At 68.6% G+C, this 56,133-nt stretch carries 53 protein-coding genes (2 of these 53 cut by a window edge); 23 read left to right on the top strand and 30 right to left on the bottom strand.

Going from position 1 to position 56,133, the window contains the following annotated elements; genetic code table 11:
* Positions 1-108: the end of a type II toxin-antitoxin system PemK/MazF family toxin gene (locus AC5Y4Q_RS15485; RefSeq protein WP_064920634.1), read on the top strand. Its footprint begins 228 nt before the window's first position; the window shows 108 of its 336 coding nt (coding positions 229-336); its start codon lies off the left edge, out of view; the stop codon is at positions 106-108.
* A 410-nt stretch (positions 109-518) separates the two neighbouring features.
* On the opposite strand, the gene AC5Y4Q_RS15480 is transcribed toward AC5Y4Q_RS15485, so the two are convergent.
* Together AC5Y4Q_RS15480 and hrpA are read right to left on the bottom strand one after the other, a co-directional pair.
* Positions 519-1,085, bottom strand: coding sequence for a hemerythrin domain-containing protein (locus AC5Y4Q_RS15480; RefSeq protein WP_499959545.1), 567 nt, complete (start codon positions 1,083-1,085; stop codon positions 519-521).
* A 588-nt stretch (positions 1,086-1,673) separates the two neighbouring features.
* Positions 1,674-5,600, bottom strand: a complete 3,927-nt coding sequence (gene hrpA / locus AC5Y4Q_RS15475) for an ATP-dependent RNA helicase HrpA (RefSeq protein ID WP_064920636.1) — start codon at positions 5,598-5,600, stop codon at positions 1,674-1,676.
* 169 nt (positions 5,601-5,769) lie between these two features.
* On the opposite strand from hrpA, the gene AC5Y4Q_RS15470 reads away from it, so the two are divergent.
* The gene (locus AC5Y4Q_RS15470) at positions 5,770-6,624 is read left to right on the top strand and encodes an SDR family oxidoreductase (protein WP_064920637.1); all 855 of its coding nucleotides are present in this window, start codon (positions 5,770-5,772) and stop codon (positions 6,622-6,624) included.
* Between the two features lie 12 nt (positions 6,625-6,636).
* Here AC5Y4Q_RS15470 and AC5Y4Q_RS15465 read toward each other — a convergent pair whose 3' ends face one another.
* Positions 6,637-7,272, bottom strand: coding sequence for a VldE C-terminal domain-containing protein (locus AC5Y4Q_RS15465; RefSeq protein ID WP_082952503.1), 636 nt, complete (start codon positions 7,270-7,272; stop codon positions 6,637-6,639).
* A gap of 198 nt (positions 7,273-7,470) precedes the next feature.
* Between AC5Y4Q_RS15465 and AC5Y4Q_RS15460 the strand changes: the two genes are divergently transcribed.
* The 14 genes from AC5Y4Q_RS15460 (at position 7,471) to AC5Y4Q_RS15395 (ending at position 24,333) form a co-directional block, all read left to right on the top strand.
* Entirely contained in the window at positions 7,471-7,806 is a 336-nt protein-coding gene (locus AC5Y4Q_RS15460) for a DUF732 domain-containing protein (RefSeq protein WP_064920639.1), read from the top strand.
* Entirely contained in the window at positions 7,806-8,465 is a 660-nt protein-coding gene (locus tag AC5Y4Q_RS15455) for a class I SAM-dependent methyltransferase (RefSeq protein WP_064920640.1), read from the top strand. Before AC5Y4Q_RS15460 ends, AC5Y4Q_RS15455 begins: the two co-directional genes overlap by 1 nt.
* A gap of 83 nt (positions 8,466-8,548) precedes the next feature.
* On the top strand, positions 8,549-11,350 hold the full coding sequence (locus tag AC5Y4Q_RS15450) for an aconitate hydratase (RefSeq protein ID WP_064920641.1): 2,802 nt from the start codon (positions 8,549-8,551) through the stop codon (positions 11,348-11,350).
* Between the two features lie 136 nt (positions 11,351-11,486).
* Positions 11,487-11,789 carry an urease subunit gamma gene (locus tag AC5Y4Q_RS15445; RefSeq protein ID WP_064920642.1) on the top strand — a complete coding sequence of 101 codons (303 nt, stop codon included), beginning with the start codon at positions 11,487-11,489 and terminating at the stop codon, positions 11,787-11,789.
* 61 nt (positions 11,790-11,850) lie between these two features.
* Positions 11,851-12,441 (top strand): urease subunit beta, encoded by a 591-nt coding sequence (ureB, locus tag AC5Y4Q_RS15440; protein ID WP_234786338.1) that lies wholly within the window; start codon positions 11,851-11,853, stop codon positions 12,439-12,441.
* Positions 12,434-14,143, top strand: a complete 1,710-nt coding sequence (locus AC5Y4Q_RS15435; RefSeq protein ID WP_499959542.1) for an urease subunit alpha — start codon at positions 12,434-12,436, stop codon at positions 14,141-14,143. The genes ureB and AC5Y4Q_RS15435 overlap by 8 nt, the downstream gene beginning before the upstream one ends.
* 1 nt (position 14,144) lies before the next feature.
* Positions 14,145-14,819: an urease accessory protein UreF gene (locus tag AC5Y4Q_RS15430; RefSeq protein ID WP_125224463.1), complete on the top strand. Its 675-nt coding sequence runs from the start codon at positions 14,145-14,147 to the stop codon at positions 14,817-14,819.
* A 16-nt stretch (positions 14,820-14,835) separates the two neighbouring features.
* Positions 14,836-15,666: an urease accessory protein UreD gene (locus AC5Y4Q_RS15425; RefSeq protein WP_064920645.1), complete on the top strand. Its 831-nt coding sequence runs from the start codon at positions 14,836-14,838 to the stop codon at positions 15,664-15,666.
* The gene (gene ureG / locus AC5Y4Q_RS15420) at positions 15,659-16,357 is read left to right on the top strand and encodes an urease accessory protein UreG (protein WP_499959538.1); all 699 of its coding nucleotides are present in this window, start codon (positions 15,659-15,661) and stop codon (positions 16,355-16,357) included. The genes AC5Y4Q_RS15425 and ureG overlap by 8 nt, the downstream gene beginning before the upstream one ends.
* Before the next feature lie 184 nt (positions 16,358-16,541).
* Positions 16,542-20,255, top strand: coding sequence for a nitrate reductase subunit alpha (locus AC5Y4Q_RS15415; protein WP_064920647.1), 3,714 nt, complete (start codon positions 16,542-16,544; stop codon positions 20,253-20,255).
* Positions 20,252-21,898: a nitrate reductase subunit beta gene (narH, locus tag AC5Y4Q_RS15410; RefSeq protein WP_064920648.1), complete on the top strand. Its 1,647-nt coding sequence runs from the start codon at positions 20,252-20,254 to the stop codon at positions 21,896-21,898. The genes AC5Y4Q_RS15415 and narH overlap by 4 nt, the downstream gene beginning before the upstream one ends.
* A complete protein-coding gene (gene narJ / locus AC5Y4Q_RS15405) occupies positions 21,895-22,542 on the top strand; it encodes a nitrate reductase molybdenum cofactor assembly chaperone (RefSeq protein ID WP_064920649.1) in 648 nt (215 codons plus the stop codon). The genes narH and narJ overlap by 4 nt, the downstream gene beginning before the upstream one ends.
* The gene (gene narI, locus AC5Y4Q_RS15400) at positions 22,530-23,276 is read left to right on the top strand and encodes a respiratory nitrate reductase subunit gamma (protein WP_234787901.1); all 747 of its coding nucleotides are present in this window, start codon (positions 22,530-22,532) and stop codon (positions 23,274-23,276) included. The genes narJ and narI overlap by 13 nt, the downstream gene beginning before the upstream one ends.
* Positions 23,263-24,333, top strand: a complete 1,071-nt coding sequence (locus AC5Y4Q_RS15395) for a tellurite resistance/C4-dicarboxylate transporter family protein (protein ID WP_419179696.1) — start codon at positions 23,263-23,265, stop codon at positions 24,331-24,333. Before narI ends, AC5Y4Q_RS15395 begins: the two co-directional genes overlap by 14 nt.
* Here AC5Y4Q_RS15395 and AC5Y4Q_RS15390 read toward each other — a convergent pair.
* Genes AC5Y4Q_RS15390 through AC5Y4Q_RS15355 form a run of 8 tightly spaced genes read right to left on the bottom strand, consistent with a single transcriptional unit; the run spans position 24,330 to position 33,560 of the window.
* A complete protein-coding gene (locus tag AC5Y4Q_RS15390; protein ID WP_064920651.1) occupies positions 24,330-25,799 on the bottom strand; it encodes an HNH endonuclease signature motif containing protein in 1,470 nt (489 codons plus the stop codon). The genes AC5Y4Q_RS15395 and AC5Y4Q_RS15390 overlap by 4 nt on opposite strands.
* Positions 25,800-25,844: 45 nt before the next feature.
* Positions 25,845-26,915, bottom strand: coding sequence for an ABC transporter ATP-binding protein (locus AC5Y4Q_RS15385; RefSeq protein ID WP_064920652.1), 1,071 nt, complete (start codon positions 26,913-26,915; stop codon positions 25,845-25,847).
* Between the two features lie 2 nt (positions 26,916-26,917).
* Complete coding sequence (locus AC5Y4Q_RS15380) at positions 26,918-27,757, bottom strand: carbohydrate ABC transporter permease (protein WP_499959534.1); 840 nt, start codon at positions 27,755-27,757, stop codon at positions 26,918-26,920.
* Complete coding sequence (locus tag AC5Y4Q_RS15375) at positions 27,754-28,638, bottom strand: carbohydrate ABC transporter permease (RefSeq protein WP_064920654.1); 885 nt, start codon at positions 28,636-28,638, stop codon at positions 27,754-27,756. Before AC5Y4Q_RS15375 ends, AC5Y4Q_RS15380 begins: the two co-directional genes overlap by 4 nt.
* Entirely contained in the window at positions 28,635-29,954 is a 1,320-nt protein-coding gene (locus AC5Y4Q_RS15370; RefSeq protein ID WP_064920655.1) for an ABC transporter substrate-binding protein, read from the bottom strand. Before AC5Y4Q_RS15370 ends, AC5Y4Q_RS15375 begins: the two co-directional genes overlap by 4 nt.
* A 6-nt stretch (positions 29,955-29,960) precedes the next feature.
* Entirely contained in the window at positions 29,961-31,874 is a 1,914-nt protein-coding gene (locus AC5Y4Q_RS15365; protein ID WP_064920656.1) for a YhgE/Pip domain-containing protein, read from the bottom strand.
* Between the two features lie 3 nt (positions 31,875-31,877).
* The gene (locus tag AC5Y4Q_RS15360) at positions 31,878-32,612 is read right to left on the bottom strand and encodes an ATP-binding cassette domain-containing protein (RefSeq protein ID WP_125224470.1); all 735 of its coding nucleotides are present in this window, start codon (positions 32,610-32,612) and stop codon (positions 31,878-31,880) included.
* A gap of 12 nt (positions 32,613-32,624) precedes the next feature.
* Positions 32,625-33,560: a sigma-70 family RNA polymerase sigma factor gene (locus AC5Y4Q_RS15355; RefSeq protein ID WP_499959531.1), complete on the bottom strand. Its 936-nt coding sequence runs from the start codon at positions 33,558-33,560 to the stop codon at positions 32,625-32,627.
* A gap of 74 nt (positions 33,561-33,634) precedes the next feature.
* Between AC5Y4Q_RS15355 and AC5Y4Q_RS15350 the strand changes: the two genes are divergently transcribed.
* Entirely contained in the window at positions 33,635-33,988 is a 354-nt protein-coding gene (locus AC5Y4Q_RS15350; RefSeq protein ID WP_064920659.1) for a DoxX family protein, read from the top strand.
* Between the two features lies 1 nt (position 33,989).
* Here the strand turns inward: AC5Y4Q_RS15350 and AC5Y4Q_RS15345 are convergent, their stop codons facing one another.
* Genes AC5Y4Q_RS15345 through AC5Y4Q_RS15330 form a run of 4 tightly spaced genes read right to left on the bottom strand, consistent with a single transcriptional unit; the run spans position 33,990 to position 36,217 of the window.
* Complete coding sequence (locus AC5Y4Q_RS15345) at positions 33,990-34,433, bottom strand: TOBE domain-containing protein (RefSeq protein ID WP_064920660.1); 444 nt, start codon at positions 34,431-34,433, stop codon at positions 33,990-33,992.
* A gap of 32 nt (positions 34,434-34,465) precedes the next feature.
* Complete coding sequence (locus AC5Y4Q_RS15340; protein ID WP_064920661.1) at positions 34,466-35,278, bottom strand: ketosteroid isomerase family protein; 813 nt, start codon at positions 35,276-35,278, stop codon at positions 34,466-34,468.
* Positions 35,275-35,847 (bottom strand): isochorismatase family protein, encoded by a 573-nt coding sequence (locus tag AC5Y4Q_RS15335; RefSeq protein WP_499959528.1) that lies wholly within the window; start codon positions 35,845-35,847, stop codon positions 35,275-35,277. The genes AC5Y4Q_RS15340 and AC5Y4Q_RS15335 overlap by 4 nt, the downstream gene beginning before the upstream one ends.
* The gene (locus AC5Y4Q_RS15330) at positions 35,804-36,217 is read right to left on the bottom strand and encodes a DUF2784 domain-containing protein (RefSeq protein WP_064920663.1); all 414 of its coding nucleotides are present in this window, start codon (positions 36,215-36,217) and stop codon (positions 35,804-35,806) included. Before AC5Y4Q_RS15330 ends, AC5Y4Q_RS15335 begins: the two co-directional genes overlap by 44 nt.
* A 99-nt stretch (positions 36,218-36,316) precedes the next feature.
* On the opposite strand from AC5Y4Q_RS15330, the gene AC5Y4Q_RS15325 reads away from it, so the two are divergent.
* A complete protein-coding gene (locus tag AC5Y4Q_RS15325; RefSeq protein WP_064920664.1) occupies positions 36,317-36,859 on the top strand; it encodes an RDD family protein in 543 nt (180 codons plus the stop codon).
* A gap of 15 nt (positions 36,860-36,874) precedes the next feature.
* Here AC5Y4Q_RS15325 and AC5Y4Q_RS15320 read toward each other — a convergent pair whose 3' ends face one another.
* Together AC5Y4Q_RS15320 and AC5Y4Q_RS15315 are read right to left on the bottom strand one after the other, a co-directional pair.
* Complete coding sequence (locus AC5Y4Q_RS15320; RefSeq protein WP_499959526.1) at positions 36,875-38,458, bottom strand: gamma-glutamyltransferase family protein; 1,584 nt, start codon at positions 38,456-38,458, stop codon at positions 36,875-36,877.
* 63 nt (positions 38,459-38,521) lie between these two features.
* Positions 38,522-40,030 carry a carboxylesterase/lipase family protein gene (locus tag AC5Y4Q_RS15315; RefSeq protein WP_064920666.1) on the bottom strand — a complete coding sequence of 503 codons (1,509 nt, stop codon included), beginning with the start codon at positions 40,028-40,030 and terminating at the stop codon, positions 38,522-38,524.
* A 151-nt stretch (positions 40,031-40,181) separates the two neighbouring features.
* Here AC5Y4Q_RS15315 and AC5Y4Q_RS15310 point away from each other — a divergent pair, with 151 nt between their 5' ends.
* Positions 40,182-40,892, top strand: coding sequence for a hypothetical protein (locus AC5Y4Q_RS15310; protein ID WP_064920667.1), 711 nt, complete (start codon positions 40,182-40,184; stop codon positions 40,890-40,892).
* A gap of 3 nt (positions 40,893-40,895) precedes the next feature.
* Here the strand turns inward: AC5Y4Q_RS15310 and AC5Y4Q_RS15305 are convergent, their stop codons facing one another.
* Positions 40,896-41,234, bottom strand: a complete 339-nt coding sequence (locus AC5Y4Q_RS15305) for a hypothetical protein (RefSeq protein ID WP_064920668.1) — start codon at positions 41,232-41,234, stop codon at positions 40,896-40,898.
* A 140-nt stretch (positions 41,235-41,374) separates the two neighbouring features.
* Between AC5Y4Q_RS15305 and AC5Y4Q_RS15300 the strand changes: the two genes are divergently transcribed.
* A complete protein-coding gene (locus tag AC5Y4Q_RS15300) occupies positions 41,375-41,710 on the top strand; it encodes an RNA polymerase-binding protein RbpA (RefSeq protein ID WP_064920669.1) in 336 nt (111 codons plus the stop codon).
* 6 nt (positions 41,711-41,716) lie between these two features.
* Here AC5Y4Q_RS15300 and AC5Y4Q_RS15295 read toward each other — a convergent pair whose 3' ends face one another.
* The 4 genes from AC5Y4Q_RS15295 to AC5Y4Q_RS15280 form a co-directional block, all read right to left on the bottom strand.
* A complete protein-coding gene (locus AC5Y4Q_RS15295) occupies positions 41,717-42,469 on the bottom strand; it encodes a polyprenol monophosphomannose synthase (protein WP_125224475.1) in 753 nt (250 codons plus the stop codon).
* Positions 42,462-44,192, bottom strand: coding sequence for an apolipoprotein N-acyltransferase (gene lnt / locus AC5Y4Q_RS15290; RefSeq protein ID WP_499959523.1), 1,731 nt, complete (start codon positions 44,190-44,192; stop codon positions 42,462-42,464). The genes AC5Y4Q_RS15295 and lnt overlap by 8 nt, the downstream gene beginning before the upstream one ends.
* The gene (locus AC5Y4Q_RS15285) at positions 44,185-45,702 is read right to left on the bottom strand and encodes an amidohydrolase (RefSeq protein WP_499959602.1); all 1,518 of its coding nucleotides are present in this window, start codon (positions 45,700-45,702) and stop codon (positions 44,185-44,187) included. The genes lnt and AC5Y4Q_RS15285 overlap by 8 nt, the downstream gene beginning before the upstream one ends.
* Positions 45,703-45,817: 115 nt before the next feature.
* Complete coding sequence (locus AC5Y4Q_RS15280) at positions 45,818-46,327, bottom strand: FxsA family protein (protein WP_499959522.1); 510 nt, start codon at positions 46,325-46,327, stop codon at positions 45,818-45,820.
* Between the two features lie 65 nt (positions 46,328-46,392).
* Between AC5Y4Q_RS15280 and AC5Y4Q_RS15275 the strand changes: the two genes are divergently transcribed.
* The gene (locus tag AC5Y4Q_RS15275; RefSeq protein WP_064920673.1) at positions 46,393-47,100 is read left to right on the top strand and encodes a dienelactone hydrolase family protein; all 708 of its coding nucleotides are present in this window, start codon (positions 46,393-46,395) and stop codon (positions 47,098-47,100) included.
* Here AC5Y4Q_RS15275 and ric read toward each other — a convergent pair.
* The 4 genes from ric to AC5Y4Q_RS15255 all read right to left on the bottom strand — a co-directional run bounded on the left by ric (position 47,097) and on the right by AC5Y4Q_RS15255 (position 49,525).
* Positions 47,097-47,795: an iron-sulfur cluster repair di-iron protein gene (ric, locus tag AC5Y4Q_RS15270; protein WP_125224478.1), complete on the bottom strand. Its 699-nt coding sequence runs from the start codon at positions 47,793-47,795 to the stop codon at positions 47,097-47,099. The genes AC5Y4Q_RS15275 and ric overlap by 4 nt on opposite strands.
* 84 nt (positions 47,796-47,879) lie before the next feature.
* Positions 47,880-48,263, bottom strand: a complete 384-nt coding sequence (locus AC5Y4Q_RS15265; RefSeq protein WP_499959520.1) for a PPOX class F420-dependent oxidoreductase — start codon at positions 48,261-48,263, stop codon at positions 47,880-47,882.
* A 66-nt stretch (positions 48,264-48,329) separates the two neighbouring features.
* On the bottom strand, positions 48,330-48,647 hold the full coding sequence (locus AC5Y4Q_RS15260) for a hypothetical protein (RefSeq protein ID WP_064920676.1): 318 nt from the start codon (positions 48,645-48,647) through the stop codon (positions 48,330-48,332).
* Positions 48,648-48,775: 128 nt separating this feature from the next.
* The gene (locus tag AC5Y4Q_RS15255; protein WP_499959518.1) at positions 48,776-49,525 is read right to left on the bottom strand and encodes an SDR family NAD(P)-dependent oxidoreductase; all 750 of its coding nucleotides are present in this window, start codon (positions 49,523-49,525) and stop codon (positions 48,776-48,778) included.
* Positions 49,526-49,560: 35 nt separating this feature from the next.
* On the opposite strand from AC5Y4Q_RS15255, the gene AC5Y4Q_RS15250 reads away from it, so the two are divergent.
* Positions 49,561-49,974 carry a F420-dependent biliverdin reductase gene (locus tag AC5Y4Q_RS15250; protein WP_064920678.1) on the top strand — a complete coding sequence of 138 codons (414 nt, stop codon included), beginning with the start codon at positions 49,561-49,563 and terminating at the stop codon, positions 49,972-49,974.
* On the opposite strand, the gene AC5Y4Q_RS15245 is transcribed toward AC5Y4Q_RS15250, so the two are convergent.
* A complete protein-coding gene (locus tag AC5Y4Q_RS15245) occupies positions 49,971-51,092 on the bottom strand; it encodes a M24 family metallopeptidase (protein ID WP_064920679.1) in 1,122 nt (373 codons plus the stop codon). The genes AC5Y4Q_RS15250 and AC5Y4Q_RS15245 overlap by 4 nt on opposite strands.
* A gap of 101 nt (positions 51,093-51,193) precedes the next feature.
* On the opposite strand from AC5Y4Q_RS15245, the gene AC5Y4Q_RS15240 reads away from it, so the two are divergent.
* Positions 51,194-52,147: a 5'-3' exonuclease gene (locus tag AC5Y4Q_RS15240; RefSeq protein ID WP_499959517.1), complete on the top strand. Its 954-nt coding sequence runs from the start codon at positions 51,194-51,196 to the stop codon at positions 52,145-52,147.
* Between the two features lies 1 nt (position 52,148).
* Here the strand turns inward: AC5Y4Q_RS15240 and AC5Y4Q_RS15235 are convergent, their stop codons facing one another.
* From AC5Y4Q_RS15235 to tatC, 3 genes are all read right to left on the bottom strand, one after another.
* Positions 52,149-52,883 (bottom strand): DUF4333 domain-containing protein, encoded by a 735-nt coding sequence (locus AC5Y4Q_RS15235; protein ID WP_064920680.1) that lies wholly within the window; start codon positions 52,881-52,883, stop codon positions 52,149-52,151.
* A 73-nt stretch (positions 52,884-52,956) separates the two neighbouring features.
* Positions 52,957-55,701 carry a DEAD/DEAH box helicase gene (locus tag AC5Y4Q_RS15230; RefSeq protein ID WP_499959515.1) on the bottom strand — a complete coding sequence of 915 codons (2,745 nt, stop codon included), beginning with the start codon at positions 55,699-55,701 and terminating at the stop codon, positions 52,957-52,959.
* A gap of 9 nt (positions 55,702-55,710) precedes the next feature.
* Positions 55,711-56,133, bottom strand: the 3' end of a protein-coding gene (gene tatC, locus AC5Y4Q_RS15225) for a twin-arginine translocase subunit TatC (RefSeq protein ID WP_064920722.1). 489 nt of this gene lie beyond the right edge of the window; 423 of the gene's 912 nt are visible here — the last part of the coding sequence; its start codon lies off the right edge, out of view; its stop codon occupies positions 55,711-55,713.

The following is a 56,133-nucleotide window of genomic DNA, read 5'->3' as shown; positions in this document are numbered from 1 at the left end:
CAACTGCGAGTCGTCTCGGTCGAACGGCTGGCAGCTCGTCAGGGAATGATCAGCCCAGATCAGATGCAGGCCATTGACCAAGCTCGACGTTTTGTCCTCGATCTGTGATCCGAGGCTATCGGCATTGCATCGTCGGACGAAAGCTATTGGGGTGCAGCACAACACCGTCCGATTCGGTGGGGGCTTTACAAGACGAACGTGGGCGTACTCTAGTTGACATAATGTCGATTATCGGCGTCGGGTTGGAACTGGACGCCGGCGGTCGCGGAACCGGTAAGCCTGATAACTCGAAACGCCGACCAGCAAGCGCCTCGGTCTTCAATCACCACCCTCGCAGCGCTCGCCAGCCCGGTCACGTATCCGGCGTTGGCCCGCCCGGTCGGATGCGCCTGCCGCCGCTCGCGTCCATGACCGAACGCCGGTGACCACACTCCTGCCCCCTGGTGAGCCGCGTCAATACGTCACAGTGACGAATTGTGCAGCATGGGCACAACCGCTTGGCATCACGCGCGGCGGATTTACGTAGTGGACCGTCCGATGAGGTCGCGTGCGCGGTCGAGCATCGATGCGAACGGGCCCACGGCGAAGTTGAGCTTCGCCGATTCCACACCGGGGTGCGGGTGGGTCGGCGCGATCGCCTCGGCGGCGCGTACCGCGGTGGCGAGCCGCTTGCGCTCGTCGGCGTCGAGCTTGCGTTGCAGCTTCGGGAATTCCTCCTGTTCCTCGTGCTCGGCGTGAGCCAGCACTGCGTCGCGCAGTCTGCCGAGTTCGTCGATGAACTGCTCTGAGGTGATGTCGAGGTCCTCCAGCGACGACAGCAGCTCCTTCGCGGAGTGCTCCTCACCCAATCTGGCGTCGACGATCGCATCGCCGGCAGCCACCTCCCGGCGCACCCGTGGGTGCACGACCATCTCCTCGGCCGTCTCGTGCACAGCCAACAACTGACGCAGCTGTGCGAAGGGCTTCTCCCGCGCGTGGGGATCGGTTGCGTGCAGCACTTGATCGAACATGTCCTCGATGAGGTTGTGCTGTGCTTTTAACAATGCGACGACCTCGTCGGGCGTCTCGATGATCATGTCGGACATGTGGATGGACCTCCCCTGGCCGGTTGCTACGGCGCTATCTGGCGTGTGCCGCGCGGCTCCGCATACCCATGCGACCACGCCATCGAAACGCGACCGGCCGGGCTCGACCGGACTCGGGAACGGGCGGTCTACCGTGGCGGCGGCGGTGGCGCTACCGGCTGGCACGCATTGGCGGCTGGGTTCCACCAGTTGCCCGGACCGCAATTCGGCGGGGCCGTGGGCTGGCACGCATTGGCTCCCGGGTTCCACCATTTGCCCGGGCCGCAATCAGGTGGCTGAGCCGAGCCGACGCCAGGCGCCACTGCTGTCACATACGCCACCGGCGCCAGTGCCACCGCCGCGGCGCACGCCACGCGAAGAATGAAGTTGCCCATCGAGACCTCCGTCGATAGTGTCCAGCCCCCATCTGGGATCTATTACCACTACCCGCTCCGACGGCGCCGCAATCACGAATCGGCGGGCTCCCCGGCAACATTACGTCACAGTGACGTAATAGGGGTACTCTGCGGGGCGTTGTCGAACGCGAATCATGCTTTCCCGCAGCGCTATTCGACCCTGGATCGCGCTACGCCGCAATCGTCGACCCCGTCACATACCTGACCCGCGAGCGGCCTCGATCGCCCGATAGATCCGCTTCTCGCTCACCGGGCGCGGAGTGCCGAGCTGCTGCGCCCACAGGCTGACCCGCAGTTCCTCGATCTGCCAACCGATGTCGCGAACGTCGGGCGCGGCACGGCGGGTCGCGGAGAGCTCCGCAAGCAGCTCGTCGTAGGCGTCCTGCACGGCGTGCACCTGGGCCATCCGCTGCCGGTCGGCGGTGATGCCGTGCGGCAGCTGCTCCAGACGCCGACGGATCGCGGCCAGATACCGGGTGAGGTCGGCCAAGCGTGCCCGCCCGGCGGTGGCGACGAAACCGGGTGCCAACAGCCGTGCCAGCTGGTCGCGTACATCGGCGACCGCGTCCAGTTGGGCAGCCGGCGGCTGGGCGGGCAACAGCAGGTCCACGTCGCGGGCGGCGGCGAGCAGCTTCTCCACCCGGCCCAGAACGTCCAGCGTCGTCGGCACCAGCGCTTTGCCGGCCGCGGCGCGCAACGCGGCGAACGCGTCACGCGTCCACACCGGCTCGCCGATCAGCGCATCAGCCGCGGCGTCGGCGCAGTCATCGAGAAGTGCCGTCAGCGACCCGTCCGGATTGGCCCCTAACGCCAACCGGGCACGCGGATCCAGCTGCCGCTCAACCATTTTGACCGGTGAGGCCGTGCTGCAGCGTAGCAGCCTCCGGATACCTCCGGGCATCGCCGCGGCCGCTTCGGCCGCGGTGGTGAACACCCGCAGGTCGACGGCGGCGCCGGTATCGACGAACGCCGGGTGTCCACGGACCACCCGCCCGCCGACGACATGCTCGATCACCCGCGGCACCTCGTCGAGGTCCGTGGGCCAGTCGCGCAGCCCGGTTTGTTCCAGATCGCCGGCTACCGCACCGGCCACTGCGTCGCGCGCTGATGCGGCGAACCGCTCCTGCAAGCCGCGCAGATCCTCACCGCGGGCCAACTCCGAGCCGTCAGGGGCTTCGACGGCGAACGTCACCCGCAGATGCGCCGGCAGCTTGCTGACGTCGAACGCCTCGAGCGGCACCAGGACCCCGGTGCGCCGCCGCAACTCGCGTTGCAGCGCCGCCACCAGCGATCCGCCATCCGGGTCAAGCGCGGGTAGCACGGCGCGGGCGGTGTCCGGGGCGGGCACGAAGTTGCGGCGCAGCTCTTTGGGCAGCGAGCGGATCAGCGCGGTCACCAACTCTTCGCGCAGCGCCGGCACCTGCCAGGTGAAGGCGTCACCGCCGAGGCGGGCCAGCACATCGACGGGCACGTGCACGGTGACGCCGTCATCGGCGGCGTCGGGCTCGAACCGGTAACTCAGGGGCAGCGCCGCATCCCCGGTCTGCCAGGTGTCGGGCCGGCCGGCGGTGACATTGTCATCGGCGCGCAGCAGATCGGCGCGGGTGAAGGTCAACAGGTCCGGCGTCTTGTGCCGTTGCTTGCGCCACCACCCGTCGAAGTGCCGTGCGGAGGCGACATCGGCTGGTACCCGGGCGTCATACCAGGCGTAGACATCGTCGTCATCGACGATCAGGTCGCGCCGGCGGGCCCGGTCCTGCAGCTCCTCGAGCTCGGCCCGCAACCGTGCATTTGCGGCCAGGAAATCATGGCGGCTCTGCCAGTCGCCTTCGACCAGCGCGTGCCGGATGAACAGCTCCCGGGCGACGGCCGGCTCGATCCGGGCGTAGCCGACCCGGCGGCGCGCCACCAGCGGCAGACCGTAGAGTGTGACCCGCTCGAAGGCCAGCACTTCGCCGCGCTGGGCGTCCCAGTGCGGTTCGCTGTAGCTGCGCTGCACCACCTCGCCCGCCACCCGCTCGACGACCTCGGGCTGGATACGGGCCGCGGTGCGCCCGTATAACCGGCTGGTCTCGACCAGCTCGGCCACCACCACCCACCGCGGTGGCCGTTTGGCCAGCACCGATCCGGGCGCCAGCACGAAGCGGGAGTTGCGCGCACCGAGATAGTCGCGCCCGTCCACGTGGCGCATACCCACGTGCGACAGCAGACCGGCCAGCAGGGCCGCATGCACGCGGGCGCGGCCAGCCGGCTCTTCGACGTCGACACCGGCCTCACGCAACCCCATTTCCCGGGTGATGCTGCGCAGCTGCCCTACCAGATCCTGCCACTCCCGGATCCGCAGATAGTGCAGGAACTCGTCGCGGCACATCCGCCGGAACGCACCGCGGCTCAACATTTTTCGCTGCTCAGTGAGATACCGCCACAGGTTGAGGTAGGACATGAAGTCCGACTCGTCATCGGCGAACCGGGCATGCTTGGCCCGGGCGGCCTCCTCCCGATCGGTGGGCCGCTCCCGCGGGTCGGGAATCGTCAGCGCGGCCGCCAGCACCAGCAGCTCACGCAGACAGCCCTCCTCGTCCGCGGCCAGGACCATCCGGCCCAGCCGCGGGTCGACCGGCAACCGCGCCAGCCGGCGACCCAGATCGGTGATCTGCCCCTGCGCGTCGAATGCACCGAGTTCGACCAGCAGCGCCACACCGTCGCGGATGCTGCGCGCATCCGGCGGGTCCAGAAACGGGAAGTCGGCCACCGCGCCAAGCCGTAACGCCGCCATCTGCAGCAGCACCGCGGCGAGATTGGTGCGCAGCACCTCGGGATCGGTGTAGGCCGGTCGGGCCTCGAAATCGGCTTGCGAGTACAGCCGGATGCACACGCCGGGAGCGGTGCGCCCGCAGCGGCCGGCACGCTGGGCGGCCGAGGCCTGCGAGATCGGCTCGATCGGCAGCCGCTGCACCTTCAGTCGCCTGCTGTAGCGCGAGATGCGGGCGTTGCCGGGGTCGATGACATAGCGGATGCCCGGCACCGTCAGCGACGTCTCGGCCACGTTGGTCGCCAGCACCACCCGACGGGTGATGTTGGATGCGGTGCGCCGCGCGAACACCTTCTGTTGTTCAGCGGTCGGCAGCCGGGCATACAGCGGCAACACCTCGGTGTTTCGTCGGCCGGCCAATGCCTCGGCGGTATCCCGGATCTCCCGTTCGCCGGACAAAAACACCAGAATGTCGCCGGGCGGCTCGGCTTCCAGCTCGCCGATCGCGTCGACGATCGCCTCGATCTCGTCACGCATCTCGGTGCGCACGATCTCCTGGTCGGGATCGTCGGGATCATCGGTAACGCCGGCCGTGACCGCGACTTCCAGTGGGCGGTAACGGATTTCCACCGGGTAGGTCCGCCCGGACACCTCGATGATCGGAGCCCCCCCGAAGTGCGCCGCGAACCGCTGTGGCTCGATGGTCGCCGAAGTGACGATCACCTTCAGATCGTGCCGCCGGGGCAGCAGCTCCCGCAGGTAGCCGAGCAGGAAGTCGATGTTGAGGCTGCGCTCGTGGGCCTCGTCGAGAATCAGCGTGTCGTAGCGCAGCAGCCGCCGGTCACGGCCGATCTCGGCCAGCAGAATGCCGTCGGTCATCAGCTTGACGCAGGTGCGGTCGCTGACCTGGTCGGTGAACCGCACGCTGTAACCGATCGCGTCGCCGATCGGAACGGACAATTCATCGGCGATGCGCTGGGCGACGGTGCGCGCGGCGAGCCGGCGCGGCTGGGTGTGCCCGATGGTGCCGCGGATGCCGCGGCCGAGCTCCAGGCAGATCTTGGGCAGCTGCGTCGTCTTGCCCGATCCGGTCGCCCCGGCCACCACCACCACCTGATGCTCCCGGATCGCCTCGGCGAGCTCGTCGCGCCGTTCGCTGACCGGCAGGTCGGGATAGCTGATTGCCGGCACGGCAGCTCGTCGCGCCGCCACGATTGATTCGGCGGCGGTGATCTGGTCTGCCAGCTGCTGCAGCTTGTCCGGCGTGGCGCTGCGGAGCTGTTTCAGGCGCCTGCCGAAGTGCACGGCGTCGCGGATCGTCAGGCCGTCGAGCCGGCTGCGCAGTTCAGCGACGGAGGGCTCGGGCACTCCGCCGAGGATAGAGGCAGTCAGGAAGGCTCCGCTCGCCGGTCGCAGGTGATGAGCAGTAGCTTGTGCGTGAGCGCCGCCGCGCCGACCAAGGCCTTTACAAATCGTCCTTAAACTGTCACGCTTTCGGCCGGATCACCAGGGCAGGACGAACAGGAGAGACAACACCATGACGGGCAGTGACTTCTCCGGCCGCACCATGGTGGTGTCCGGCGGCAGCCGGGGCATCGGCTTGGCGATCGGACTCGGCGCGGCGAGGCTGGGCGCCAACGTGGTGCTGCTGGCCAAGACCGCCGAACCCCACCCCCGGCTGCCGGGAACGGTGCACACCGCCGCCGCCGAGATCGAAGCCGCCGGCGGCAAAGCTCTGGCCGTGGTGGGCGACGTGCGCAGCGAAGACGACGTGCAGCGCGCCGTCGACGCCGCCGTGGACCGGTTCGGCGGCATCGACATCTGCGTGAACAACGCCAGCGCCATCGCCACCGAGCCGACTGAGCAGCTGTCGGCCAAGAAGTTCGATCTGATGCAGGACATCAACGTCCGCGGCACGTTCCTGTTGACCAAGGCCTGCCTGCCGCATCTGCGGAGGTCTGCCGCGGCGCACGTGCTGACGATCGCTCCCCCGCTCAACTTGAACCCGTACTGGCTGGGCCTCCACCCGTCCTACACGCTGTCCAAGTACGGCATGAGCCTGCTGACATTGGGTTGGGCCGCCGAGTACGCCGAGGCCGGAATCGCCTGCAACTGCCTGTGGCCGGAGACCTACATCGCGACGTCCGCGGTCGCCAACTCCCCCGCCGGCGGCCAGCTGCTGGAGCAGGCCCGCAGCCCGCAGATCATGGCGGACGCCGCCGTGGCGATTCTGCGACGCCCGGCCGCCGAGGCGAGCGGGCAGTGCTACATCGACGCCGACGTGCTGGCCCAGGCCGGCGTGACCGACCTGTCCGGCTACGGCGGTGGGCCTGCGCCGCTGATGGACTTCTTCGTCGACCGGCCGCAGGGCGGCGGCGCCGAGGCGCGCTGAGCCGGTTGCGGCTCAGCGCAGGTAGACCTCGCTGCCGCTGGGATAGCCGCCACCGGTGGTGGTGACGTGGACGTGGTCGTAGTGGCCATAACCGCCGCGCTGCGCTCCCCCGCCGGGTGTGTAGTAGACGCCGCGCCAGATGGCGTCCTGCAGGCCGAACCGGTCCGCGTTCTCCATCACGTAGGCCACGATCGAGTCGCCGAGCGCGATGCCCTCGGCGCTGCCGGGGTTGGGAATCATCACATCAAGCGCCAGCCCATTGGGGTGCCAGCGCAACGCGTCGGCACGTACGCCGCCGATCTGGTGGATCTGCGGAAAGGCGTCGCTGATGCTGCGGGCCGCCTGGATCGTCTTGACCTGAAGGCCTCGTTCCGGGGCGACCCCGGCGGGCAGGAAGCGCGAAACCACCCGCATTCGAGACGCCGCCGCGACCCCGGCGGGCGTGCCCTGCCGCAGGTAGTCGGCGGGCGCCGAGACCAGCTGCATTCCGCTTGGGGACTCGGCCTCAGCAACCACCGGTGCGGGTTCGGTGGGGACTGTGGGATTGGCGCTGCCGCCCACAGCAAAGAACACTGCCACTGGTGCGATGACTACGGCCATCAATGCCGATGACTTTCGGCGCTCGCTGGCTAACTCGTGTCGGCCCACGGGTAGATAGGATACGAGAAATCTGGCTAATAGTCACAAATTTATAAAGCTCAGGAAACATTTTAGAATCGCGTGCCGCAGCAGCTGCCGCCTTCGCCGCCGCCCGTGCACCGTTCGTGCAGATCAGCGGACCCTGGGTGGCGCAGCGCACAGCGGCAAAGGTAGACCACCTAAGCAGCTGGGTTTAGACTGCACCCCATGAAGTCGACGACCCTTGCCGCGGCGGTCATGGGCTTGGCGGTGGCCCTGGCGGCACCTGCGCAGGCCGACCCCGACATTGATTTCGCCAACGAACTGCACACCTACGGCATCTACGGCCCACGGGACTACAACGCCTGGCTGGGCAAGATCGTCTGCGAGCGCCTGGACAAGGGGGTGGACGGCGACGCCGCCAAGTCGGTCCGCTTCATCACCCCCAACCTGCAGAAGGGCACCACCCAGCCGCAGGCCTGGCAGTTCCTGGGCGCCTCGATCCACACCTACTGCCCGGACAAGCGGCCGGTGCTCGAGCAGGCCGCAGCCCAGCACGGCTGATGAACGTCAGCCAGCTCTGGCAGAGCCGGCTGTTCGCCCGGACCGTCGGCGCCTCCTACGCCCGCGCGATTGAACAGCCCGGGGCGGCTCGCGTCGCCGGTCGGCTGCTCTTCGGCACCGACGTCGACCGCATTTACCAGGCGATGAACATCGTCGCCGACCTGCCCGACGGCTCTGCGGTACTGGATGTGCCCTGCGGTGGCGGCATCACCATCGCCCGCCTCAAACCCGGCCAACGCGTCCGCTACGTCGCGATGGACATCTCGGCGGGCATGCTCGACTACGCCCGCCAGCGGCTGCGCCCCGAGCAGAGCGACACCGTCGAGTTCATCGAGGCGAGCATCGACGCGATCCCGTTCGCCGATGACGAGTTCGACCTCTGCGTGTGCTTCAACGGGTTGCACTGCCTGCCTGATCCGGCCGCCGCCATCCGCGAGATCGCCCGATGCCTCAAACCGGGCGGCCGGCTCGTCGGCGATTTCGCCACCCGGGGCCAGGTCCGCCGCGCTGACGCCTACATGGTGTTGATGCGGGCCAGCGGCACCTTCGGTCCCGGCGGCACACTGGACGACGCCCGACGGTGGTTCACCGAAGCCGGCCTGACCGTCGGCGAACTCGAATGTTCCGGTGCCATCACGCATTTCGCCGTTCACAAATAAGCGTCGTATTTGGGCCCTAGCCCCGCCGGTTCTACGGACTATCGTCGTTGGTATCCCGATCCGACCGGCGAGAGGGGCCGCTCATGGCCGCACACGACATTCTCGATAGCTTCGGAACCAAAGACCAGCTAGCCGTCGACGACACCACCTATCAGATCCGGCGGCTCGATCGCATCGACGGGTCAGCGCGACTGCCCTACAGTCTCAAAGTTCTGCTGGAAGACCTGCTGCGCAACGAAGACGGCCACCTGGTGACCGACGAACAGATCAGCGCGATGGCGGCATGGGATCCCAAGGCCGAGCACGGCCGGGAAATCGCCTACACCCCGGCGCGGGTGCTGATGCAGGACTTCACCGGGGTGCCGTGCGTCGTCGACCTGGTGGCGATGCGCGACGCGATCGCAGAGCTGGGCGGGCAGACCAAACGGATCAACCCGCTGTGCCCCACCGAGCTGGTGATCGATCACTCGGTGATCGCCGACGTCTTCGGCCGCACCGACGCGTTCGCGCTCAACGCCGAGCTGGAATTCGAGCGCAACGCCGAGCGCTACCAACTGCTGCGCTGGGGACAGCAGGCCTTCGACGACTTCTCGGTGGTGCCGCCCGACACCGGCATCTGTCACCAGGTCAACCTGGAATATCTGGCCCGGGTGGTGTTCACCCGCGATGGTGCGGACGGCCCGCTGGCCTATCCGGACACCCTGGTCGGCACCGACTCGCACACCCCGATGGTCAACGGCCTCGGGGTGCTGGGCTGGGGCGTCGGCGGGATCGAAGCCGAAGCCGCCATGCTGGGCCAGCCGATGAGCATGCTGATCCCCCAGGTGGTGGGCTTGAAACTCACCGGCGAACTGCAGCCTGGCACCACCGCCACCGACCTGGTGCTCACCGTCGCCGAGCTGCTGCGGCGCACCGGGGTGGTCGGTAAGTTCGTCGAGTTCTTCGGCCCCGGCGTGGCCAACGTCCCGCTGGCCAATCGGGCCACGATCGGCAACATGAGCCCCGAGTACGGGGCCACCTGCGCGATCTTCCCCGTCGACGGCGTCACCTTGGACTACCTGCGGCTGACCGGCCGATCCGAACACCGCATCAAGCTGGTGGAGGCCTACACCAAAGAGCAGGGCATGTGGCACGACCCGGACAACGAGCCGGCGTACTCCCAAGTGCTCGAACTGGATCTGGGCAGCGTGGTGCCGTCGATCGCCGGGCCGAAACGCCCGCAGGACCGCATCCCGCTGAAGCTGGCCCCGCAGACCGTCTGCGCACTGCTCGGCGGTGCCGAAACGACCGAACAGGCGCTGTCGGAGCTCGACGAGGCGTCCGCGGACTCCTTCCCGGCCAGCGACCCGATCGCTTTCGGTGACACCAGCAGTCCCCAGGGCCGGCCCCGCAAGCCGCACAGCGAATGCGTCGACGGCGACTGGCCGTCCGCCTCGGTCGCCGTCGAGCTGGCGGACGGCACCAGCACCGACATCAATACCGGCGACGTGGTGATCGCGGCCATCACCTCCTGCACCAACACCTCCAACCCCTCGGTGATGATCGGCGCGGCCCTGCTGGCCCGCAACGCCGTCGACAAGGGTCTGTCCCGCAAGCCCTGGGTGAAGACCACGCTGGCACCCGGGTCGCGGGTGGTCACCGACTACTACGACCGGGCCGGCCTGACCCCGTACCTGGACAAGCTCGGCTTCAACCTGGTCGGCTACGGCTGCACCACCTGCATCGGCAACTCCGGCCCGCTGATCCCGGAGGTGAGCACGGCCGTCGTCGACAACGACCTGACGGTGTGCTCGGTGCTGTCGGGCAACCGCAACTTCGAGGGCCGCATCCACCCCGAGGTGCGGATGAACTTTCTGGCCTCCCCACCACTGGTGGTCGCCTACGCGCTGGCCGGCACGCTGCGGGTCAACCTGCTGAGCGACCCGCTCGGCACCGGCAGCGACGGCGAGCCGGTGTATCTGCGTGACATCTGGCCGACCACCGAGGAGATCAGCGCCGTCGTCGACGAGAACCTGCAGGCCGAGATGTTCACCGCCAGCTACGCCGACGTCTTCACCGGCGACGAGCGCTGGCGCGGGATGAAGGTGCCGGAGGGTGACACCTTCTCCTGGGACCCGGACTCCACCTACGTACGCCAGCCGCCGTACTTCGACGGCATGACCCGCGAGCCGGAACCGGTCACCGATATCACCGGCGCCCGGGTGCTGGCCAAACTGGGCGACTCGGTCACCACCGATCACATCAGCCCGGCCGGGTCGATCCGGTATGACTCCCCGGCCGGAAAGTACCTGTCCGAACACGGCATTGAGCGCAAGGACTTCAACTCCTACGGTTCGCGGCGCGGCAACCACGAGGTGATGATCCGCGGCACGTTCGCCAATGTCCGGCTGCGCAATCAGTTGGCGCCCGACACCGAGGGCGGCTTCACCCGCGACTTCACCCAGCCGGACGCTCCGGTGTCGACCATCTACGACGCGTCGGTCAACTACCTCGAGGCCGGCGTCCCGTTGGTGATTCTGGCGGGCAAGGAATACGGATCCGGGTCGTCGCGCGACTGGGCCGCGAAGGGCACCGCGCTGCTCGGGGTGCGGGCGGTGCTGGCGGTCTCCTTTGAGCGGATCCACCGCTCCAACCTGATCGGGATGGGTGTGCTTCCACTGCAGTTCCCCGACGGCGCCGACGCCGACTCACTGGGCCTGACCGGTGAGGAGACCTTCGACATCACCGGGGTGACCGCACTGGCCGACAGCATCCCCGACACCGTGCACGTCAAAGCCGGCGACGTGGAGTTCGATGCCAAGGTGCGCATCGATACCCCCGGCGAAGCCGACTACTACCGGCACGGCGGCATCATGCAATACGTGCTGCGGCAGCTGCTCGACTGAAGCTGAAACCACTATCTGTGCAGCAGAAGTCGGCAGGCGGGTAAGCCGATGCCCTGCGTTTAACGCGCTCAACGGCCGGGTAGCCCCGCACCGTGGTGTGGCGTATAGGCGTTGGCGCCCGGCGAAAGGAGCGGCGATGTTCTTGACGCTCAAGGAACAGGAACGTCTACTGATCCACACCGCGGCGGAGGTGGCGCTCAAACGCCGCAAGCGCGGCCTCAAGCTCAACCTGCCCGAAGCCACCGCGGTGGTCACCCAGTTCGTGCTCGAAGGAGCCCGCGACGGCCGAACGAAAGCCGACCTACAAGATGCGGCGCGCAACGTCCTGAAACGCGAAGACGTGATGGACGGCATCGCCGAGATGCTGCAGAAGATCGACGTCGAAGCGACGTTCCCCGACGGCACCAAATTGGTGACCGTTCCCCAGCCCATTCATTGACGTCGCCGAACGCCTTAGTTGCCAACATGTTTCGGGACGGGACGCGACGAGAGCAGCTGCCATGAGCGGATTGACCGACAAGATCAGGGACACCCTCACCAACCGCATGCAGCGGGCCCAGAAAAGCTCGTGGCTGCCGGGCGCGGCCAGTCGGACGGTCGCCCGGACCCAACGCGTCCTGCAGCGCAATCCCCGGCTGGAGAAACTGGTTTCGGCAACGCAGCGCCACGTGCCCCCGCTGCGGCGCCGACGCTCCGGCTCCGGCAAGTCGATTCCGATGGGCACCGGCAAGGCGCCGATCGGAATGGTGCAGCCGGGCCCCACCTCGAGCATGAAACCCTCGGCGCCGGGTGCCATCATCTTCGGGGACGCCCCGGTGCCCATCAATCTCGGCTGCGAGATCACGACCGTGAAGGTCGTCAACACCGGGGACCGGCCGATCTCGGTCGGCTCGCATTTCCATTTCGCCGAGGCCAACCCCGCGCTGGAGTTCGACCGCAAGGCGGCCTGGGGTAAGCGGCAGAACATCATCTCCAGCGGCATGAGCCGCTTCGACCCCGGCGTGACCCAGGAGATCGAGCTCATTCCGTTCGGTGGCCGCCGAATCGCCGCCGGGTTCCGCGGCGAATGCAAAGGCCCGCTCGATGCCTGAAATCCCCCGCCAGCTGTACGCGATGATGCTGGGCCCCACCAAGGGCGATCAGCTGCGGCTGGCCGACACCGACCTGTTCATCGAGATCGAAGAGGACCACTGCGTCGGCGGCAACGAGATCGTGTTCGGCGGCGGCAAATCCGGGCGCGAATCCCAGGGCCAATCACATACTCCCCGCGCGCAGGGCACCCCCGACCTGGTGATCGCCAACGTAGTGATCCTCGATCACTGGGGAATCATCAAGGCGGACGTCGGAATTCGTGACGGCCGATTCACCGCGATCGGGAAGTCGGGGAACCCCGACGTGATGGACGGCGTTCACCCCGGCCTGGTCATCGGTCCCTCGACCGAGATCATGAACGGCACCGGAATGATCATGACGGCCGGCGCCATCGACACCCACGTGCACTTCGTCAACCCGCAGATGTGCGAGGTGGCACTGCAAGCCGGCATCACCACACTGGTCGGCGGCGGCAGTGGACCCACCGACGGGGGCAAAGCCACCCTGGCGACTCCGGGCTCGTGGTGGCTGGCCAGGATGCTGGAGGGCTTCGACCCCTGGCCGGTCAACGTGGCGTTTCTGGGACGCGGCACCACGATCAGCGAGGAAGCATTGTGGGAACAGTTGCGCGCCGGCGCCGCCGGGCTCAAGGTCCACGAGGACTGGGGGGCGACACCGGCGGTGATCGACACCGCCTTGCGGGTCGCCGACGAGGCCGGCGTGCAGGTTGCCATCCACAGCGACACCCTCAACGAGGCGGGCTTCGTCGAAGATCTTATGCGCACGGTCAAAGGCCGCAGCTTTCACAGCTACCACACCGAGGGCGCCGGCGGCGGCCATGCTCCCGACTTCATCCGGATCGCCGGTGAGCCCAATGTGCTGCCGTCGTCGACCACACCGACCCGCCCGTTCACCGTCAACACCGTCGATGAGCAGCTCGACATGTGTTTGGTGGCCCACCAACTCAATCCCAAGGTTCCCGCGGAGCTGCAGTTCGCCGAGAGCCGGGTGCGGGCCGGCACCATCGCGGCCGAAGACATCTTGCAAGACATCGGCGCGATCTCGGCGATGTCGTCTGACGCGCAAGCGATGGGGCGCCTCGGCGAGACGGTGTTGCGTACCTGGCAGACCGCCCACGCGATGAAGCAACTGCGCGGTCCGCTGACCTCGGACGAGCGCGCCGACAACGAGCGCGCCCGGCGCTATGTCGCCAAAACCACGATCTGCCCGGCGATCATCCACGGCCTCGACGACGAAATCGGATCCATTGCCGTCGGCAAACTGGCCGACTTCGTGCTGTGGTCGCCGGCCATGTTCGGGGTCAAGCCGACCGCGGTGTTCAAAGGGGGCATGGGCGCGCTGGCGTTGCTCGGTGACCCCAGCGCGGCGGTGCCCACCCCCGAGCCGGTGTTGCCGCGGCTGGGTTACAACACCTTCACCCGCGCCGCAGCGGCCACCAGCGTCGCGTTCGTCGCGCCCGCCGCCCTCGACGACGGGCTGGCCGACCGGCTCAACGTCGAACGCAGGCTCGTGCCGGTCAAGAACATGCGCGGACGCAGCAAAGCCGACCTGCCCCACAATGATGCGCTGCCGACCATCGACGTCAACCCCGACACCTTCGAGGTCCGCATCGACGGGCAGGTGGCCAATCATCCACCCCTGACCGAGCTGCCCATGACCCAGCGTTACTTCCTTTACTGACATGCCAACCACGCCCGCTGCGCTGCTGCTGCTCACCGACGGGCGGCTACCGGCCGGCGGTTACGCGCACTCCGGCGGCGTCGAGGCATCGGTTCAGGCGGGACGCGTACATGACCGAGCCAGCCTGGAGAACTTCCTGCGCGGACGGGCCGCCACCTCGGGTGCCGTCGCGGCCGCATTCGCCGCCGCGGCCTGCAGCGCGGCCACCGCGGACAACATCCCGCGACTTGCCGGCCTGGAAGCCGAACTCGATGCCCGGATGCCCTCACCGGCGCTGCGCAGCGTCTCGCGTGCCCTGGGCCGTCAACTGCAGCGGGCGATGCGCACCATCCGGCCGGCCCCCCAGCTCGATGCGCTGGGCCGACACCCGCACCAGCCGATCGCCATGGGGGTGGTCGCCGCCGTCTTCGACCTCGATGCGCGAGAGGCGGCCACGGCGACGCTGTATGACAGCGTGGCTGGGCCGGCCGCCGCCGCGGTCCGGTTGATCAGCCTCGATCCGCTCGAAGTCCATGCCGTGCTGGCAGATCTGCTGGCCGACCTCGATGCCCTGGCCGCCACCGCTGCCGGTCACGCCGACACCCCGGCGCCGGACTTGCCGGCGCACACCGCCCCGTTGCTCGATATCGCCGCTGAACATCACGTCCGGCAGGAGGCGCGGCTATTTGCTTCCTGAACCGCAACCCGGCGAGATGCGCGCCTACGCACGGCTGGCCACCGAAGCCACGATCGGCGGCGACGGACAGTGGATCAGCCACGTCAGCGCCCTGCGCGCCCAGGCTTCGATCGTCCCGCGCATCACCGGGCCCAAGGAACCGCAGCCGTGGGCGGATCGGCTACCCGCGCCGGTCCGGGTGAGTGTGGCCGCGGGCGCCGCCGGACCGGTGGGTGGCGACGAAACCCACTTCGACATCGATGTGGGAGCCAACAGCTCCCTGGTCCTCACCGACATCTCCGCCACCGTGCTGCTGCCGGGCGCGCAGGGGCGCTGCTCCCGCAGTTCGGTACGGGTCCGGGTGGCACACGGCGCCACCCTGGTCTGGCTGGCCGAGCCGTTGATCGCCGCGGCAAACTGCAACCACCTCAACGAGGTGCAGGTCGACCTGGCCGACACCGCCCGGTTGCTGCTGCGTGAAGAGCTGGTACTGGGCCGCCACGGCGAACAACCGGGCACCATCTTCCAGCGGCTGCGGATCCGGCGCGCCGGACAGCCGCTCTACCGCCAGGACCTGCATATCGGGGCCGACGCCCCGGGCTGGAACAGTGCGGCGGTCGCCGCCGACCACCGGGCCGTGGGCTCGGTGCTGGTGGTGGATCCGCAACGGGATTGGACGACGCAGCGCAGTGCCACGCTGTGCCCGTCGGCCGCGCTGCTGCCGCTGGCCGGCCCGGCGGCGCTGGTCTGCGCGCTTGCCGACGACAGCCTCGCGTTGCGCCGGTCGCTGACCGCGGGCCTCGACGACCTCGGGACTCCGTGGCAATCCGATGAAGTCCCACTCGAGAAGGAGCCGCACAGTGCCTGACGCCCAACCAATCCACCCCGACTCGCGTGCGCTACGGCTGGGAGTAGCCGGGCCGGTGGGCACCGGCAAGAGCTCCCTGATCGCCACGGTGTGCCGCAACTTGTCCGGCGTCTACCGCTTCGGTGTCGTCACCAATGACATCTACACCGACGAGGATGCGCGTTTTCTGCGGGCGCAAGGAATTCTGCCCGCCGAGCGGATCCGCGCCGTGGAAACCGGCGCCTGCCCGCACACCGCGATCCGCGACGACATCACGATGAATCTGCTTGCCGTCGAAGACCTCGAACGCGATTTCGCTCCGCTCGACATCGTTTTGATCGAAAGCGGCGGCGACAACCTCACCGCCACCTTCTCCCCCGGCCTCGTCGACGCCCAGATCTTCGTCCTCGATGTCGCCGGCGGCGGAGACGTCGCACGCAAAGGCGGACCCGGAATCGCGCGCGCGGACCTGCTGGTGATCAACAAGATCGACCTCGGGGCCTACGTCGAAGTCGATGTGCGGCAGATGATTGCCGATGCCCGGGCCGCCCGCGCCGGCGCCCCCGTCCTGGCCCTGTCGCGCAACGACCAGCGCACCGTCGACGCGCTGTGCCAGTGGGTGCGCACCTTGCACGCCGCCTACCGCCGCGGCGGCCACATCCCGGTCGACCCGGGTCCGATGGCACCGCACAGCCATGACCACGAGACATAGTGGCTTCGGCTGTTCGGCGCTCGCGAAGAAAACGGTACGAAGCGACTCGATCTGCGTTTTCGGATCGGCTCCGGTGGTATACCGGGACGCAGTGCTGCTCTCGCTGGGATGGTGCTGACCCCAACGTCGAGGCCGGGCGAAATCTGATCCACGGTGAGATCCGCGACGAACGGAGGCCGGGGCGATGACGGCAAGCACACCACAGGCGTCGTTGGCGCCGCTGCTACCGGGCGGCGAGCCGATCGAATCGCTGCTGCGCCGCGCACAATTCTTCACCCCCGGCACCCCGACACCGGATCACCGCGAGGTACATCGCCGGGGCGGGCGCGGCGCCGAGGAGTTCTATCGGCAGCGCTGGCGGCACGGCAAGGTGGTGCGCTCCACCCACGGGGTCAACTGCACCGGTTCGTGCTCGTGGAAGATCTACGTCAAAGAGGGCATCATCGCCTGGGAAACCCAGGCGGTCGATTACCCGTCGGTGGGACCGGACAGCCCCGAGTACGAGCCGCGCGGATGCCCGCGGGGCGCATCGTTTTCCTGGTACACCTATTCGCCGGCCCGAGTCCGTTACCCCTACATCCGGGAGCCGCTGCTGGCGATGTGGCGGGAGGCGCGCCACCGGCTCGGTGACCCGGTGGCCGCCTGGGCGGAGATCACCGGCGATCCCGAGCGTGCAGCCCGCTACAAGTCGGCCCGCGGTCAGGGCGGCTTCCTGCGGGCGTCCTGGGCCGAAGTCAGCGAGCTGATCGCCGCCGCACATGTGCACACGATCTCCGAATACGGCCCGGATCGGGTGGTGGGGTTCTCCCCCATCCCGGCGATGTCGCAGGTTTCCTACGCCGCGGGGACCCGGTTTCTGTCGATGATCGGCGGCACCATCCTGTCGTTCTACGACTGGTACGCCGACATGCCGATCGCCTCACCGCAGGTTTACGGCGATCAGACCGATGTCCCGGAATCGGGTGACTGGTGGAATGCCGCCTATCTGATCATCTGGGGCACCAACCTGCCGATCACCCGTACCCCGGACGCGCATTTCATGACCGAGGCGCGCTACCGCGGCCAGAAGGTGGTGGTGGTCAGCCCCGACTACTCCGACCACACCAAGTTCGCCGACGACTGGCTGGCGTGCGCCCCCGGCACCGATGGCGCGCTGGCGATGGCGATGGGGCACGTGGTGCTCTCCGAGTTCTTCCGGGACCGGCAGGTGCCCTACTTCCAGTCCTACGTGAAGACCTACACCGACCTGCCGTTCCTGGTCACCCTGCGGCAACGCGAGGACGCTTACGTCCCCGACCGTTTCTTGACCGCCGCCGACCTCGGCCGCGATGTTGAGCACGCCGCCCACCGCACCGTGCTGCTGGACTCGGCCACCGGGGAACCCGTCGTGCCCAACGGCACGGTGGCCGACCACTTCAGCGAATCCGGCAAGGGCAGCTGGAACCTCGACCTCGGCGAGGTGGATCCAGTGCTGACGCTGTACGGCCGTGATGGCACCGAATCGGCCCGGATCGACCTGCCGCGCTTCGATATCGGCGCCACCGAGGGCGGGTCGGCGATCCGGCGCGGTGTTCCGGTGCTGCGTATCGGCGAGCATTTGGTGACGACGGTCTTCGATCTGCTCATGGCCCACTATGCGGTGCGCCGCGACGGCCTGCCCGGACAATGGCCGACCGGCTACGACGATGCAGCTCAACCCAATACGCCGGCCTGGCAGGAAGCGATCACCTCGGTGCCGGCTGCCGCCGCGGCCCGGGTGGCGCGGGAGTTCGCCCGCAGCGCCGAACTGTCCCACGGCCGGTCGATGATCGCGATGGGCGCCGGCACCAACCACTGGTTTCACTCCGACCAGATCTACCGCACGTTTTTCACGTTGACCATGCTGTGCGGTTGTCAGGGCGTCAACGGGGGCGGCTGGGCGCACTACGTCGGGCAGGAAAAGGTGCGACCGCTGACTGGGTGGCAGCAAGTCGCATTCGCCTTGGACTGGCAACGGCCGACCCGGCAGATGACCGGCACGTCGTTCTTCTACCTGCACACCGACCAATGGCGTTACGAGCAATTCGGCGCCGACGAGCTGTCCTCACCGTTGGGCCCCGGCCTGTTTCGCGGCCGGGCGATGGCCGACGCGCTGGCGCAGGCGACGCGACTGGGTTGGACACCGTCGCACCCGATGTTCGATCGGAACCCGTTGAGTCTGGCTGCCTCCGCCGCGCAGGAGGGCAAGAGCGTCGCCGACTACGTGGTCGACGAGGTGACGGCCGGGCGGCTGCGTTTCGCCGGAGAGGACCCGGACAACCCGGTGAACTTCCCGCGGGTGCTGACCGTGTGGCGGGCCAACCTGCTGGGTTCCTCGGGCAAGGGCATGGAGTATTTCATGAAACACCTTCTCGGTGCCCAGAATGCGGTGCGTGCCGAGGAGACCCCGGAGGCGTTGCGACCGTCGGAGGTGCGCTGGCGCGACACCGCACCGACCGCCAAGCTGGACTTGGCCGTCACCCTTGATTTCCGGATGACCAGCACCTGCACCTACTCCGATATCGTGTTGCCGGCGGCGACTTGGTATGAGAAGTACGACATCTCCACCACCGACATGCATCCGTTCGTGCATTCGTTCAACCCGGCCATTGCCCCGCCGTGGGAAGCCCGCACCGACTTCGATACTTTCGCCACGATCGCCCGCGCCTTCTCCCGGTTAGCCAGCGAGCATCTGGGCACCCGCACCGATGTGATCGCCGCACCGTTGATGCATGATTCGGCGGACGAGCTGGCGCAACCCGGCGGGGTCGTGGCCGACTGGACCCGGGGTGAGAGCGACCCGATACCCGGGGTGACGATGCCCCGACTGATCACCGTCGAACGGGACTACACCGCCGTGGCAGCCAAAATGGCCGCGCTCGGCCCGCTGGTGGAGACGGTCGGCACCGGGGTCAAAGGCATCTCGTGGAAGCCGACCACCGCGGTCGACTGGCTGGGCCGGCAGAACGGAATCGTGCACGGCGGCCCCGGGGACGGCCGACCGTCGCTGGGTCGCGACATCCATATGGCCGAGGCCATTCTGGCGCTGTCGGGCACCACCAATGGCGAGGTGGCGATGCAGGGCTGGCAGGCACTGGAGGAACGTACCGGAATGCTGTTGGCGGACTTGGCTGCGGAGCGCTCCGGTGAGCAGATCACCTTCGACGACACCCAGACCCAGCCCCGCTCGGTGATCACCTCACCCGAATGGTCCGGCAGCGAGACCGGTGGCCGGCGCTACTCGCCGTTCGTGGTCAACGTCGAGCGAAAGAAGCCCTGGCACACCCTCACCGGTCGGATGCATTTCTTTCTCGACCACGATTGGATCGCCGAATACGGAGAATGGCTGCCGGTCTACCGCCCACCGCTGAACTACCTGCGCCACTTCGGTGAGCAGGGCATGCGTGCCCAGGGCCGCCGCGAGATCACGGTGCGTTATCTCACGCCGCATTCGAAGTGGTCGATCCACTCCGAATACCAGGACAACCTGCACATGCTGCGGCTGTTCCGCGGCGGGCCGGTGATCTGGATGAGCCCGCAGGATGCAGCGAAAATCGATGTGGCCGACAATGATTGGATTGAGGCGTTCAACCGCAACGGCGTGGTGGCCTGCCGGGCGGTGGTCACTCATCGGATGCCGGAAGGCACCGTGTTCATGTACCACGCCATGGACCGGCACCTGATGACGCCGAAGACCGAGGTGTCGGACTACCACGGCGGCGGTGACAACTCGCTGACCCGGCTGGTGATCAAACCGACCCACATGATCGGCGGTTATGCGCAGCAGTCGTTCGGGTTCAACTATCACGGCCCGACCGGGAACCAGCGTGACGAGATCACCGTCATCCGCCGCCGCGCCCAGGAGGTGCAATACCAATGAGGGTGATGGCCAACGTGTCGATGGTGATGAACCTCGACAAGTGCATCGGTTGCCACACCTGCACGGTCACCTGCAAGCAGGTGTGGACCAACCGTCCCGGCACCGAGTACGTCTACTTCAACAACGTCGAGACCAAGCCGGGCATCGGCTACCCGAAACGCTATGAGGACCAGAACCAATGGCACGGCGGCTGGACGTTGGACCGCAAAGGCCGGCTGCAGCTTCGGGCCGGTGGCCGGCTGCGCAAGCTGTTGTCGATCTTCTACAACCCGGACCTGCCGAGCATCGACGACTACGGCGACCCCTGGACCTATGACTATCAGACCGTCATCGACGCACCGCTGGGCACACCGAACCCCACAGCGCATTCCATCTCCGCGCTGACCGGCCGTGACATGAAAGTGAAGTGGGGCAGCAACTTCGACGATGATCTCGCCGGCGCTCCCGAGCTGGCTCCGGGCGACCCCGACCTCGCGGGCCTGGAAGAACAGGTGAAGATGGAGTTCGAAGAGGTCTTCATGTTCTACCTGCCGCGGATCTGCGAGCACTGCCTCAACCCGTCATGTGTCGCCTCCTGTCCCTCCGGGGCGATGTACAAACGCGCCGAAGACGGCATCGTGCTGGTCGATCAGGACAGGTGCCGAGGCTGGCGGTTCTGTGTGTCAGGCTGCCCGTACAAGAAGGTCTACTTCAACCACCGCACCGGCAAGGCCGAGAAATGCACCTTCTGCTATCCCCGCATCGAACAAGCACTGCCCACCATCTGCTCGGAGACCTGCGTGGGCCGGCTGCGTTACCTCGGGTTGTTCCTCTACGACGCCGACAAGCTGCTCGACGCCGCGGCCGTCCCGGATGTGCAGGACCTCTACGAAGCCCAGCTCGGGGTGTTTCTGGACCCACACGATCCCGACGTGCAGGCCGCCGCCGAACGCGACGGTATCCCGCACGACTGGATCGAGGCAGCCAAACGCTCACCGTGCTACGAGCTGGCCGTACGCCACCGGGTGGCGCTGCCGTTGCACCCGGAATACCGTACGCTGCCGATGGTTTGGTACATCCCGCCACTGTCACCGGTCGCCGACGTGGTGAGCGCCCAAGGCTACGACGTCGACAACCCGGACAAGGTGTTCGCCACCATCGACGCGCTGCGCATTCCGGTTGAATACCTGGCCAACCTGTTCACCGCGGGCGATGCCGACGTGGTGCGCACGGTGCTGCGAAAGCTCGCCGCGGTGCGGGCCATCCAGCGGGCAGGCCAGCTTGGTCTGTCCATCGACACCGACTTGCCGGCCAGCGTGAGGGCGACCGCTGACGATCTCGACGATCTGTACCGGCTGCTGGCGATCGCCAAATATGAAGAGCGCTACGTTATCCCGCCCGCGCACGCCGAGGAGGCGGGCCGGTTGATGGGCCAGCACGAGCAGTTGTTCTGCAGCCTGGACACCGACGGCGGCCCGGGCATGGGCGGTATGGGCCCGACCGGCCCGCACGGCATCGGGGCCTACCATCCGCCGCATTCCGATTCCGATTCCGCGGCGAACACCCCCAAACATGCCGGCCGCCCGGCGGGCCGGCTCAACCTGCTCAACTGGAATGGCCGGGACGCTGCACCCGGAATGTTCCCGGAACCGGGTTCGGCGTGAATACCGCGACCGCGAAACTGGCATCGGTGCTGCTGCAGTATCCGACCGAAGCGCTCTTCGACGGGCTGCCCGAACTGGAACGGTTCGCGGCGACCGCCGGTCCCAAGGCGGCCCGGGAGTCCTTCGGGACGTTCTTGAACTGGCTGGGCGCCACACCCGCAACCGACGTCGCCGCGCACTACGTTGCGACATTCGACCTGCGTCGACGGTGCGCGCTCTACCTGACCTACTACCGCTACGGCGACACCCGTAAGCGGGGTATGGCGATGGTGGTGTTCAAGGCTGCCTACCGCGACGCCGGCTTCGTGGTCTGCGATCACGACCTGCCCGACTTCCTGCCGATCGTCTTGGATTTCGCCGCGCTGTGCCCGAAGGGTGAGCGGCTGTTGGCGAACCATCGCAGTGACCTGGAGCTGTTGCGTCGCGCCCTGGTCAAAGCCGAGTCGCCCTACGCCGACGTCATCGCCGCGGTCACCGCCGCCTTGCCGAAACTCGGTAAGCGCGAGCTGGGGCGGGTTCAGGCGGCCTGGAAGGCAGGACCCCCAGCCGAAGAGGTGGGTTTGGAGCCGTTCGCTCCTCCGGATTACCTGTCTGGCTACGGAACCGGCTCCGACGCCCTGGGAGGTGCGCAATGCCACAGATAACCCCCTGGCAGCTGATCTTGTGGGTGATCCTGCCGTATGTGGCGATCGCCGTCTTCATCGTCGGGCACATCTGGCGCTGGCGCTATGACCAGTTCGGTTGGACGAGCCGCTCCACCCAGTTACAGGAGCGGCGGCTGCTCAAATGGGGTGCCCCGCTGTTCCACTACGCCACTTTCGCCGCGATCGCCGGCCACGTCATGGGAATCCTGATTCCCAAGTCGTTCACCGATTGGCTCGGTATCCATGAGACCTGGTACCAAGATTTCTCGGCCATCGGCGGGTCGGCCGCGGCGATCGGAGTGCTGATCGGTGGCGGGGTGCTGTTGCTGCGGCGCACCGCGGTGCCGAGAGTGCGCGCCACCACCAGCGCGGTGGACTATCTGACGCTGATCCTGCTGGGCATCATCGTGCTGCTTGGCATCTATCTGACCTTGGGCATCCAGAACACCTCGCACTACGAATACCGCAACACGGTCGGTGTCTGGTTTCGTAGCCTGTTCGCCATGGACCCGAACGTCACGGCGATCGCGAGCGCGCCGCTGATGTATCAGGTGCACGCCATCGCGGCGTGGGCGATCTTCTTCGTCTGGCCGTTCAGCCGCCTGGTTCATGCCTGGAGCTATCCGCTGTGGTACCTGTGGCGGCCCTACATCGTGGTGCGTAGCCGGGTTGCGACCCGACCCAAGGAGCCGGGAACCGGCGGAAAGTGGCGGAAAATCGGTGTCCCGTATTGATACTCAACTGACCGTGGGAGGTGCTGGCGGCACCCGGGAGGCGGTTCGCACCCTCAACCCCGGCTACTTCGCGCTGGTGATGGCCAGTGGCATGGTGTCGATGGCGATGTACCACCAGCAGGCCTACCGGTTGTCGGTGCTGCTGCTGTGGGTGACCGTGCTGTCCTACCTGGTGCTGGTGACGGTGTCGGCGGTACGAATCATCGCCTTTCCCCACGCGTTCCGGGCCGACCTGTCCGATTCCGGCCGCGCCTTCGGGCTGTTCACGTTCGTCTCGGCCACCAACGTGCTAGGGGCCCGCCTCGTCATCGACGGGCATACGAGGGTGGCGGCCGGGCTGCTGATAGTCAGCTCGCTGGCGTGGCTGGTGCTCGGCTATCTCATTCCGTGGACCGCGGTGCTGGGCACCTCGGAGCGCCCGGTGGTGCGACGGGCCAACGGCACCTGGTTCATCTGGGTGGTGGCCAGCCAGTCCGTCGCGGTGCTGGCCGCGGTGCTCGAGGTCGACATCGACGGTCCGTGGCGCCAGAGTTTGGCGCTGCTCGCGGTGGTGTCCTGGTCGATCGGGGTGTTCCTCTACGGCGCCGCGGGGGTCTTCGTGGCGTTGCGGTTGCTGCTCTACCCACTGCTGCCCGAGGAACTCATTCCGCAGTACTGGGTGGGGATGGGCGCCAGCGCGATCACCGTGTTGGCCGGCGCCCGGATCGTCGAGATGGCCGAGGCTCCGATGGTCACCGCGACCCGTGGTCTGATCGCCGGAACGTCGGTGCTGTTCTGGGCGTTCGGCACCTGGCTGATCCCGCCGTTGATCGCCGCCGGGGTGTGGCGGCATGTGGTGCACCGGATCTCACTGCGCTATGAGGCGCCGTGGTGGAGCGTGATCTTCCCACTGGGCATGTACGGGGTGGGCAGCCACTACCTGGGGCAGGCCGACCACCTGCCGATCGTCTACTACATCGGCTCGGTGCAGAGCTGGATCGCGCTGGCCGCATGGACGATCACGTTCGTCCTCATGCTGCATCACCTGGTGGTGACCCTCGGGCCCGGGGCGCGCTAGAAGGGTGGTGGATCGTTGCAGGCCGCGAGTGCGCGTCGGTGGGCCGCTTCGGCGGCTTCGGCGGCGAGGCGGGCCTCAGTCCGGTTGCGCTCGCACTGCCTGCGCGTTGCTCGATCCTGCGCCCGGGTGCGCTTGCGGGTCGGCATCATCAACCCGCGGTCGCCGACCGGTGACCATACCGGCAGCTCCAGTTCCCCAGTGGGAATGGCCAGCTGGGGGAAGTACAGGGCGCCTCCGGGTTTGGTGACGTAAGTGTGCCCGGTCGGGGCGATCCAGGTGACGGTTCCATCCGGCTCCTGCCGATCACGCCAGCCGTTCTCACCAGTCCAGAACGTCTTCAAAAGGTGGTGCGGACGGCACAGCAGTTTGAGGTTCGATGCGTGCGTCGGTCCGAGCGGATACGGCACCGTGTGGTCGATGTCGGCGCACTCTGCCGGGCGCCCGCAGCCGGGAAACCGGCATGTCACATCCCTACAGCGCACGAAGTCCGCCAGCGCCGTCGACGGACGATACCCCGGCTCCGGCGGCGCATCCTTCGGGTGACGAACCGTGCGCACCTTGGCCGACTTGGCGACCTCGCGCAGCGCCTCCGCCGATATGCCGCCGAACCCGGGGACGTAACCAGGTGCCTCGGAGCTCCCGTCGAGGGTGGCCTGTTCGGCCATGACGTGGATCATCACCGCACCCACGGGCGCATCGCCGGTGGCGGCGGGGCACTCCGGCGAGCCGCATTCACACGCCATCGTGGCGGCGCCCGCGGTGAGCGCCCGCAAGGCGTCGGCCCGCCGCTCGCCTTTGGTGCGCGGATCGGCTTTGCACACGGTCGCGGCCAGTTCGCTGAGCCGCTGATCGAACGCCAACGCGTCGGGGGTGCGCACGTCGCCGAAGATCTCGGCCAAACCCGAATGCTGCGGCATCACACCGATGTGGCGAGATCGTTCGAAGGTGCGCGCTTCGCGCACCGCAGCTGGTTCGAGGACCTGCACCCAGTAGTCGACGGCTTCGACGATGCGGCTGCGCGACCAGGTGCCCCACCGGGCGGCGTTGCGCTCCAACCACCGGTCCATCCGCGGGATGGCATCCGGATCCATCATCAACTCGGTGCGATGCACCACCGCCGCGACCACCTGGTAGTCCACCAGACCTGCCGCAAACAGCGCCGCGAGCTTGGGCAGCCGCTCCGCGAGAGCCAGACCGATCCGCAACTGCCCCGCCGCACGCCCACGACTGATGCCCTGGGCCGCCGCCACCTCGGCGGCCACTGCTTCCCAACCATCGATGGCCCAGATCTCGCGACGCGCGACCTCCTGTTCGGCCAACCGCCGGTGATATAACTCCGCCCCCGCGGCAAACACCCGCGCCAGGAACGCCGCCTGCAGACGCGCCGCGGCCTGCATGGCATCGACCAAGCCCGCGTCATCACACTCGCGGATCCCCGCCAGCGACGGAAGCTTGATATCGAACATATGTTCGAATATACACCGTTTTGCCGAGATATGCAGCGGGCTGCGCTACCCGAGCCGCATGCCGTCCACACTGAAGAAGTGCACGTGCTCAGGGTCGGGGCGCAACCGCAGGCGCTCACCGCGCCGCACGGAGTTGTCGCCCCCAACCCGGGCGGTAACGGGCCGGCGCGAGGTTGCCCCTGATTCGATGATTCCGCCGTACACGTAGGCGTCAGCGCCGAGTTCCTCGACCAGATCCACCTCGACGTCGAAACCGCCGTCACTGAGCACGAGATGCTCTGGCCGCACGCCGATCACCAGTTCAGCTGGGCTCGAGGCGATTTCGCGCGGCACCGTCACGGTATAGCCGCCCAACGTCACCGCTCCATCGATCACCGGCACGGTGAACAGGTTCATCGCCGGTGAGCCGATGAACCCGGCGACGAACACGTTGGCCGGGGTGCGGTAGAGCTCGCGTGGCGGCGCACACTGTTGCAGCACCCCGTCGCGCAACACCGCCACCCGGTCGCCCATCGTCATCGCCTCCACCTGGTCGTGGGTGACATAGACGGTGGTGATGCCCAACCGGCGTTGCAGTTCGGCGATTTGATTGCGGGTCTGCACCCGCAGCATGGCATCCAAATTCGACAGCGGCTCGTCCATCAAGAACACCTGCGGGCGACGCACGATCGCCCGGCCCATCGCCACCCGCTGACGCTCACCCCCGGACAGATCCTTGGGCTTGCGACCCAGGTGCGCTTCCAAGCCCAGCAGCCGAGCGGTCTCGGTCACCCGGGTGCGGATCTCGGCTTTCGGCGTCTTGGCGACCTTGAGGGCGAAACCCAGGTTCTGCGCCACCGTCATGTGCGGGTATAGCGCATAGTTCTGGAACACCATGGCGATATCGCGGGCGCCGGGGTCGGTCGCGGTGACATCAGTATTGCCGATGCAGATCCGGCCCGCATCAACCGGTTCCAAGCCGGCCAGCATCCGCAGCGTGGTCGTCTTGCCGCAGCCGGACGGCCCTACCAGCACCATGAACTCGCCGTCCTCGACGGCCAGGTTCAAGGCGTCCAGCGCGGGGCGGTCGGCACCGGGATAGCGCCGGGTCACCGAATCGAACGTCACCGAAGCCATGGCTAGCGTCCACCGAATCCGGTGGCGGCGATGCCGCTGATGAAGGCGCGTTGGGCCACCGCGTAAATCAGGATCAGCGGCGCCAGCATCAGCATGGACGCCGCCATCAGCACCGGCCACTCGGCGACGTACTCCCCCTGCATCCACACCAGTCCGAGGGTAAGGGTGGCGATGCTCTTGCGTTGGATCATCAACAGCGGCCACAAAAAATCGTTCCAGACGTTGATCCAAGTCAGTACCGCGAGCACCATCACCGCCGGTTTGGCGTGCGGCAACAGAATCCGCCAATAGACCTGCCACGGCGAGCATCCGTCCAGAATGGCCGCCTCCTCTAAGTCGATGGGTAGCGTCGCGAAGAACTGCCGCATCAGATAGGTGCCGAAGGCACTGCCGAACAGCCCCGGGATGATCATCGCCCACATGGTGTCGGTCCACCCGAACACCCGCATCAAGATGAACTGCGGAATCACGGTGACCGTCAACGGCACCATCAGCGTGGCCAGGTACAGCACGAACAGCGTGTCGCGTCCGGTGAACGGGAGCCGGGCAAACGCGTAGCCCGCCAGCGAGCAGAAGAACACCTGCCCTGCCGTCACAGCGCCGGCATAGAGAATGGTGTTGAACAACATCCGCCAGAACGGCATTCGGGCGAACACCTCAAGGTAGTTCGACCACTGCGGATGGGCCGGCAACAACATCGGCTGACTGATCTCGGCCTGGCGTTTCAGCGACCCTGACAACGCCCACAGAATGGGGAACAGTGCACAGGCGGCGACACCGGCCAGGCCGGCGTAGACGGCGAGCAGCCGACCGATGCGGTGCCGCGAAGCCTGGCGAGTCACTGGTCCACCGCGTTTCGCCGGGACAACCGCAGCTGGATGATCGTCAGGGTCAGCAGCACGGCGAACATCACCCATGCCAGCGCGGAGGCGTAACCGAAGTCCAGGAAGGCGAACGCCTGCTGGAACAGCATGATGGCCAACACGTAGGTGCCGGTCTCGGGGCCGCCGCTGCTTCCGGTGAGGACGTAAACCAGATCAAATGCCTGAAACGCGTTGATGACTGAGATCACCACCACAAACCACACGGCGCCGCGGATCATCGGCACCGTGATGGACACGAAGCGCCGAAACTCGCCGGCGCCGTCGATGCGGGCCGCCTCGTACAGCGACTCCGGCACACCTTGCATGGCTGCCAACAGAATGACCGTCGCGAACGGCACGCTCTTCCAGACGCTGACCAGACACAGCGACGCCATCGCCCAGTGCGGCTCGGTCAGCCACGGCACCGGCGCGATGCCGAACCAGCCGAGCATGATGTTGAGCAACCCGCTGTCGGTGTTGAACACGAACTGCCACACCACCGCGATCACCACCGAGGACACCGCCAGCGGAAGGAAGGCGATCGCCCGGAACAGCCCGATGCCGGTGATCTTGCGGTTCAACAAGCCCGCCACCGCCAAACTGATCACCACCGTCGGGAGCACGGTGCCGACGGTGAACACCGCCGTGTTGCGGACGGCGATACCGAACAGCGGATCGTCGGTGAGTAGGTCGCGGAAGTTGACCGCGCCGACGAACTCCGGCGGGCTGAACAGGTCCCAGTGCTGGACGCTCATGTAGAGCGAAAACGCGAGCGGGAACGCCATGAACACCGCGACCGCCGCCAGGTTCGGGGCGATGAACCAGCGTCCCGCCCGTGCGCGCCTGCGTGTCGGGTTCATGCGGTGGCCAAGACCTCGTCGATCTGGGGTGACAGCTCGGTCTTCAGACTCGCCGCGGGCAGTTTCCCGCGCAGCACCGGCCCGATGGCCCGGTCCATCAGGGCGTGCACCTTCTGCCACTCCGGTGAGATCGGGAGTCCCTCGGCGTGGGCCGGCCCGCCGGTGAGCACCGCCAGATTGCCGATACCGGTGTGGGCGGCGGCGAACCCGGGTGCGGCGATCGCCGAACGCAGCACCGGAACGAAGAGGCCGGACTCCCCGATCAGCGCCTGTCCCGCCGGCCCGGCAGCGAATTTGACGAACTCCCAAGCCTGTTCCCGGCGGCGGCTGGCCGCGGCGATCGCCAGGCCGGTGCTACCGATCGCTGAGCGGGCAGCCATCCCCTTGGCGGCCGCAGCCGGCCCGGTGGGCAAGACCGCCACGTCGAAGTCGAGCCCCTCGGCCTGCGCGAACGTCTGGTAGCGCCAGTGGCCGCCGAGCGCCATCGCCGCCTGGCCCGCGGTGAACAGGCCCATGGTGGATATCGCCTGGGTGTCGGATGCGGCGGGGGCCACCCGGTGCCGGTTGGACAGGTCGGCGTAGAACTGGATGCCGTCGAGGAAGTCGCCGTCGTCGAAGTTGAGGTGGGTAGGGTTGAGCCGCGGTACGGCCCACGGCGTGCCGTTGTTCATCCCGAACAGGGCCGCGGTGTAGGGCGGTGACCAGGTGTCGACGAACCCCCACTGGGTAGTCCGGCCGTTGGGTGCGCGGCGGGTCAACGCGGTTGCGGTGTCTAGGAATTCGTCGAACGTCCAGGGCTGGTCCCAGCGTCCGGGCGGTGGCGGCACACCGGCTTCGGCGAAGAGCCGGGTGTTGTAGAACAAGAACGCCCCCGACCACTGCTCCGGGAAGGCGTACTGGCCACCGCTGAAGCCGAAGGTTTCATACAGCGCCGGGATGCTCTCGGCGCGCAAGGCCGCGGCGAACTCCCGGTCGGCGTCCAACAGCGGATTGAGGTCTGCCAGCACGCCCCGGTCGGCCAGTCCCGCATAGTTGAACTCCCAAGCCATCAGCACATCGGGGCATCGGCCGCCGGCGCAGAAGGTCGAGATCTGCTGCGTGGGGTCTCCCCCGGCCAGCACGGTGCGCACCCGGATGCCAGGATGCCGGCGCTCGAATGCCTTCACGATGCCCATCCTGGTGTCGGCCTCTTCCGGGTTGGCCGCGAAGAAAAAGGTCAGTGCGTCGTCGTCGGCGCTGCACGCCGCCGGGACGGGCGCCAGGGCGGCGGCGGCGCCGACGAGGCCGGCACCGCGCAGAAACGTGCGCCGCTGCAAGGCCTGTCACACTTCGATCGGCGGATAGAGCCGTTCGAGGGTGTACTGGCGATCTCGGCGCGCGGCCCAGCTGCTGGCCGCCAACGACACCACCAGAATCCCGGCCAGCACCCCCACCGACGTCCACAGCCGAGCATCGATACCGCCGACAGTCAGCTGACGTAAACCGTTGACCGCGTAGGTCATCGGATCGTAGGGGTGCAGGATCTGGAACGGTTTCGCCGTCGTCTCGACCGGATACACCCCGCCGGACGACACCAGCTGGAACATCAGGAAGGCCAGGGTGAACACCCGGCCGACCGCCACACCGAGCACGGCGTTGAACGCCTGGATCAGGGCCAGGAACGACGCGGCGATCAAGGCCAGGAACGCGACCGTCCCCGCGGCGTAGCGCGCCTGCAACCCGACGCCGAAATGCACCACCGCATACATCAGCACCACCTGGCACAGGCCCAGCAGCAGGGCGGGCCAGTAGGAGGCCAACACCACCCGCAGTGCGCCGAGGCCGTTCACGATGGCGCGAGTCTGCAGCGGTGTCAGCAACATCCACACGATCAGCGAGCCGATGAACAACGCCAGCGGCAGGAAGAACGGGGCGAAGCCGGTGCCGAACGTGGCGGCGTGATGGGTGAAGTCCATATCGACCCCGACCGGGCTGGCCAGGATCTGCGCCACTTCGACGCGCTGCTGGTCAGTGATCGTCGAGGCGCGCTGATCCGCCTCACCCAGCCCGGTGGCCAACTGCGCGGCGCCGTCTTTGAGTTGGTTGCCGCCGTCGGCCAGCTGGACCAGCCCGTCGCTGAGCTTGTGTGTGCCCGCGTCGAGATCGGTTGCGCCGTTGCGCAGCGTGACCAGATCGTTCTTGAGGCCACCGTCCAGCGCGTGGGCCATGAGCGTACGCAACCCGCTGTTGGGGTCGGCCAAGTCGCTCTCCAGCTGTTGGGTGTTGGCGCGCAGCTTGGCGAGGCCCTCGTCGGTGGCGGGGTCGATTCCCTTGATGGCGAGGAGACGTTGCGCACCGGCCAACGTGTCGCCGAGACCGCGCACCGCCGGGTCGGGGTTGGCGTGCAAGGCGTCCACCACCTGGTTGACGATTCCAGCGGCCTGCTGGTAGTTGACGTTGAGCGCCGCGATCCGGTCGGACACGGATTTGATGTTGCCGCTCAATGCGGTAGCGGCAGCGCCCGCGGCGTTCGGGTCCAAGCCCATGGCGCCGAGGTCGTCGGTCAGCTTCAGCAGCGGATCGGTGGCCTGCTGGATCCCCGCCGCCAGCCTGCGGCTGCCGTCGGCGAGTGCCGCTGCACCGTCGCGTGCGGTGCCGAGATTGTCCGCCAAAAGATTTGAGCCGTCGGATAGCTGCCTGGCGCCGTCGGCCGCCTTCTTGACCTCGTCGGTCACCTGGGTCAGTGCGGTACCGATCACCTGCTGGCCGACCTTGGCGCTGACTTCGTTGAGGACCTCACGGGCGGCGTTCTGTCCCATGACCGACGCCAGATAGTTGTTGGCGTCGTTGAACCGGAACTGGATCTGCGCCTTCTGCGGGTGCGGACCCGCGGGCGACACCACCGCCGCGCTGAAGTCCTGCGGCAGGGTGATCGAGAAATAGTAGGTGCCGTCGGAAACCCCTTTGGCAGCTTCGCTTTCCGATACCTGATGCAGATCGAGCTGGCCGGAGTCGACGAGTGCACGGGTGACCTCGTCACCGGCGTGCAACTGGTCTCCGGAGACGGTGGCACCGCTGTCCTGGTTGACCAGGGCGACCGGGATCTTGTCGATGGCGGCGAACGGATTCCAAAACGCCCACAGGTACATGGCGCCGTAGAGCAGTGGCAGCACGATGATGGTGATCAGGGCCAGCCGCGGCATGGTGCCGCGCGAGTAGCGTTTGAGGTCGGTGCCCAGCGACATTCCGGCGAGCATGGTCTACTCGTCCCCCTTCTCGTGGCGGCCGTGGCTGCTGTGGGCCGGCTCGGCCGGCTCCAGATGCTCGACGTGGATCTGCGCTGCGACTCCCGAGCCCTCAGGTACCGGGTTGGCCGACGCGGTGATCACGGTCTGCTGCTCGCCCAGCGCGACCAGCCGGCCGATCAGGGTGGCGCGGTCGCGGTCGCTGGTGACCTGATCGATGCTGCCGACCACCAACAGCGGTGGCCGCGCGGTGTTGGCCAGCGCGATGCGCAACAGCAGCCCGGTCAGTTCGTCGAGCTGCTCGACGTAGGCGTGCAGTTGCGGCAGTGGCAGCTCGCCGAAGACCGGCCGGCAGACGGCGTCACGCTCGGTTTCGCTGGCGCGCGGCACCAGCCGATACCAGGGTGCGTCCCAGCGGAGTTGTTCGGTGATCAGGTCGCGCACCGTCACCGATTCGAAGATCGCGTCGAGTTGTTCGACTCCAGCCAGGGCGGAGACGCCGAAGATGTCGCGAGGTTTGTCGTGGCCCAACACCGCGACCGTTCCGGTAGACGGTTTCATCCGGCCCGCCAGGTTCATCAGCAGCGCGGTGCGTCCCGAGCCGGGCGGGCCGACCAGCACCGTGACCCCACCGGCCTCGATGTCCAAGTCGAGTGGCCCGAAAACCCGCCCCCACGGGCCGGTCATCGAGATCCCGCGCGCTCTGACCGCCACGGGCTTCTCCTCGGGAGCCTTCGCTTCCTCTGGCATGGGATTCCCCCTTTAACCGCCGAATCGGTCCGCGTGACCAATCAAAGCAGAACCGGGCATCGGTTCCGGCAGTTGCAGTGTCAGGAGGCGCAGCCGATCCGGCTCGCCGGCGATGTCGATGGTGTGAATGCGCCCGTCGGCACCGATTCCGATGTGCAGCGCAGCCAACAGCCGGCCCCCGGGCGCGATCGCGATCCCGGGGGCGCCGTCGATCAGCAGGACGGCACCGGCGCGTGCGCGTCTGGTGAAGCGCCTGGTCTCGGTGGCGACGTCGGGGGCGCCGCGCATTTCGGTGGCGACACCGGCCGGCACCAGCACCGGATCGACCCGGCGCACCACGTCGGGCGCCAACAGCTCCAGCAGCGCGGGGATATCGCCGCCGCGGGAGGCCGCCAGGAACGCCGTGACGATCTGCAGGTGCTCGACACGGCGCCGCGGCTCGGCGGCCGGCCCGGCGTGCAGCCGGGCGCGTGCCCGGCTGGCCAGCTTCTTGGCGGCATCCGGGGATTTGTCCAACAGTGCACCGATCTGCTCGAAGGGGACGTCGAACAGGTCGTGCAAGACGAAGGCCGCCCGTTGTGCCGGCGACAATCGGTCCAGCACCACGAGCAGCGCGCGACTGACCGCCTCGGAGCGCAGCACCTCCTCGTCGGCGGCGGGCGCGGCGGCGCTGCCGGCGTTGCCCAAGGGGTCAGGCAGTGGCTGTTCGCCGCGCCGGGCACGCGCGCGCAACTGGTCGACTGCGGTGCGGGCGGTGATCGTGGTGAGCCAGCCCGCCACGTTGTCGACGGCAGCGAAGTCGGCGCCGCTGGCTTTGAGCCAGGCCGACTGTACGGCGTCGTCGGCGTCGGCGGTCGAGCCGAGCAGGTGAAAGGCCACCGAATGCAGGCGAGGCCGGTGGCCTTCGAACTCTCGGGCCAGATTCTCCAGCGTTCCCGGGTTGCTCATGGGTCACCTTTCGGTTCCGGGAGTCGTCAGTCATAGGAATAGCCACATCCGCCGACGAAAGGAAGAGCAACCTCATGAGCGTATCGACCGTCTACCTCGCGGTCATCACCGTCACCGCGGTCGTCACCATCGCTATCGCGATCGCCGACTTCATTCCGGCGCAGTTCGTCCTGGCCAATTCGGCGCAGGTGGGGGTGCCCCGGTCCTGGCTGCCGCTGTTGGGCGGGCTGAAGCTGGCGGGGGGCGCCGGCCTGGTCATCGGACTGGCCGGCGTGGCCTGGATCGGCGTCGCCGCCGCGGCCGGGCTGGTCGCCTTCTTCATCGGGGCCGTCGTGACGCATCTGCGGGCCGGAGTGTTGTACAACATCGGTTTTCCGGCCGCCTACCTGGCGCTGTCGACGGCGTCGCTGATGATGCTGCTGGCCTGAGTTATCCGAATTCGGCCGCCGGGTCGGTGTGGCCGGCCGAACCGGCCCGCCGCGGCAGTTCCAAGACGACGTTGGTGGCTTTGACCGAGGCGACGACCAGGCTGCCGGGCTGCAACTGCAGCTCGTCGGCGGCTTCCCGGCTGACCAGCGACACCAGCCGGAATGGGCCGGCCTGAACGTCGACCTGTGCCATCACCGTGTCCCGAGTGACGTTGGTGACCAACCCGACGAGCCGGTTGCGGGCAGACTGGCCCACCACCGGATTGCGCGACATCGGTTCGACGGAGGCGCGCTCCTGGGCGAACCGCGCCAGCTCGGCGCCGTCGACCATCCGGGGGCCGGTTCCCGTCGTCGCCGAGAGGCGACCGGAGTCGATCCAGCGCCGGACGGTGTCGTCACTGACCCCGAGCAGTTCGGCGACTTCGGCAATTCGAAAGCTTGGCACGTCGTTGAGCTTATCCTCGCCGGCCCGCTGGCTCAGGCTTGTGCGAAGTACCGGATCGCCGTCATCGCCTGGCCCCGGCGGTCGACGTCGGCGAAAAGCACCGCGCGCTGCTGCGCCGAAGTCATCGAGACCGCGACGGTGCCGCCGGCCGCCAGCAGCTTCGTCGGGCGCGCACCGTCGAGCCGGGCGCCGAGCTCGGCAAGATCTATCGCGGTGTCGTCGCCGTAAGTCATTGTCGCAGTGGGCGATAGCGCCGCCGTCACGGTGGATAGCTGACCCGAGCTGATCGCGGTGAGGAATGTGCGCACCGGATGCTTGCCCCGACCGGCCGGCCGGCGAAACCCGGCAGCGAAGCCGGCGCTGCCGGCGAGGCGCTGGTTGCGCAGCAGCGATCGCGACAGCCCAACCCCGGCGGGCACCGCCGCCAGGCCGTTGCCGAGGAACTGGCGCATCATCGCCGGCAGCTCCCAGTAGGCGCGCAACCGACGCAGCTTCCATCGGCTGCCGGCCTCGGTGAGGTCTTCGGTCAGGTCATAGCGCAGGATCGCTGGAATGTGCATGACCACCGACGGGCCCATCGCCACCTCGAGCTGCAGGTCCCGGATGACAGTCGTCCCGTGCACGATGTCCAGGTCGCGGTGGAAGGTGATGTCGCGGGGCCCGATGAACGTGTCGTAGAAGCGGCCGATCTGCTGCGCCCCGACGTGCGGGCGCGAACCCACCGGGTCCTCCACCTGGCCGTCGGAACTGAACAGGCCCACCCAGCCGCTGCGGTCGTGGGCGGCCGCGGCGGCCGGCGACTGCTCGACCGTGACCAGCAGATCCTGCGCTATCGAGTCCGTCATCCGGCTGCCTCCACCACAACGACACCAGCGCGGCGCATCGCCGCCACCGCAGCAGCCGACGATTCGGCGCCCACCCCCGCGGTCAACTGCGCCAGCACCGCGGTGGCAAACCCGGCGCGGATCGCGTCTTCGGCGGTGTGGCGCACACAGTAGTCGGTGGCGACGCCGACTACGTCGACGCGGTCCACCTCATGCCGGTGCAACCAGTCGGCCAGCGCGGTGCCGTCACCGTCGACGCCGTCGAATCCGCTGTATCCGGCGTCGTATTGGCCTTTTGTGAAGACCTCGTCGATCCGGTCGGTGCTCAGCGCGGGATGAAGATCGGCGCCGGCGGTTTCGGCGCGGCAATGCGGCGGCCAGGACGTCACGTAGTCCGGGTGCGCTGAAAAGTGGTCCCCGGGATCGATATGCCAATCCTTGGTCGCCACCACGTGGGCGTAGCGGTCGCGGGTGGCCGCGCCGTGTAGGTAGCGGGTGATGCCGTCCGCGACGTCGACGGCGCCGCTCACCGGCAAGGCGCCCCCGTCACAGAAGTCGTTCTGCACGTCGACGATGATCAGCGCCCGCATGACCACCACCGTATCGTCGGCGCCGCAGTGCGGCCCGCGCGTAGAGCATCCAGGACGCGATGACGGCCGCTAGCACCGTGGCCTCGGCTGCTGCGGTCCAGGCGGCCGGATAGACGACACCGGCCAGATACTGGGCGATGAAACCCTCCGGCGGGAGCGGGGCCATCCCGGCGGCGGCGCGGGCGCCGCGCTCGAGCCACGTCAGCGGGCAGTCCAGGTGGGCGGTGAGGATCAGGAGCCCCCATACCACCGCCGGGATATGCAGCCAGATGGTGCGCGGCCAGCGCAGTGCCAGAAACCCGCCGGCGATGACGTAGCCGACGAAGGCCAGGTGCACTGCAACGATGAGCACCACCGCGATGGGGTACATGGTCCTAGAAGGCCCGCCGTTTCGCCGTACGCAGAATTCGCTTCCGTCTGCGACCGCCACGGTACATTGGCGGACACCTGATAGTCAGGAGCGGATCTGATGACAACCGGCGGTTTTGACCCGAACGTCCCCGGCTATGGCCCTGGTTATGGCCCTGGCTATGGCCAGCCCGGCGCCTATCCGCCGCCGCAGGGCTGGGGGCAGCCGCCGGCGAAGGGGCAGAAGCCGGGCGGGCTGGGCCGGCGCTTCTGGGCCCGGCTCATCGACGGGGTGCTGGTCAGCATCGTGGCGTTCGCCCTGTCCCTGTTCGTGTTCGCCGACGACTATCCGTTCCTGGTGACCGGCCTGTTCTCCGGTGTGCTGACTTACGGCTACTTCGTCTTGTTCGAGGTCACCCAGGGAGCCAGCCCGGCCAAGCGCCTGCTCGGCCTGGCGGTGCGCGGGCCCGACGGGGTGTCCAAGCCGACGCTGGGACAGTCGGCCGTCCGCAACGCCTTCACCGTGCTGGCGGTGCTGCCCTACCTGGGCCCGCTGCTGGCCTTCGTGGCCTACGTCGTGATCGCGGTGACGATCAGCGGCAGCCCGACCAAACAGGGCAAGCACGACGAGCTGGCCGGCGGCACCCGGGTGATCCGGGACTGATCGCGTTCTCGAGAGTCAGAATCCGACGGCTTGGCCGTCACGGCGCGGATCGCTAGCAGCGAAATAACCGTCATCGAGCCGCCAGATCGCCTGGCAGCTGCCGAACCGGTGGTAGTCGTCGACGACGACCAGCTCATGGCCGCGCCGGCGCAGTTCATCGAGAGTTGCCGGGGCAAAACCGGTTTCGAGCGCCACTTGCTCACCCTGCAGCCAGCGGAACCGGGGCGCGTCACAGGATTGCTGCGGATTCTGCCTATGGTCGACGATGCGCACCACCAGTTGCACGTGTCCCTGCGGCTGCATAGCACCGCCCATCAGACCGAAGCTCATCACCGGCGCGCCGGCTTTGGTCATGAAGCCCGGAATGATCGTGTGGTACGGCCGCTTACCGGGACCGACCTGGTTCGGATGTCCCGGTGTCGCAACGAAATCCACACCACGGTTCTGCAGCGAGATGCCGGTGCCGGGGACCACCACACCCGAGCCGAAGCCCCAGTAATTGGACTGCGTCATCGACACCATCATCCCCGCGGCGTCCGCAGCCGTGAGACACACGGTGCCCCCGCGGGGCGCGCCCGCGACGGCCGGCTTGGCCCTGCCCCGGTCGATCTCGGCGGCGCGCCGCTGCAGATACGCCCGGTCCAACAGGGCTTCGGGACGCACCCGCATGTGGTCGATGTCGCCGACATAGGCGTGCGCATCGGCGAAGGCCAGCTTGACGGCCTCGATCTGAAGATGCACGCTGTCGGCGGAATCGACTGGGGCTGAGGCCATATCGAACTCTGCGAGAATTCCCAGGGCGATAAGTGCGACGATTCCCTGGCCATTGGGCGGGAGCTCGTGAACGGTGTAGCCGCGGTAATCGCCGGCGATGGTGCCGACCCAGTCGGCGCGGTGCGCGGCAAGATCGGAGGACCGCAGGGCACCGTCGTGGGCCGCTGCGTGCGCCGCCATCGCCGCCGCCAATTCTCCGCGATAGAACGCCTCACCCCCGGTGGCGGCGATCTTCTCCAGGGTCAGAGCATGGTCGGCCAACGTGACCCGCTCACCCGGTTTGGGGGCGCGGCCGCCGGGCATGAACGTTTCGGCGAAGCCTGGCTGAGCCACCAACCGCGGCAGTTGCTCCGCCCATTGGTGGGCAACCGTGGGCGAGACCAGGAAGCCGTTGCGGCCGTAGTGGATCGCCGGCTCGAAGAGTCGCCCCAACGGGAGTCTGCCGAAGGCGCCGTGCAGTGCGATCCACCCCGATACCGCGCCCGGAACGGTGACCGAATTCCAGCCGAGGGCTGGAATCGCGTTGCCGTGGAAGTAGTCCGGCGTCCATGCCGCCGGTGAGCGACCGGAGGCGTTCAGTCCGTGCAGCCGCTGCCCGTCCCACACGATGGCGAACGCGTCCGAGCCGATCCCATTGGAGACCGGTTCCACCACGGTGAGAGTGACGGCCGCGGCGACGGCGGCGTCCACCGCGTTACCACCGTCGGCAAGCATCTGCAGGCCGGCTTGGGCGGCCAGCGGCTGTGAGGTGCACACCACGTTGCCGGCCACAACGGGTTGACGCGGCCAGGCATATGCCGAGGTCCAGCCGAACGGCACGGGCACTCCCGGATCGTTGCACGCCGGAGCCGACCGCTCAACGGTCCGCCGGCCGGCGGGCTGCAACCATCAGCGGGCCAGCGAGAATCCCTCCCAGGCCCTGCGGCGTTCGGGCGTCGGGTCGAATTCCACCCGGGTCGTACGGTCGAACACCATCACCGGACGGTCGGTCGGGGTGTAGACCGGCCAGTCGTCGCCGGGCACCCCGTCGCGGCTGAAGGCCCGCCAGCGGCGCTGCACCTGGCCACTGACCCGTAGCGCCGCCCGGCGATCCGCACCGGCGGTGAGCAAGCGGCCCAAGCCACCGCTGCGGTAGACGTCGAACACGGCGAACAATTCGGTGGCATGGGTGGCGCCCAGGCCCGACCAGCGCAGCACCCGCGGCGCGAAGTCGTAGCGGTACACGTAGGTGGGCGCATGAGCCGCGTGCGCCTCGGCGATCTCCCAGACTGCCGCGTTGAAGGCGAAATCGCCGCCGAGCCGGATGCAGGCCGTTCGGCTCGGATAATCCGGGTAGGCGGCGATGATGCGGTCGCGCACGCCTTCCTCGGTGTTGGCCAGCACCGCCTCGACCATCGGCTCGGTCGTCGGCAGCATCTTCAGGAACCGGGTGAACAAGCGTCCCTCCTCGGCGTTGCTGCCGACGATGAGCGGCACCCGGTGGGCCGCACCGCGCCGCATCGCCTCGACCGGATCCAGCGGCAGCAGGTCGTCGCCGAAAACCGGGCCGATCGGGAACGCGCCCAGCATGTCGCGGGTGCCCTCGGTGAGCAATCGGTTTTGGGCCGCCACCAACTCCGTCGGCGACACCCGCAGCAGCGTCGGCGCGGCATCGGCGGGGCGGACCCCGAGCAGGGCGGCGAAGCGGCGGGCGAACTCCGCGGCCATCTCGGGGCTGCGGACCATTCCCGCGGCGGGGCTTTCGGCGATCGCGCGGGCGAACAGGCCCTCGGCCTCGGGTACCCCGAGCAGGGTGGCGACGATGTGCGCGCCGGCGCTTTCGCCGAAGATCGTGACGTTCTCGGGGTCACCGCCGAAGGCGGCGATGTTCTGCCGCACCCAGTGCAAGGCCAGCAGCAGATCGCGCAGGTACAGGTTGCTGTCGATGGTGACCTCGGAGGTCGACAGCGACGACAGGTCCAGGCATCCCAGCGCCCCGAGCCGGTAGTTGACCGAGACGTAGACGCAGCCGCGCCGGGCCAGCGCCGCCCCGTCGTAGATCGGGGTCGCCGAGCTGCCCAGGATGTAGCCGCCACCATGGATGAACACCATGACGGGCAGCGGGCCGGCACCGGCCTCGTCGGGAGCCACCACGTTGAGGGTCAGGCAGTCCTCGCCGGTCGGCTGGAAGCGACCCGGGCTCAGGATGGTGTACATCCGCTCCTGCGGTGCGCAGTTGGTGAACCCGTGGCAGTGCCGCACCCCCGACCACGGCTGCGCTGGCTGGGGTGCCCGGAACCGCAGCGGGCCGACCGGCGGCCGGGCATACGGAATTGAGCGCCATCGACGCACCCCGCCACTTGCGAAACCCTCCACGACGCCCGTGGCGATGCTGGCCTGCACAGGGTGGTTATGCATGAGCGAACGGTAGCGAACCGCCCGGCGGTTAGCGAACCTCGACGAAGGAGAGGTGATGCTGGACCGCCGCTTGGGCCCGGCGGTTAGCGAACCTCGATGAAGGAGAGGTGATGCTGGACCGCCGCGTAAACCCGGCGGTTAGCCTAACGGCATGCGTCTCGCCGGGCTCATCGCTGTGCTGCTGTTGATCGCCGGGTGTTCCCGCGCAACCGTCGGCGAACCGGAGCCCAGCGCGACCGGCCCGTCCAGCCCGGCAACGACCACCGGTGCATCATCGGTGCCCGCCTCGCCGACGTCGTCGTCATCCGTCCCGTCGGCACCGCCGGCTCCGGGTGCGGCGATCGCCGAGGTGATCGCCTGGATCGAGGCCGGACGGCCCGTCGATGCGGCGGGCTACCACAGCGCCACCCGGGACGGGGTCACCACCGACCTCGTCGACGAGGTGGCCTTCACGGTGCCGGCCGCGCCGCACCGCGCCACCAACTGCATGACCGATTCCGGGTCCGCTGATGGCGCACTGGCCTGCGTGGTGGACCTGGTCAATCCGCCGGCGCAGCCCGCAGAGATCTACGGGCAGTGGAAGGGCGGCTGGGTCGACTACGGCGGCAACACGCTGCAGGTGGGGTCCGCGCACGGTGACCCGGGCCGGTTTGTGCACGGTGATGGGGCGGAGTTGCCCGACGGATCGACGCTGTCGTTCGGCGATTACCGGTGCCGGGCGGATCGCGCTGGGCTGTTCTGCGTGAACTACGCCCACCGCTCGGCGGTGCGGTTCAGCCCCGAGGACATCGCGGTTTTCGGCTGCCTGCGCCCGGTTCCGCCGCCCGCCGACGCCGGCAAGCTGTTCAGCTGCGCAAGCTGACGCTCAGCGCCAGCGGTCGGCGGAGTCGACGGCGCGTAGCAGCGCGTCACAGAGTTGCTGCAGCTCCTCGCGGGGAGCGTCCTCGGCCAGCGCGGTCGCGATGTCTTCGGCCGCGCAGCGGACCTGATACACCCGGTCGGACAGGGCCGTGGCCTCCTCGGCCGAGAGCACCACGGCGTCGGGGGCCAGCGCGGTCGTCTTACCGCTGCTGATCAGGGCCCGCTGTTCGTAGGCGCGCTGCCGGCAGGATTGCCGACAATACTGCCGGCGCCGCCCGATACCGGCGTCGCCCACGTCACGGCCGCACCATCGACACGGTTGCGGGCGGGGACTGCGTGGCACGGCTGACTACCTTAGTCCGGTACCCGGGAGGATCCCGGTATCATTGAGGGTCGCGCCGCATGCGCCGGGAACTGCACAGGGCCCGTTCGCGTTGACTACCGCGAGACATTTTCACTGACAGGCATAAGGAGTGTGGGTCGATGGCTGATCGTGTTCTGCGGGGCAGTCGGCTGGGAGCCGTGAGCTACGAGACCGACCGCAACCATGACCTGGCGCCGCGCCGCATCGCGCGGTACCGCACCGAAAACGGCGAAGAGTTCGAGGTTCCGTTCGCCGACGACGCGGAGATCCCCGGCACCTGGATGTGCCGCAACGGCCTGGAAGGCACCCTCGTCGAGGGCGACCTGCCCGAGCCAAAGAAGGTCAAGCCGCCGCGTACGCACTGGGACATGCTGCTGGAGCGTCGTTCGATCGAAGACCTCGAAGAGCTGCTCAAGGAGCGGCTGGAGCTGATCAAGTCGAAGCGGCGGAGCTAGACCGCCTTAGCCGCGTCCGCCCCGCAGCCGGTTCACCCGGCCGCCGATCCCCCAGCGGGCGACTTTGACCATCGCTTCGCGAATATTCGAGCCGCTCATCTTGGAGACGCCCAGTTCACGCTCGGTGAACGTGATCGGCACTTCGGTGATGGTGAAGCCGTTGTTGACGGCGCGCCAGGTGAGGTCGACCTGGAAGCAGTATCCCTTGGAGTCCACCGCGTCCAGGCCGATTTTTTCCAGTACCCCGCGCCGGTAGGCGCGGTAGCCCGCGGTGATGTCGTGGATGCCGACCCCGAGTAGCAGCCGCGCGTAGGTGTTGGCGGTTTTGGACAGCACCAGGCGGCGCACCGGCCAGTTGCGTACCGCCCCGCCGTCGACGTAGCGCGAACCGATCGCCAGGTCGGCGCCCGCGTCGATGGCGTCCAACAACCGGTACAGCTGTTCGGGGGCATGGCTGCCGTCGGCATCCATCTCGACGATCACCTCGTAGTGGCGGGCCAGGCCCCAGGCGAAACCCGCCAGGTAGGCCGCGCCCAGCCCGGCCTTGGCGGTCCGGTGCATCACGTGAATGCGTTCGGGGTCGGCGACCGCCAGCTCATCGGCGAGCTTGCCGGTGCCGTCGGGGCTGCCGTCGTCGACGACCAGCACGTGCACGTCCGGGCGGGCCTGCTGCAACCGGCCCACGATGATCGGCAGGTTCTCCAGCTCGTTGTAGGTGGGGATCACCACCAGGGTGTGCAGACTGGGACGCTCAGTCATCGGCGCCGCTCCTCCTGTTTACCTCGGCGCCGGCAGGACGCCCCTTGAACCACTGCCGCTTCCGGCCGCGCATGAAGTGTCCATTTTGCAGTATGGCCGCCAGCAGGCCCGCAACAGCTGCGCCGACCAGCACCCCTTGCAGGATCGGCGCCCACCGGGTCGCCGGGGTCAGCGAGGTCTTGAGCCGCAGGTGGCTGTCCAGGTAGGCGGCTTCGAAGAACCCGGTGCGGGCCAGCTCGCGACCGTCGGGCGCGATCACGGCGCTGATGCCGGTGGTCCCGGCGACCACGACGTAGCGGTCGTGTTCGACCGCGCGCACCTTGGCGAACGCCAGCTGCTGTTCGCTCATCGTCTCGTCGAAGGTGGCGTTATTGGTCGGCACCGCCAGCAGCTGGGCGCCGGCCAGCACCGATTGCCGCGGCGCGCGGTCGAAGATCACCTCCCAGCAGGTGGCCACCCCGACCGGAACGCCGGCGACCTGCACCACCCCGTCGCCATGGCCCGGGACGAAATACCCCGCGCGGTCGGCGTAGCCCGACAAGTGCCGGAAGAACCCGCGCCACGGCAGGTACTCCCCGAACGGCTGGACGATCCGTTTGTCGTGGCTGTCCCCCGGCCCGGTGCGCGGATCCCACACCAGCACCGAATTCGTCGCCTCCGGGTTGTCGCGGGTCCAGCCCGGTGCCGCCCGCACCGTGCCTACCAGAATCGGGGCATCGATCGCCTGCGCGGCCACGGTGATCTGTTGAGCGGCATCGGCGTTCGCGGTCGGATCGATGTCGGAGGCGTTCTCCGGCCAGATTACGAACAGCGGGTGCGGGACCCGGCCGGCCTCGACGTCGTCGGCCAACCGCAGGGTTTCGCGGACGTGATAGTCCAGCACCTCACGGCGCTGGGCGTTGAAGTCGAGTCCGAGGCGCGGCACGTTGCCCTGCACCGCCGCCACGGTGATCGCCGGATCATCACCGGCGCCCGCCCCCGAGCGGCGCACACCGGGCCACACCACGATCGCGGCCAGCAGCACCAGGCAGATGCACAGGCCCGGCAGCAGCACCGCCGGCGGTCGGTCGGCGCCGCGGGTCGTCGGTTCCTCGCGCAGCCACCGCTCGATCTCCACGGTCAGCGCGGTGGCGGCGCAGCCGGTCAGCACCACGGCGGTCGAGAGCAGCGGAACCCCGCCCAGGGCCACCAGCGGTAGCAGCGGTCCCGCCGTTTGCCCGTAACCCACCGCGCCCCAAGGGAACCCGCCGAACGGGATCACCGACTTCGCCCATTCCTGGGCCGCCCACAGCAGGGCGAACCAGATCGGCCAGCCCGGAACGCCGCGCACCACCACCGCCGCCGCACCGAACACGGCGGGAAACAGCGCACACATCAGCGTCAACACCAGCCACGGCAGCGCGCCGACCAGACCGCCGACCCAGGGCAGCAACGGCAGATAGAACGCCAGACCGCACAGCAGGCCGTACCCGAAACCCCCGGCGACGGTGGTCGTGCGGTGAGTCAGCACCCAGCCCAGCAGCGCGAATGCCAGGATCGCCGCCCACCACCAGTTCAGCGGAGGGAAGCCGGCGCGCAGCAGCATGCCGGCACCCACCGCGGCCGCCAGCTGGGCCCAGCGGTCGGCGGTCGCAACGCCCAGGCGCTCCAGTCGGTTCGGGCCGGCAGGCTCTGACTGGGCGTCGGCGTCGGGACCGGCCGGATCGTCGGCGGCCTCAGCCATGCAGGACCACTCCCCGGTGCACGGTGCGCCGGCACCGCGGCGCGTCACCGGATTCCAGCACCGGTAGCGCAGGCACTCGAGAGCGCGGATCGGTCGACCAGCGCTGAACGGAGTCGCGGGGCGCCTGAACGGCCAGCCGAGTGACGTCCCAGACCGCGTAGGACGCGGGTGCACCGGGCACCAGGGTTCCGCTGATGCCGTCGTTGACCCCGGCGGCTCGCCAGCCGCCGCGAGTGGCGGCGGCGAAGGCCGCCCGCATCGACACCGCGCTGCCCGGGGTGCGGTGGTGTGCGGCCGCGCGCACCGTGGCCCAGGGATCGAGCGTGGTCACCGGGCTGTCGGAACCGAACGCGAGGGGCACGCCTTGGGATGCTAACAGCGCCAACGGGTTCAGCCCGGCGGCGCGCTGCGCGCCCAGCCGCTGGGCGTACATCCCGCCCTCGCCGCCCCAGAGCGAGTCGAAAACGGGTTGCATACTGGCGATCACGCCCCAGGATCCCAGCTTGGCGGCCTGCTCGGCGCTGACCATCTCCAGGTGCTCGAGCCGGTGCCCGCAGCGCGCCACCGCGGCAACGCCGAAGCGCTCGACCACCTGTTCCAGAGCCGCAACGACCGATGACACCGCGGCGTCGCCGATGACATGGAACCCGGCGGTCACGCCCGCCTCGGTGCAGGCCCACAGATGGGCGCCGACGGTGTCGGCGTCCAGGTGGCACACGCCGGTGCAGTCTGCAGCGTCGGCGTAGGGCTCGTGCAGCCAGGCGGTGTGCGAGCCCAAAGCGCCATCGACGAACAGGTCACCGCCGAGACCGCGGGCGCCGGTGTCGGCGAGCAGTTCTCGGGCCTGGGCGGCGCTGTGGACCGGTTCGCCCCAATAACCGATGACCTCGACACCGTGGTCCAGCGCCCGCAGCTCTCGCCAGTCGTCGAGGCCACCGATATCCGGGCCGGCGCACTCGTGGACCGCGACGATGCCGGCCGCGGCCGCGGCGTCGAGCGCGGCGGTGCGGGCAGCGGCGCGCTGCTCGGCGGTGAGCAGAGTGCGCGCCACCGCACGCACCCGGTGGTGGGCCGCACCGGACAGCGGCGTCGCGGGGTGGTGTTCCAGGCCCGGCACCCGGCGACGCAGCCCGCTGGAGGCCAGCGCGGAGTGGACGTCGACGCGAGACAGGTAGGCAGGCCGGTCCCCCACCACCGCGTCGAGCGCCGCGGTGTCCGGCGCCGCATCGTCCGGCCAGCCGGTTTCATCCCAGCCGTGGCCCCAGATCGGCTGATCGGGATGGGCCGCCGCGTAGTCGGCGATCAGCTGCAAACAGTGCCGCCGGGAAGTGGCCGGCCGCAGATCCAGGCCGGTGCGGCACAGCCCCGTCTCGGTGACATGGACGTGGCTGTCCACGAAAGCCGGTGTCACCAAAGCCCCGTCGAGGTCGAGCACCTCGGCCCGGGGGAACTGCTCGCGGCCCACCGCATCGCTGCCCAGCCAGGCGACCAGCCCGTCGCGGACCGCCATCGCCGTGGCCTCCGGATGCGTCGGGCTGTGAATGCGGCCGCCGAGCAGCAGCAACGTGGGGGCCCCGGACACGACTGTCACGTCGTAAAACGTACGGGGTGCCGATGACGCCGGATCAGCCGACCGACAGGGCGGGCGGCTGGAGCGGGCGCACGTCGGTGACGTCAGAAACGTCGACGACTTCGGCGTCGATGTAGTCGGCTGGCCGGCCCGGAGCGCGCCGAGCGGCATACCAGCGTCCGCCGGCGACCGTGGCGGCCGCCAGCGGCGTATGCCGGCCCAGCCCGGCGGTGGCCGCCGCAGCCAGCAGTGGACGGGCGGCGGTCCGGGTGGGCGGCGCCAGCAGCAGCAAGCCCATCAGCGTGGTCAGCGGCCCCGGAACCAGGATCAGCAGCGTGCCCGCCGCGATCAGCCCGCCATCGGCGAGCACGCCCGGCTTGAGGCCCGACCGCAGCCGGCCGATCTGGCGGCGAAGCTGCCCGGCCGACAACGCCAGCCCCGCCACGAAGGCGCCCAGCAGCAGCAGCAGCGTCCAGCCGAATCCGATTGCCCAGATCAGCGCGGCAGCCGCGGCCGACTCGGCCAGGACGTAGACCACAAACATCCGCAACACAGCGCTCGCCATGCCACCCCAACGTCCGGGACGCCGAGGAGGTTCCCTCGGGGCACACCGGGGCATACGTTGATGCGATGACGACCATCGAACTCGCCACCCCGGACGGACCCATCGACGCGTTGCTGGATATTCCGGACGGGCCGGGCCCATGGCCCGGGGTGGTGGTGATTCACGACGCCATCGGATACGCCGCGGACATGGCGGCCATCTCCGGGCACGTCGCCGAGGCGGGTTATCTCGCGGTGTCGCCGAACCTGTACTCGCGCGGCGGCCGGGCCCGCTGCATCACCCGGGTGTTCCGGGAGCTGCTGACCCAGCGCGGCCGCGCGCTCGATGACATCATCGCCGCCCGCGATCACCTGCTGGGCATGCCGGAGTGCTCCGGCAAGGTGGGGATCGCCGGATTCTGTATGGGCGGACAATTCGCGTTGATCTTGTCGCCCAAGGGATTCGGCGCCTCCGCCCCGTTCTACGGCACCCCGCTGCCCCGGCAGCTGAGCGAGACGCTCGAGGGCGCCTGCCCGATCGTGGCCAGTTTCGGGGGACGCGACCCGATGGGTATCGGCGCACCCAATCGGTTACGACGGATCGTCGAGCACAAAAACATCCCGCACGACATCAAGGTCTACCCCGGCGCCGGACACAGCTTCGCCAACAAGCTGCCGGCCCAGCCGCTGATCCGCATCGCCGGCTTCGGCTACAACGAAGCCGCGACCGCCGATGCCTGGGCACGGGTATTCGCGTTCTTCGGCGAACACCTGCGCGCCGACAGCGGCGACTAAGCGGTGGCCGCCGTGGCGAGCACCCGCGGGAACAGGACGTTGTTCTCCTTGTGCACGTGCAAGTGGATGTCGCTCTCCAGGTCCGCCAGGCCGGACAGCATCGCGGTGTAGCTGGCACAGGCGTCCGCCGGAATGGTGTAGCCGTCGGTGAGCTCACGCAGTTCGGCGAGCAGGCGGCCGGCGTTGTCGTGCTCCTGCTGGTTTGCGGCGAGTTCGTTGCGTAACTCGTCGGAGAGCGGACGGTCCGGCCGGCCGGCCCGCAGGCTGATCTCGGGGAACAGCATGGTCTCCTCGGTGCGCAGATGCGGCTCCATGCCGGCGCGCAGCTGGTGGAAGAGCTCCCGGACGCGTACGAGTTCGCCGTGGTTGCGGCCGTGCACCCGCGCCACCTTGTCGACCAGCTCCGCCAACCGTGGGAACTCGTCCCACAGGAAGCGGTGGTGGGTGCTGACGATGTGGGCGATCAGCGCAGGGTCGTCGAAGCCGGCCCAGTCGGCGCGCTGAGCGGGCGCTGTGGAGCTGTTGAGCGCGGCGAGCAGCTCCTGGGCGTCGACACCGTCGGCAGCGCACGCGTCACCGAGCGTGCGCTGGCCATGGCAGCAGAAGTCGATCCCGAACCTGCTCAGGATGCGGGTGGTCGACGGGTCGGCGGTGACGATGTCGCCAAGGATCTGGTCGGAGGTGAAGGCGGCCACGAGAACTCCTGGGTTGTCGGCGGGTCAATCCAACAATGGCAATTTCAATGATTGAAGTCCACTATATGTGACCCGGTCGCGTCCTCAGCCGGCGGCGGTCAGCGCCAGCCCGACGTTGTTATGCATGCCGCCCCGCAGCTTGCTGAACACGTTGAACACCCGGCCGATGAGCCCATAGCGCTTGCCGATCGCGGCGTAGACGGCGCCGTTGTCGGACTTGTCCAGGACGGTGGCCAGCGCCTCGATCGGCTCACCTTTGGGACGGCCCCGCATGTCACAGACCGCCAGGGTGACGCGCGGGGTGTTACGGATCCGCTTGACCTTCCACGACGATTCCTGGGTGATTACCAACAGCCGGTCGCCGTCGGCGGCCGCCCACACCGGAGTCGGCTTGGGGCGGCCGTCTTTGGTGAACGTGGTCAGCAGCAGGTAGTCGGACTGGGCGAGGTCAGCAAAGGTCGGTGCCACGGACGCGAATCTACCCGCCCGGAGCCGCGGCGCCGGAAGCGTGACAACGGGGCGAGTCGGGCCGGGCTACAGCGGAGGCCGGCTCGGCAGCGGGTGCAGCTCGGCCAGCTTGGGCAGCGCGGGCTTCGGCTGGGCCGAGTCCACGTAGGCGGCCACCGCGTCGGCGGAGATCAGACCGTAGCGGACCAGCAGATCAACGGCGTTGAGGCCGAAGTGCTGGGCGACCCGGAGCAGGTTGTCGGCGGTGATGAGCCGGCCTTCGTGTGCCGCCTTGTAGTAGGCGGACTTGCGGTAGCCGAAAGCTTCATAGACTTCGGTCGCAGGCAGCGGCCGACCGATCAGATAGGGCAGCACCACCGACGGGTCTTTATCACGATCGTCCATGGTTTTAGACCATAGTCCTGTTAGAAGGGCGATGACCAGACCAGCGTACCAGATTCCTCGGCTTTTCTTACATTGATGTCAGTTTCCTGCCACGTTACGAGCATCGGATTGCGATCATCTTCGCCCGGTCAGCGCGGCATCCGCCGCCAGAGGGCCTGCGGCACCAGCCGCATCACGGCGAACATCGGCCGCAGTAGCCAGGGCACGGCGACCATGCGTCGGCCCCGGGCGAGCGCGCGAGCGGTTGCGTCCGCCACCTGGGCCGGCGTGCTGGCCGGCGGAGCCGGTTTCATACCGGCCGTCATCCGCCCGATGACGAACCCCGGACGCACGATCAGCAACTGCACGCCGGTGCCGTGCAAGGCATCGGCAAGTCCGTTGGCGAACCCGTCCAGACCGGCCTTGGCCGAGCCGTAGACGTAGTTGGCGCGGCGGACCCGCACCCCCGCGATCGACGAGAACACCACCAGGCGGCCCCGGCCGGCCGCGCGCATCGCCGCGGCCAGGTGGGTGAGCAAGCTGACCTGTGCAACGTAGTCGGTGTGGACCACGGCCACCGCGTGCGCGGCATCGGATTCCGCGCGGGCCTGGTCGCCCAGGATCCCGAAGGCCAGCACCGCGGTGCCGATCGGGCCGTGCTCGGCGATCAGGGCCGCGACCAGGGGGCCGTGCCCGGCCAGGTCGTCGGCGTCGAACTCTATGGTGTGCACCGCCGCGGCACCCGCGTTGCGCACCGCGGCGACCTGGGCGTCGAGCCGGTCAGCAGCGCGGGCGGCCAGCACCACCGTCGCGCCGGGCGCCAGTCGGCACGCCAACTCCACGCCGATTTCGCTGCGCCCGCCGAAAATCACCACCGGCCCGTCCACCGTGTCGTTCACGGCTGCGATTATCGCCTGCGCTAGCGTGAACGGTGATGGCGAACGCGACGACCCGGCTGACCAGCGACGCGCTGGCGTTTCTCACTGAACGCCACCTGGCGATGCTGACCACCCTGCGCGCCGACAACTCTCCACACGTCGTCGCGGTCGGCTTCACCTTTGATCCGAAAACCCACATCGCCCGGGTGATCACCACCGGCGGTTCGCAGAAGGCGGTCAACGCCGAGCGCGCCGGGGTGGCCGTGCTGAGCCAAGTCGACGGCGCGCGCTGGCTCTCGCTGGAGGGCCGCGCCAGCGTCAACGACGCGGCCGCCGCCGTGCGTGACGCGGAGCTGCGCTATGCCCAGCGATACCGCACGCCGCGGGTGAACCCGCAGCGCGTGGTGATCGAAGTGCAGGTAGAGCGCGTGCTCGGGTCGGCCGACCTGCTCGATCGCGGCAACCGTTAGCCCGGTACCACGACCAGATCGTGCGGCCGGTTGTTCAGTGGCTCGGCGCCGTCCTCGGTGACGATCACGATGTCTTCGATCCGGGCGCCCCACTCGCCGGGGAAATAGATGCCCGGCTCGACCGAGAACGCCATCCCGGCGGCCAGCGCAACGTCGTTGCCGGCGACGATGTAGGGCTCCTCATGCACCGACAAGCCGATGCCGTGGCCGGTGCGGTGCACGAAGTAGTCCGCCAATCCCGCTTCGGCCAGCACATCGCGTGCCGCCGCGTCGACCTGCTGCGCCGGAACCCCGGGGCGGATGCACTCGACCGCCGCGCGCTGCGCCCGCTGCAAGACCGAATACCGCTGCGCCACTTGCGGATCCGGCTCCCCCAGGCTGTAGGTCCGGGTCGAGTCGGAATGGTATCCAGGCTCGACCGGGCCGCCGATGTCCACCACGACGATGTCGCCGGTTTCTAGCTCGCGGTTCGAGCACTCGTGGTGCGGGTCGGCGCCGTGCGGCCCGGAACCGACGATGATGAATGCGACCTCCGAATGCCCCTCGGCGACAATCGCTTCAGCGATGTCTGCGGCGACGTCGGCCTCGGTGCGGCCCGGCACCAGAAACTCCGGCACCCGGGCGTGCACCCGATCGATCGCTGCACCGGCCCTACGCAGCGCGTCGATCTCGCTGGGGTCCTTGATCATTCGCAGTTCGCGCAACACCTCGGTGGCCAGCACCGGAGTCGTGCGCAGCACATCGGTCAGCGGCAGCAGATGCAAGGCCGGCATCGACTCGGTGACCGCCGCGGAAGTCGGCGATGCACCCAGCGCCGCGCCCACCAGGCGGTAGGGATCCTGCCCGTCGACCCAGTCCTGCACTGCGATACCCAGGTCGGCCACCGCCGATTCGCGCAGCGCCGCCAACTCCAGCCGCGGCACCACCATGGTGGGCCGGCCGGACGCGGGCACCACCAACGCGGTCAGCCGCTCGAAGGTCTGGGCGCGCGACCCGATCAGGTAGCGCAGGTCGTAGCCCGGGGTGATCACCATCCCGTCCAGGCCGGCGTCGGCGGTGGCGGCGGCCGCGGCGGCCAGGCGGTCGGCGTACACGGAGCTGTCGAACCGGGAAGTCACGCACACCAGGCTAACCGGCCCGCGAGTGCGAATCTCACGAGGCGACACGCCTGAGTGCCGTCGTGGTATTCCCACTCGCGGGGGGAAATAGGGTGGCAATCATGCCTGCTCCCGTGCTGCTGCTCGACGGTGCCAGTATGTGGTTCCGGTCCTACTTCGGGGTGCCGTCTTCGATCACCGCTCCCGACGGCCGTCCGGTGAACGCCGTGCGCGGCTTCTTCGACTCGGTGGCCACCCTGATCACCCGGCAGCGTCCCGGCCGGTTGGCGGTCTGCCTGGATCTGGACTGGCGGCCGCAGTGGCGGGTCGACCTCATCGCCTCCTACAAGGCGCACCGGGTGGCTGAAGAAGTGCCCGACGACCCAGATGTCGAGGAGGTCCCCGACGACCTGAGTCCCCAGGTGGAGATGATCGCCGAGCTGCTCGACGCGTTCGGGATCGCCACCGCCGGGGCGCCGGACTTCGAGGCCGATGACGTGCTGGGCACGCTGGCCGCGGCCGAACGCAAGGATCCGGTGATCGTGGTCAGCGGCGACCGTGACCTGCTGCAGGTGGTCGCCGACCGCCCGGTTCCGGTGTCGGTGCTCTACCTCGGGCGCGGGCTGGCGCAGGCGACCCTGTTCGGCCCGGCGGAGGTGGCGCAGCGCTACGGTCTGCCCGCCGAGCGCGCCGGCGCCGCCTACGCCGAGATGGCGCTGCTGCGCGGGGACCCGTCGGACGGGCTGCCCGGTGTGCCCGGGATCGGCGAGAAGACAGCGGTCGGGCTGCTGGCCCGGTACGGCTCGCTGGCGGCCGTGCTGGACGCCGCGGCTGATCCGGGCTCGCCGATGGCCAAGGGAGTGCGAGCCAAATTGCAGGCGGCGCAAGACTATATCGCCGCCGCCGGCCCGGTGGTGCGGGTGGCTACCGACGCCCCGGTCAAGCTGTCGACACCGTCGGACACCTTGCCGCTGGCGGCGGCCGACCCCGCTCGCGTCGCCGAACTGGCCGACCGCTTCGGCGTCGGATCCTCGATCGCCCGGCTGCAGCGGGCACTCGACACGCTGCCGGACTGAGCTACTTGGGCCGGCCGACCTCGTAGGTACCCGAGTTGTCCTGGAAGGTGACGGTCACCTGACGCTTGGTGCCATCGATGCTGACCTCGCAGTTGAACGTGTCGCCCTGCTTGACCACCGGGCTCTGACCGTTGTTGCACCGGACGTCCTTGACGTTCTTCGCGCCGTAGCCGTTGGTCTGGTCGGCCAGGATCTGCTGCACGCCCTGCTGCGCCTTTTCGACGTCGAGCTTGGTGGTCACGAAGAACCCGGGCTTCCAGAACCCCAGCACCAGCACCACCAGAGCGGCGATGCCCACGCATGCGGCGAGCACGGTGCCGACCAGCGCGGTCGGGCGCTTGTTCGCCGGCCCGGCTTGACCGAACTGGCCCGGCTGTTGGGGGTACTGACCGTACTGACCGGGTTGGCCGTACTGGCCCGGCTGCCCGTACTGGCCGGGCTGGCCGTACTGGCCGGGCTGCCCGTACTGACCCGGCTGGCCGTACTGAGCGGGTTGCCCGTACTGGCCATACTGGGCCGGCTGGCCGTACTGCTCCGGTTGCGGATAGCCGGGATACTGCGGCGCCGAGGGGTAGGACGTCTGCTGCGGGTACTGCGACGGCGTGTAGGCCGGCGGCTGCCACTGCTGCTCGGCGCCGGTTGCAGGACTCTGGCCGGTGCCCGGCTGTTCTTCGGGCTGTCCGGGCTGCTGAGGCTGCCACGGCTGCGTCGGGTCATATCCCTGCGGTCCGCTCATCGTTGTTCCTCGAGTCCTCTCACGTAGCGGGTGCTGATCACCGCCGGCTCTCCACCGTAGCGCCCGGACCAGCCTACCCGGCGTCAACGGCGACCACGCCGCGCAAAACCGTGTCGATGGCCTGTTTTGCGGTTGCGCGCAGGTCGGCTCCGGGCGCCGCATTGCGCAGCTGATCGAGCAGGTCGAGCACCTGGCGGCACCAGCGCACAAAGTCACCCGCCGACAACGGCGAACCGGCCCCGGCCGCGTCCGAAGCGTCCAGCGCCGAAGCCAGGTCGCCGGTGCGAGCCCAGCGATACACCGCGGCGACGAAGCCCTCGTCGGGCTCACGGCTCGCGGTGATGCCGTGCCGGCGCTCGTCGGCCCGCAGCGCCGCGGCGAGCCTGCGGGTCTGATGCAGCGCCCGGCGCACCGGCTCGGTGGGCGGTTGCAGGGTGGGCGGCCCACCCGGGCTGTCCGCACCGCGTGATTCGTAGAGCACCGCGGAGACCACTGCGGCCAGTTCCGCCGGGCCGAGACCGTCCCACGCCCCGGTCCGCAGACACTCGGCGACCAAAAGGTCGCTCTCGCTGTAGATCCGGGCCAGCATCCGGCCGTCGGAGGTCACCTTCGGATCACCGTCACCCACGGCGATAAAGTCCCGCTCGGCGAGCAGCCCGACGATCCGGTCGAAGGTGCGGGCCAGCGAGTTGGTGGCCGCCTCGACCTTGCGGCGCAGCTGCGCATTGTCGGCCTCTACCCGCAGGTAGCGCTCGGCGGTGCGCACCTTGGCCTCGCGATCCGGCTCGGCGTGGGTCGGGTGGTCGCGCATGCGCTGGCGCAGCGCGGCCAGTTCCGGATCCACCGGTTCCTCCGGCGGCCCGCTGCCGCGCCGCCGGCGCGGGTTGGGCACCACCAGCCCGGCCGCCGCGGACCGCAACGCCGAGGCTAGGTCGCGACGGACCCGGGGCTGGCGGTGCTCCACCCGCTTGGGCAGGCTCATGGTGCCGATCGGCGGTATGGCGCCGGAGTAGTCGGCCGAGGAGATCCGGCCGGCCCACCGGTGCTCGGTGAGGACCAGCGGCCGCGGTTCGTCGGAGTCCCGGTCGGCTTGCAGCACCACCGCCAGACCACTGCGGCGGCCGTGGGTCAAGGTGATGATGTCGCCTTTCCGCAACGCCGCCAAGGCATCACTGGCGGCCCGACGGCGCTGCAACCGGGAGGCACGCGCCTGGGCGCGTTCCCGTTCGGAGATCTTCGCCCGCAGCCGGGCGTAATCGAGTACCGCCGCGTCGCGGCCGCCGAGTTCGGCGGCGATCTCATCGAGCATCCGTTCGCCGCGTTCGGCGCCGCGCACCAGGCCGACCACGGAGCGGTCGGCCTGATACTGGGCGAACGACTGCTCCAACAACCGGTGGGCCTGCTCGGGGCCCATCTGCTGGACAAGGTTGATCGTCATGTTGTACGACGGCGCGAACGAGCTGCGCAGCGGGAAGGTACGGGTAGATGCCAGCCCGGCCACCTGGTCGGGATCGGCGGTGGCCTCCCCCGGATGCCACAGCACCACCGCATGGCCCTCGACGTCGATGCCGCGCCGGCCGGCCCGCCCGGTCAGCTGGGTGTACTCCCCCGGCGTCAATGCGGCGTGCTGTTCGCCGTTGAACTTGACCAAGCGTTCCAGCACCACCGTGCGGGCGGGCATGTTGATGCCCAGCGCCAGGGTCTCGGTGGCGAACACGGCCTTGACCAGGCCGGCGGCGAACAACTCCTCGACAGTGTGGCGAAACACCGGCAGCAGCCCGGCGTGGTGGCCCGCCAGCCCGCGCAGCAGCCCCTCGCGCCATTCGTAATAGCCCAACACGGCCAGGTCGTCGTCGGCGAGGTCACCGCAGCGGTGGTCGATCACCTCGGCGATCCGGGCGCGCTCGGACTCGGTGGTCAACCGCAGCGGTGAACGCAGGCACTGCTTGACTGCGGCATCGCAGCCGGCGCGGGAGAACACGAAGGTGATCGCCGGCAGCAGCCCGGCCGAGTCCAGCACCGCGATCACATCGGGGCGCATCGGGGGCCGGTAGGCCGGGCGCCCTGGGCCGCCCCGGCCCGAGTGGCGGCGTGGTGAGAAGTCGGTGAGCCGGTCGGCTTCGCGGCGGTGGGCGATGTGCCGCAACAGTTGTGGGTCCACGTGCGGGCGGCCCGGCCCCTCGGCGCCGGGCCCGGATTCGAACAAGTCGAAGAGCCGCTTGCCGACCATCATGTGCTGCCACAGCGGCACCGGACGGTGCTCGTCGACGACAACGGTGGTGTCCCCGCGCACGGTCTGGATCCAGCCGCCGAATTCCTCGGCGTTGCTGACTGTGGCCGACAGGCTGACCAGCCGCACCTCATCGGCCAGGTGCAAGATGACCTCCTCCCAGACCGCGCCGCGCATCCGGTCGGCCAGGAAGTGCACCTCATCCATCACCACATGCGAAAGCCCCTGCAGAGCAGGCGAACCCGCGTAGAGCATGTTGCGCAACACCTCGGTGGTCATCACTACCACCGGCGCGTTGGCGTTGACCGACAGGTCACCGGTCAAAAGCCCGACCCGGTCCTTGCCGTAGCGGGCGACCAAGTCGGTGTGCTTCTGGTTGCTCAGCGCCTTGATCGGGGTGGTGTAGAAGCACTTGCCGCCGGCGGCCAGGGCCAGGTGCACCGCGAACTCCCCGACCACGGTTTTGCCGGCGCCGGTCGGGGCGCACACCAGCACACCTCGGCCGTCCTGCAGTGCCTGGCATGCCCGGCGCTGGAAGTCGTCCAGCCCGAACGGCAGTTCCGTGGCGAACCGGCTCAGTTCGGTCATGCCGGGCAGCTACTCATGCGGCGCGGCGACGGGGGCGGGAGCTTCGATGGGCGAGGCTTCGTCGTCGGGCAGTGGTGCGGCCGCCTCCCGCTTGGCCTTGCGCTTGTCGTGCAGCCGGGCGATCTGGATCGCGAGCTCCAGCAGCAGCGTCAGCGCTAGGCCCAGCGCGGTCATCGAGAAGGGATCGGAGCCCGGCGTGGCGACCGCCGCGAACGCGAACACTGCGAAGATCAACCCGCGCCGCCATGCGGCCAGCCGGGCGTAGCTGAGCACGCCGACCTGATTGAGCATCACGATCAGCAAGGGGAACTCGAAGCTGATCCCGAACACCAGCAGCAGGTTGATCAGGAAACCGAAATAGCGTTCGCCGGACAGCGCGGTCACCTGGACGTCGCTGCCGATGGTCAACAGAAAGCCCAGCGCTTTGGCCAG

Source organism: Mycobacterium sp. NGS16 (assembly GCF_059813225.1).
Note: the sequence above shows the minus strand (reverse complement) of the source record. Positions and strands in the feature narration are given on the sequence as shown.

Bases quoted from the DNA above. Each gene is read 5' to 3' on its own strand.
- AC5Y4Q_RS15480 (WP_499959545.1), bottom strand. From the start codon at position 1,085: ATGTCCGACATGATCATCGAGACGCCCGACGAGGTCGTCGCATTGTTA.
- AC5Y4Q_RS15470 (WP_064920637.1), top strand. From the start codon at position 5,770: ATGACGGGCAGTGACTTCTCCGGCCGCACCATGGTGGTGTCCGGCGGC.
- AC5Y4Q_RS15460 (WP_064920639.1), top strand. From the start codon at position 7,471: ATGAAGTCGACGACCCTTGCCGCGGCGGTCATGGGCTTGGCGGTGGCC.
- AC5Y4Q_RS15455 (WP_064920640.1), top strand. From the start codon at position 7,806: ATGAACGTCAGCCAGCTCTGGCAGAGCCGGCTGTTCGCCCGGACCGTC.
- AC5Y4Q_RS15450 (WP_064920641.1), top strand. From the start codon at position 8,549: ATGGCCGCACACGACATTCTCGATAGCTTCGGAACCAAAGACCAGCTA.
- AC5Y4Q_RS15445 (WP_064920642.1), top strand. From the start codon at position 11,487: ATGTTCTTGACGCTCAAGGAACAGGAACGTCTACTGATCCACACCGCG.
- ureB (WP_234786338.1), top strand. From the start codon at position 11,851: ATGAGCGGATTGACCGACAAGATCAGGGACACCCTCACCAACCGCATG.
- AC5Y4Q_RS15435 (WP_499959542.1), top strand. From the start codon at position 12,434: ATGCCTGAAATCCCCCGCCAGCTGTACGCGATGATGCTGGGCCCCACC.
- AC5Y4Q_RS15430 (WP_125224463.1), top strand. From the start codon at position 14,145: ATGCCAACCACGCCCGCTGCGCTGCTGCTGCTCACCGACGGGCGGCTA.
- AC5Y4Q_RS15425 (WP_064920645.1), top strand. From the start codon at position 14,836: ATGCGCGCCTACGCACGGCTGGCCACCGAAGCCACGATCGGCGGCGAC.
- AC5Y4Q_RS15415 (WP_064920647.1), top strand. From the start codon at position 16,542: ATGACGGCAAGCACACCACAGGCGTCGTTGGCGCCGCTGCTACCGGGC.
- narH (WP_064920648.1), top strand. From the start codon at position 20,252: ATGAGGGTGATGGCCAACGTGTCGATGGTGATGAACCTCGACAAGTGC.
- narI (WP_234787901.1), top strand. From the start codon at position 22,530: ATGCCACAGATAACCCCCTGGCAGCTGATCTTGTGGGTGATCCTGCCG.
- AC5Y4Q_RS15390 (WP_064920651.1), bottom strand. From the start codon at position 25,799: ATGTTCGATATCAAGCTTCCGTCGCTGGCGGGGATCCGCGAGTGTGAT.
- AC5Y4Q_RS15385 (WP_064920652.1), bottom strand. From the start codon at position 26,915: ATGGCTTCGGTGACGTTCGATTCGGTGACCCGGCGCTATCCCGGTGCC.
- AC5Y4Q_RS15375 (WP_064920654.1), bottom strand. From the start codon at position 28,638: ATGAACCCGACACGCAGGCGCGCACGGGCGGGACGCTGGTTCATCGCC.
- AC5Y4Q_RS15365 (WP_064920656.1), bottom strand. From the start codon at position 31,874: ATGCTCGCCGGAATGTCGCTGGGCACCGACCTCAAACGCTACTCGCGC.
- AC5Y4Q_RS15360 (WP_125224470.1), bottom strand. From the start codon at position 32,612: ATGCCAGAGGAAGCGAAGGCTCCCGAGGAGAAGCCCGTGGCGGTCAGA.
- AC5Y4Q_RS15355 (WP_499959531.1), bottom strand. From the start codon at position 33,560: ATGAGCAACCCGGGAACGCTGGAGAATCTGGCCCGAGAGTTCGAAGGC.
- AC5Y4Q_RS15350 (WP_064920659.1), top strand. From the start codon at position 33,635: ATGAGCGTATCGACCGTCTACCTCGCGGTCATCACCGTCACCGCGGTC.
- AC5Y4Q_RS15340 (WP_064920661.1), bottom strand. From the start codon at position 35,278: ATGACGGACTCGATAGCGCAGGATCTGCTGGTCACGGTCGAGCAGTCG.
- AC5Y4Q_RS15335 (WP_499959528.1), bottom strand. From the start codon at position 35,847: ATGCGGGCGCTGATCATCGTCGACGTGCAGAACGACTTCTGTGACGGG.
- AC5Y4Q_RS15330 (WP_064920663.1), bottom strand. From the start codon at position 36,217: ATGTACCCCATCGCGGTGGTGCTCATCGTTGCAGTGCACCTGGCCTTC.
- AC5Y4Q_RS15325 (WP_064920664.1), top strand. From the start codon at position 36,317: ATGACAACCGGCGGTTTTGACCCGAACGTCCCCGGCTATGGCCCTGGT.
- AC5Y4Q_RS15315 (WP_064920666.1), bottom strand. From the start codon at position 40,030: ATGCATAACCACCCTGTGCAGGCCAGCATCGCCACGGGCGTCGTGGAG.
- AC5Y4Q_RS15310 (WP_064920667.1), top strand. From the start codon at position 40,182: ATGCGTCTCGCCGGGCTCATCGCTGTGCTGCTGTTGATCGCCGGGTGT.
- AC5Y4Q_RS15300 (WP_064920669.1), top strand. From the start codon at position 41,375: ATGGCTGATCGTGTTCTGCGGGGCAGTCGGCTGGGAGCCGTGAGCTAC.
- AC5Y4Q_RS15295 (WP_125224475.1), bottom strand. From the start codon at position 42,469: ATGACTGAGCGTCCCAGTCTGCACACCCTGGTGGTGATCCCCACCTAC.
- lnt (WP_499959523.1), bottom strand. From the start codon at position 44,192: ATGGCTGAGGCCGCCGACGATCCGGCCGGTCCCGACGCCGACGCCCAG.
- AC5Y4Q_RS15285 (WP_499959602.1), bottom strand. From the start codon at position 45,702: ATGGCGGTCCGCGACGGGCTGGTCGCCTGGCTGGGCAGCGATGCGGTG.
- AC5Y4Q_RS15280 (WP_499959522.1), bottom strand. From the start codon at position 46,327: ATGGCGAGCGCTGTGTTGCGGATGTTTGTGGTCTACGTCCTGGCCGAG.
- AC5Y4Q_RS15275 (WP_064920673.1), top strand. From the start codon at position 46,393: ATGACGACCATCGAACTCGCCACCCCGGACGGACCCATCGACGCGTTG.
- AC5Y4Q_RS15260 (WP_064920676.1), bottom strand. From the start codon at position 48,647: ATGGACGATCGTGATAAAGACCCGTCGGTGGTGCTGCCCTATCTGATC.
- AC5Y4Q_RS15250 (WP_064920678.1), top strand. From the start codon at position 49,561: ATGGCGAACGCGACGACCCGGCTGACCAGCGACGCGCTGGCGTTTCTC.
- AC5Y4Q_RS15240 (WP_499959517.1), top strand. From the start codon at position 51,194: ATGCCTGCTCCCGTGCTGCTGCTCGACGGTGCCAGTATGTGGTTCCGG.
- AC5Y4Q_RS15235 (WP_064920680.1), bottom strand. From the start codon at position 52,883: ATGAGCGGACCGCAGGGATATGACCCGACGCAGCCGTGGCAGCCTCAG.
- AC5Y4Q_RS15230 (WP_499959515.1), bottom strand. From the start codon at position 55,701: ATGACCGAACTGAGCCGGTTCGCCACGGAACTGCCGTTCGGGCTGGAC.